This is a genomic window from Bacillus cereus group sp. N21 (assembly GCF_016483395.1).
In the GTDB taxonomy this organism is placed as follows: Bacteria; Bacillota; Bacilli; order Bacillales; family Bacillaceae_G; genus Bacillus_A; species Bacillus_A pseudomycoides.
In genome coordinates, this window is sequence record NZ_JAEHBX010000023.1 from 1 (window position 1) to 57,671 (window position 57,671).

Consider the following 57,671-nt stretch of genomic DNA (forward strand, 5'->3'; position numbering starts at 1 on the left):
CGCTCGACTTGCATGTATTAGGCACGCCGCCAGCGTTCATCCTGAGCCAGGATCAAACTCTCCAATAAAGTTAGTTTATCTAGCATCTAAAATAAAAATTGACGTTTCACGTTGTTTGTTTCGTTTAGTTTTCAAAGTTCAATATCGCGTTTTAGCGACTTTTATAATATAACACAGTATATTATTTTCGTCAACAAGTTTTTTCGATACCTTGTATCTCTCATTTGCTGACTCTGCCTATTATATAGACTTTCCCATCTCTATGCAAGTATTATTCTAAAAAAAAATAAGAGAGGGAAAATCCCCACTCTTATTCTTCAGAAGCCTCTTCGCTTCCATCTTCTTCATCTTTTTGCGCTTTTGCTACTGTTGCTACTTCTTGTTCATTTTCCAAACGGATTAATCGTACACCTTGCGTATTACGACCCATTTGAGAAATTTGATCAACTGGCATACGGATAATAATACCCGCAGCTGTAATTAGCATAATATCTTCTTCGCCAGTTACAGACTTAACTGCTACTAATTTACCGTTTTTATCTGTGATATTACATGTTTTTAAACCTTTACCACCGCGACTTTGTAGACGATATTCATCAACCGGTGTACGTTTTCCGTAACCATTTTTGGTTACAATTAAAACGTTCATATCCTCTTCAACAATTTCCATACCTACAACTTGGTCTTCATCACCTAGTGTAATAGCTTTTACACCTGCCGCATTACGTCCCATAGAACGAACATCTTGCTCATTGAAACGGATTAACATACCGTTACTTGTTCCAACAATAATATCCTTATCACCAGATGTTAAGCGTACAGAGATTACTTCGTCCTCTTCACGAAGGGAAATTGCAATTAAACCATTCGTACGTATATTGGCAAATGATGAAAGAGGCGTTCTCTTAGAAATACCTTGTTTTGTTGTGAAGAATAAGAATTGATCATCACCAAATTCACGGATTGGAATAATAGCGTTGACCCACTCACCTTTATCTACTTCTAACAAATTAACAATTGGTATACCTTTTGCCGTACGGCTATACTCTGGAATTTCATATCCTTTTGTACGGTATACTTTACCTTTGTTTGTGAAGAATAGAATATGATCATGTGTAGACGTTGTCAATAAATGCTCAACAAAGTCATCATCATTCGTACCCATTCCTTGTACACCACGTCCTCCACGGTTCTGTGTTTTGTACGTAGAAGCTGGTAACCTTTTGATATAACCATTATGAGTAAGTGTGATAGCGATATTTTGCTCTGGGATTAAATCCTCATCTTCAATTGATTCCATACCACCAATTGTAATTTCTGTTCTTCTTTTATCATTAAAGCGTTCTTTTACTTCTGTTAATTCTTCACGAATAATTTCAAGAACCTTTTCTTCATCTGCTAAGATGGCCTTTAATTCAGCAATTAACTTCATTAAGTCTTGATATTCTTGTTCAATTTTTTCACGTTCTAGTCCTGTTAAGCGTTGCAGACGCATATCTAAAATTGCTTGCGCTTGTTTTTCACTTAAACCGAAACGTTCCATCAATCCTTGTTTTGCAATATCAGCAGTCTTTGAACTACGAATTAAAGTAATTACTTCATCAAGGTGATCTAATGCAATTCGTAACCCCTCTAAAATATGAGCCCGAGCTTCCGCTTTCTCTAATTCATAAGCAGTACGTCTACGAATAACTACCTGTTGATGCTCTAAATAATAATATAAAGTTTGTTTTAAGTTTAATACTTGTGGCTCCCCATTCACGAGCGATAACATATTAATACCGAAGCTTGTTTGAAGCGCTGTATGTTTATATAAATTATTTAATAGTACGTTTGCATTTGCATCACGGCGTACTTCCATGACAATACGCATACCATTTCGATCTGACTCATCGCGTAAATCTGTAATACCTTCGATTTTTTTATCGCGAACTAACTCTGCAATTTTTTCAATTAATCGAGCTTTATTCACTTGATAAGGCAGCTCTGTTACAATAATTGCTTGTTTTCCATTTGCCTTTTCTTCAATTCCAACTTTAGCACGAAGTATAATAGAACCGCGACCTGTTTCATACGCTCTTCGAATTCCACTTCTCCCTAAGATTAGACCCGCCGTTGGGAAATCTGGTCCCGGAATAAATTCCATTAATTCCGCAATAGTAATGTCAGGATTATGACTCAATGCTAGCACGCCATCAATTACTTCTCCAAGTTGATGAGGCGGAATATTTGTTGCCATACCAACCGCGATACCTGTCGTACCGTTTACTAATAAGTTAGGAAAGCGTGCTGGTAATACAATTGGTTCTCTCTCAGAACCATCGTAATTGTCTTGGTAATCTATCGTGTTTTTCGTAATATCACGCAACAGCTCCATAGAAATCTTAGACATTCTTGCTTCTGTATAACGCATTGCTGCTGCTGAATCTCCATCAACAGAACCGAAGTTACCATGCCCATCAACAAGCATATAACGTTGACTAAAATCTTGTGCCATACGTACCATTGTTTCGTAAACGGCTGAATCACCATGCGGGTGATACTTACCAATTACTTCACCAACAATACGCGCTGATTTTTTATATGCTTTATCAGCAGTAATCCCTAAATCATTCATTGCGTATAAAACCCTGCGATGCACAGGTTTTAACCCATCACGAACATCTGGTAGTGCACGAGATACGATAACACTCATTGCGTAATCTAAAAATGAGGTACGCATTTCATGACTAATATTAATTTCTCGAATTCGTGCTTGTTCTTGATTGTCTGACATCAACGAGCACCTCCTCTTACATTTCCGTTACATATACATTGATTTATATGTAGAAGACAGGAATGCTTAGATTCCTGTCATTACTTACTTAAATATCAAGGTTTTTCACGTATTTTGCATTTTCTTGGATAAAGTTACGACGTGGCTCTACTTTATCACCCATTAAAATTTCAAACGTTTCATCTGCTTCAATTGCATCTTGCAGAGAAACTTGAAGTAATGAACGTACTTCTGGATCCATTGTCGTTTCCCATAATTGAGTCGGATTCATTTCCCCAAGACCTTTGTAACGCTGAATACCAGGTTTTGGGTGATCTGGTAACTCTGCTAATATCTTTTCAAGCTCTTTATCGTTATAAGCATATTGAATCTTTTTCCCTTGTTGCACTTTAAACAATGGTGGTTGTGCAATATATATATAACCATGTTCAATGATTTGACGCATATAACGATAGAAGAACGTTAATAATAGAGTACGAATATGCGCGCCATCAACATCGGCATCGGTCATAATAATAACTTTATGATAGCGAGCTTTTTCAATATCAAAATCCCCACCGATATTTGTACCAATCGCTGTGATAATCGTACGTACTTCATCATTAGATAAAATCTTATCTAATCGTGCCTTTTCAACGTTAATAATTTTACCCTTAAGTGGTAAAATCGCTTGAAAGTGGCGATCGCGTCCTTGTTTTGCAGAACCTCCTGCAGAATCTCCCTCTACGATGTAAATTTCACTAATCGAAGGATCTTTAGAAGAACAGTCTGCAAGCTTCCCTGGCAAACTAGATACTTCCAGCGCACTCTTTCGGCGTGTTAATTCACGTGCCTTCTTCGCTGCTACACGTGCACGTGCTGCCATTGTTCCTTTATCCACAATCTTACGAGCAACATTTGGATTCTCAAGTAAAAACTTTTCGAACGCTTCTGAGAAAACAGATTCTGTAATCGTTCTCGCTTCACTATTTCCAAGTTTTGTTTTCGTTTGTCCCTCAAACTGTGGATTCGGATGTTTGATGGAAACAATCGCTGTTAGTCCTTCACGTACATCTTCACCTGTTAGGTTACTATCAGCATCTTTTAAGATGTTATTTTTTCGTCCATAATCATTTATTACACGCGTTAGGGCAGTCTTGAAACCAACCTCATGTGTACCGCCTTCATACGTATGAATATTATTCGTAAATGAATAAATATTGTTTGTATAACCTTCGTTATATTGAAGAGAAACTTCAACTTGAATTTCATCTTTCGAACCCTCTACATATACAGGTTCTTCATGAATCGGTTGCTTCGAGCGGTTTAAATGCTCAACATAAGATTTAATTCCACCTTCATAATGGAACTCTTTCTTCTGCTTATTTTCGCGTTTATCTTCAATTATCAATTTAATATTACGATTTAAAAATGCTAGTTCACGCATACGTGTTGCTAATGTATCAAAATCGTATTCTGTAGTTTCTTTAAAAATTTCTGGATCTGGCTTGAAACGAGTTATTGTTCCTGTATGATCTGTTTCACCAATTACCTTTAAATCTGCAGCTGGGATACCTCGTTCATACTTTTGATAATGAATTTTACCTTCACGATGTACAAATACTTCTAACTCTGTTGATAGAGCATTTACAACAGATGCACCCACACCATGTAAACCGCCGGAAACTTTATAACCGCCACCGCCAAATTTACCACCTGCGTGGAGTACAGTCATAATAACCTCTACAGCAGGACGTCCCATTTTTTCTTGTATACCAACTGGAATACCACGACCATTATCCGTCACACGAATACTATTATCTTCTTCGATGCTAACATTAATTTCATCACAGTATCCTGCTAATGCTTCATCAATACTATTATCTACAATTTCCCATACAAGGTGATGAAGACCCTTCCCACTTGTAGATCCAATATACATACCCGGGCGTTTTCGAACTGCTTCCAGTCCCTCAAGCACCTGTATTTGACTTTCATCATATGAATTTTCCTGCATTTGCTTTTGTTCCATTGACACAAAGATCACCTACTTTTCCATTTAAACAGAAATTATGTTCTGTCTATTTCACAATCTACCGTGCCGTTCGTTACATGAATTGTTTTCGCTTGCTTTAATGTTTTGTGTTCAATTCCGTCGACACTTGTCGTTGTCACAAATGTTTGCACTTTTCCTTGAATTGTATTTAAAAGATGTGATTGACGATAATCATCTAACTCTGATAACACATCATCTAATAAGAGGATTGGATATTCTTTAACCTCTGAATAAATCAATTCAATTTCAGCTAACTTTAGGGAAAGTGCGGTTGTTCGTTGTTGCCCTTGTGAACCAAAGACTTGAACATTTTTATCATTAACGAAGAATTGTAAATCGTCACGATGAGGACCAATTAAAGTTGTACCACGGAAAATTTCACGTTGTTTCACAGATTGAAAACTTTCATAGTATACTTCTTTTATTTTCGACAAATCCATTGATTCTGATACATCTACGCTCGGTTTATAGACTATTTCTAGTTCCTCTAATCCCCTACTAATGCCACGATGGATTGGAGCAGCCCATTCTTGTAATAAATGCAGAAACTCAAAACGTTTTTGCAAAATTTTTGTACCATGTTCAATGAGTTGCAGTGTAAATACATCCAACATCGTTTCCTCATTTTTACTATTCCCTTGCATTTTTTTAAGCAAGTGATTTCGCTGCGTGAGCACTTTTTGATATTGACTTAACTCATACAAATAGACAGGAGCTATTTGTCCAAGTTCCATATCTAAAAAGCGTCTTCGTACTTGAGGGCTTCCTTTTACAAGATTTAAATCTTCTGGGGCAAACATAACAACATTCATTTCACCAATATATTGGCTTAACCTTTGTTGTTCTAGCTGATTTAATTTTGCCTTTTTCCCTTTTTTAGAAATATTTAATTCTAAAGACAAGGAACTGTTTCGCCTTTGTAATCTACCTTTTATTTTACCATAATCCTCATCCCACCGGATAAGTTCACGATCGTTCGAAGTTCGATGAGACTTGGCCATCGCTAATACATAAATAGCTTCCATCAAATTCGTTTTCCCTTGAGCATTTTCACCAATAATTACATTCACTTTATCCTCAAAGGAGAGATCCAGATATTCATAATTGCGATAATTTTTTAATTGTAATTCTTTAATATACAAAGGGCTCCCCCTTTATGCTTGAACTTGAAATGTTCCGTTTCCCGGAATTTCAACAATATCATTTGCATACAACTTTCGGCCTCTTCTATTTTCAAGCTCTTGATTGACATACACTTCGTATTCTTGTAAGAACCATTTAACAGCACCGCCTGTATCAATTACATCAGCTAACTTTAAAAATTGTCCCAGTGTAATATACTCAGTTGAAATCTTAATACGTTTCATAAAATCGCTCACTTTCTGAAAGTGTTCATTCTTTCATTGTACTAAATAAACCCTCATTAGGAAAGTAATACCCCGAAAATCAAATAAGGGCCACTAGCATATTCGAACTAGTAACCCTCACTCTCGCTTAGTAAGTACGAACTGGTAAAATTAATTGGATGATAGAATCATCATTTACTGTACGAATTAAGAATGGTCTCATCGCTCCAGTAAAACTAATTTTAATTTCTGTACTGTCTAACGCTTTTAATGCATCCATCATATATTTTGCACTAAAGGAGATTTTTAATTCTTCCCCTTCTATTTTTTCACATTGAACTTCCTCTACTACTTTTCCGATTTCTGGTGAATTTGAAGAAAGTTCCAGCATTTGTTGTTCTAACGTCGATAATTTCACAACATTATTGCGACCATCTCTTGCTAGTAAAGAAGCACGATCAATTGCTTGTAAAAACTCTTTTGTATTTACAAATATGTCGGTTTTACTTTCTGCCGGAATTAAACGTGTTGTATCCGGGTAATTCCCTTCTAACAACCTTGAGAAGAATAATAAATGTTTAGTTCGGAATAATACTTGATACTCCGTAATGACAATATCCACCATTTCTTCAGACTCATCTAGAATTTTGCTCAATTCATTTAAACTCTTACCAGGGATAACAACATTCGCTTGAAATTCATCAGAAATTGTATGACCTTCAATCTTCGCTTTACGAAGTGCTAACCTGTGACTATCTGTTGCAATACAAGTCAGTTCACTGTTATACACTTTCCAGTTTACACCTGTCAAGATCGGACGAGTTTCAGAACTTGAAACCGCAAATACAGTTTGACGAATCATATGTTTTAGTAAATCTGTCGGGATTTTAAATACATGATGTTCTTCAATTTGCGGTAATAATGGATATTCAGCAGCATCTAAACCATTTAGATTAAACTCTGACTTTCCAGATTTTATTTTTGTCATAAAATGATTTCCCACAGAGATTTCTACTGTGTCTTTTGGTAATTTTTTTACGATCTCACTAAAATATTTTGCTTGTAAAACAATGCTCCCCGATTGTGCAATTTCAACAATTTCTTTTCCATTTTCTTCAACTGGAATAAAAGATTCAATCGAAATATCAGCATCGCTTCCTGTCAATGTAACACCTTCTTCAGTTACTACAACTTTAATTCCTGTAAGTATGGGAATAGTTGTACGAGAGGAAACGGCCTTCATTACATCTTGTACACTTCTTACAAGATAGTCTTTTTGAATTGTAAAACGCATAGCGAAAACCTCCGGCAAGTATAAGATTTTATTTATTTAATAAATATAAAAAAATAGTAGTAATAGTAATAGGGCTTGTGGATATGTGGATAACTCCATTTAGAGACGGAAAAACAGTCTATCTACATGTGGATAGACTGTGTGTAAAACAAGGGAAGTTATTCACACTATTCAGCTACTACTTTAAAATATCATTGATTTCCTCAACTTGTTTTTGTAGTTGTGTATCAGTTTTTAATAGTTTTGAAATTTTTTCGTGCGCATGGATGACTGTTGTGTGGTCACGTCCACCAAATTCTTCACCAATTTTAGGTAAAGATGAATCTGTTAACTCACGTGATAGATACATTGCAATTTGGCGAGGAAATGCGACTGATTTTGTGCGTTTTTTTGCTTTAAAATCTTCTAGTTTAACTTGAAAAACATCTCCAACGGCTTTTTGAATATCATAAATAGAAATAATCTTTGGTTTAGAATTTGGAATAATATCTTTAAGTGCTTCGGCAGCTAAATCCGCATTAATATCTTTATTAATTAAAGATGAATAAGCAACAACTCGAATAAGTGCACCTTCTAGTTCACGAATGTTTGAGTCGATTTGATTTGCGATATAGAGCATGACTTCATTTGGGATGTCAAGGCCTTCCGCTTTCGCTTTTTTTCGTAAAATCGCAATTCTCGTCTCTAAATCTGGCGGTGTAATATCTGTAATAAGTCCCCACTCAAAACGGGAGCGAAGGCGATCTTCTAATGTCGGGATCTCTTTTGGCGGTCGATCGCTTGAGATTACAATTTGCTTGCTTTCTTCATGTAGCGCATTAAATGTATGGAAGAACTCTTCTTGTGTTTGTTCTTTTCCAGCAAGAAATTGAATATCATCTATAAGCAAGACATCGACATTACGGTATTTATTACGGAAATCGACAGCTTTATTATCACGAATAGAGTTAATAAATTCATTTGTAAATTTTTCTGATGATAAATAAACAACCTTAGCATTCGGATTATGTTCAATGACATAATGACCAATTGCATGCATTAGGTGTGTTTTTCCAAGCCCAACTCCCCCATAAATAAATAGCGGGTTATATGCTTTTGCTGGTGCTTCAGCAACTGCTAATGAAGCTGCATGAGCAAAACGGTTCCCAGAGCCAATAACAAATGTATCAAACGTGTATTTTGGATTTAACATGCTCTGTGGTAAGTGATTAGACTCATCATTTATTCTTTTCTTTTTAGCAGGAGGATAGTCAATCTCCTCTTCAGTTTGACTTTGGGGAATAATAAAGCGAATTTCTAGTTTTGCTCCTGTTAAATCATAAAGTGTTTCTGAAATTAGTTCTGAATAATGAGATTCTAGCCAGTCACGAGCAAATTCATTCGGAGCTGTAATCGTTAATATATCTTTTTTCAAAGCATGTGCCTTGGTTGATTTCAACCATGTCTCATAACTTGGTTTACTGACCTTTTTTTCGAGTTCTTTCAAAGCACTATTCCATAAATCAGAGATATTTTCCAAAGGTGTCCCTCCTTTACAAAGATGGTAAAAGAATAAGGTTGTGCAACAATTGTACAACCTCAAAATAACGAAATGTATATTTATACGAAACGTATTTTAAAACCTAAAAACGTCGTTTGTATACGAGATAGAGTTTTCGACAAAAAACACAAATGTGGACAACTATTTACCCACATGTGATTATAACTGTCCACATGTTATGCACAATTTGTGGATAAACTAAACTTGTGGAAAACTTGTTCAAGGTGAAAACACAACTATAATATCAAAAAAAGATAGCGTTAGCAATGAATTTCAGAAAGTTATCCACAAAATCAATACCTTGTGGAATAAACTTGTCCACAATACGATATACTGTGTAAAAGTGAAAAAATAATTTGTGGATACAAAAAAATGAAAAATATATTATCCACAAAGAAATAAAACAGCTGTGAAATAAATTGTGAATAGGTTCAAAATGAATATTTGATGAAAATTTAGAGAACCATTGACATTTTCCTAGTTGAGTAACTATAATTTATAAGACTGTCTTTAACAGATATTCCTCAGGGAGGTGTCATATAATGAAAAGAACTTACCAACCAAATAAACGTAAGCGCAGCAAAGTACATGGTTTCCGCAGCCGTATGAGCACAGCGAACGGACGTAAAGTGCTAGCAGCTCGTCGTCGTAAAGGAAGAAAAGTATTATCTGCGTAGACCACTGATCGTTCAGTGGTCTTTTTTTCTAGTAATAATGAATTTCCGCTGATGAAATACAGGAGTGTCAATTGATATGAAGAAAAAAAATCGTATAAAGAAAAATGATGAATTTCAGGCTGTTTTTCAAAATGGAAAATCAAATGCAAATCGTCAGTTTGTGGTCTATCAGCTTGAAAAAGCGGAGCAATCATACTTTCGCATTGGTCTTTCCGTTAGCAAAAAGTTAGGAAATGCAGTAGTACGTAATCGAATTAAGCGTATGATTCGCCAATCGATTGCAGAATTAAAAGATGAGATAGATTCTGGAAAAGATTTTGTTATAATAGCAAGGAAGCCTTGTGCAGATATGACATACGAACAATTGAAGAAAAGCTTAATTCATGCTTTTAAGCGTTCTGGTATTAAAATAACAAACAAGTAGCGTAGGAAAAGGAAAATGAATTACACTATATACATACCGAAACAAGGAGGAGCAGGCTGTGAAAAAAAAGATAGGCTTACTAGTCATGGTTATTGCTTTAATGGCAATTGCTACTGGCTGTAATGAAACGAATCAGCCGATTACACCGAAAAGTACAGGGATCTGGAATGAATATTTCGTATACCCGCTTTCTCAGTTAATCACGTATTTTGCAAACTTATTTGGTAGTAATTATGGTTTAGCGATTGTTGTCACAACTCTTATCATTCGTTTTGCATTGTTACCATTAATGATTAAGCAGACGAAGAGTACGAAGGCAATGCAAGCATTGCAACCAGAAATGGCGAAGTTAAAAGAGAAATATAGTTCTAAAGACCAAGCGACGCAGCAAAAGTTACAACAAGAAATGATGCAGTTGTATAAAACACACGGTGTAAATCCATTAGCGGGTTGTTTACCAATTTTTATTCAAATGCCAATTTTATTCGCATTTTACCATGCAATTATGAGGACGGCAGAGATTAAGCAACATAGCTTCTTATGGTTTGATTTAGGACATGCGGATCCGTACTATATCCTTCCAATTGTTGCGGCAATCACAACATTTATTCAGCAAAAACTTGCAATGGCAGGTACTGCTGGACAAAATCCACAAATGGCAATGATGATTTGGCTTATGCCAATCATGATTTTAGTCTTTGCAATTAACTTCCCAGCAGCATTATCACTATATTGGGTAGTTGGTAACATCTTTGGTATCGCTCAAATGTATATGATCAAAGGGCCTGAAATTAAGGCTAGTAAGGCAGGAGGATCAAGCAAGTGAGTATAATTACTGCTAAAGGACAAACAGTCGAGCTGGCAGTACAAGATGCTTTAAGACAATTAAAAGTTTCAAGGGATCAAGTAGACGTGAATGTGATTGATGAGGGAAAGAGAGGATTTCTAGGTTTTATAGGGAATCGTCCAGCTATCGTGGAAGTTGTTATGAAGAAAGATCCCATTCAAGAAGCTGAGCAATACTTACAAAGTGTTGTTCAGGAAATGGGTGTGGATGTGATGATTACGAAAAATGTAAAGGGTCGAGAAATTGAGTTTACACTTTTTGGAAAAGATGTAGGGGTATTGATCGGAAAAAGAGGACATACATTAAATTCTTTACAATATTTAACAAAACTTGTTGCGAATCGCAGTACAAAGCAATATATTGGTATCACAATTGATGCTGAAAACTATCGTAGTAAGAGAAAAGATACGTTAGAATCGCTTTCTTATCGATTAGCAAAACAGGTCACGGTAACTAAAAAAAATGTTGTGTTAGAACCAATGCCTTCTTTTGAGAGAAAAATTATTCATCAAGCATTGTCCAATCATCCAAATGTAATTACAACTTCCGAAGGGAAAGAACCACATCGACATGTTGTAATATCTTCCAAATAACCGGTTACTCATTCGAGTACCGGTTTTTTTCTTGTTAATTTATGAAAAATAGATTGTGGATAACTAAAAAACACTAAACTTATCCACTGTGAATAAGTTTAGTGTTTTTTACATGAGGACATAATAAAATGAGTTATTATTCTTTTGTAGATAGGTTCGTTATGGTATCCTAATAGTTTAGTGAAAGAAAAAATCATGTTGAAATAGAGAGAAATAAGCAAGTGAGGTGAAAGGACATGGATTTTGATACAATTGCTGCAATTTCCACGGCACTTGGAGAAGGGGCAATTGCCATTGTTCGAGTAAGTGGAGAGGATGCGATTGAAAAGGTCAATCGCATTTTTAAAGGGAAAGATTTAACGGCAGTTTCTTCTCATACGATTCACTACGGTCATATTGTTGATTTAGATACAGATCAAGTTATCGAAGAGGTAATGGTATCGATTATGCGAGCGCCAAGGACATTTACGCGTGAAAATATTGTAGAGATCAATTGTCACGGTGGTCTTGTTTCTGTAAATAAAGTATTACAACTTATTTTGGCTCAAGGAGTGCGTTTGGCAGAACCGGGTGAATTTACAAAGCGTGCATTTTTAAATGGGCGTATTGACTTATCGCAAGCAGAAGCTGTAATGGATTTGATTCGTGCGAAAACAGATCGAGCGATGAACGTAGCAATGAATCAAATGGAAGGGCGATTATCTAAATTAATCGGTCGCCTTCGTCAGGAAATTTTAGAAACATTAGCTCATGTAGAAGTAAATATAGATTATCCAGAATACGATGATGTCGAAGAAATGACGCACAATATTTTAATTGAAAAAGCCACACATGTTCGCGGTGAAATTAAAAAAATATTGGAGACATCTAAGCAAGGGAAAATTTTACGAGAAGGAATTGCAACAGCAATTATCGGAAGACCGAACGTTGGGAAATCCTCGTTATTAAATAGTCTCGTGCAAGAGAAAAAGGCGATTGTGACAGATATAGCAGGAACAACGCGCGATGTAATTGAAGAGTATGTCAATGTGCGTGGTGTGCCACTTAAACTTATTGATACGGCGGGAATCCGTGAAACTGAAGATATTGTTGAACGAATCGGTGTAGAACGATCAAAAGAAATGATGGGACAGGCTGATTTAGTTCTAATTGTAGTAAACTATAGTGAAGCATTAACAAATGAAGATGAAGACTTATTCCGTGCAGTGCGAGGAAAAGACTTTATTGTCATTGTAAATAAAACGGATTTACCAAAGCAAATTGATATGAAACGTGTTACAGAATTAGCAGGTAAAAATCGTATGATCACAACGTCGCTAATTGAAGAAAAAGGTGTGGATGAGCTAGAAAAAGCGATAGCAGATCTATTCTTTGAAGGAACAATTGAGTCAGCAGATATGACGTATGTTTCTAATGCGAGACATATCGGTTTATTAACACAAGCGGAAAAGACAATTGGAGATGCTATTGAGGCAATAGAGAACGGTGTGCCAATTGATATGGTTCAAATCGATCTAACAAGAACGTGGGAAATCCTTGGTGAAATTACTGGTGATACTGTTCATGAAAGCTTAATCGACCAATTATTTTCTCAATTTTGTTTAGGAAAATAACATATAGCTGTTTTAGAAGGATAGATAATTTTAGGAGGAATAATAATGGGATACAATGCCGGTTCTTACGATGTCATAGTAATCGGTGCAGGTCATGCAGGATGTGAAGCTGGGCTTGCAGCAGCACGAATGGGCTCAAAAACATTAATGTTAACAATTAATTTAGATATGGTTGCTTTTATGCCATGTAACCCTTCTGTTGGTGGACCAGCGAAAGGGATTGTTGTACGTGAGATTGATGCATTAGGCGGTGAGATGGGACGAAACATTGATAAAACTCACATCCAAATGCGTATGTTAAACACGGGAAAAGGTCCAGCTGTGCGCGCTCTTCGTGCACAAGCGGATAAATTTTCATATCAACACGAATTAAAGAAAACAATTGAAGAAACGCCAAATTTAACATTACGTCAAGGAATGGTAGAGCGTCTAATTGTTGAGGATGATGTATGTAAAGGTGTAATTACACAATCAGGTGCTGAATATACAGCGAAAACAGTTGTAATTACAACGGGTACATTCCTACGTGGTGAGATTATCATGGGCGATTTAAAATACTCAAGTGGTCCGAATAATCAGCAACCATCTATCACATTATCTGAGCATCTAGAGGAACTTGGCTTTGATCTTGTCAGATTTAAAACAGGTACGCCTCCTCGTGTGAATAGCAATACAATTGATTATAGTAAAACGGAAATTCAACCGGGTGATGAAAAACCACGTGCATTTTCTTTTGAAACTACAAAATTTATTATGGATCAAATTCCATGTTGGTTAACATATACAAGTGAAGAGACACATCGTTTAATTGATCGAAACTTGCATCGTTCAGCTATGTATTCTGGTATGATTAAAGGAACAGGTCCACGTTACTGTCCTTCAATTGAAGATAAAGTGGTGCGATTTAACGATAAACCGCGTCATCAAATTTTCTTAGAGCCGGAAGGTCGTAATACACAGGAAGTATATGTACAAGGTTTGTCAACAAGTTTACCGGAAGATGTCCAGCGTGAAATGCTTAAAACGATTCCTGGTTTAGAGAATGTTGAGATGATGCGTACAGGTTATGCGATCGAATATGATGCAATTGTGCCAACTCAGTTGTGGCCGACACTGGAGACGAAAAAAATTAAAAATTTATATACAGCAGGTCAAATTAACGGTACGTCTGGTTACGAAGAAGCAGCAGGACAAGGAATTATGGCCGGGATTAACGCAGCATGCCGCTCTCTAGGGAAGAAAGAGGTTATTTTAGGTCGTTCAGATGCTTATATTGGTGTTTTAATTGATGATCTTGTGACAAAAGGGACAAACGAACCATATCGTCTTTTAACATCCCGTGCTGAATACCGTCTATTATTGCGTCATGATAATGCCGATCTTCGTTTAACAGAAATTGGCCACGAAATTGGCTTAATTCCAGAAGAGCGTTACGGGCGTTTTACTGTGAAAAAGGAACAGATTGAACAAGAAAAATTACGTTTAGAAAGCATTATTATTAAACCACGTCCTGAAGTGCAAGAATTAATTCGCAGTGTTGGTGGAAGTGAATTAAAGGATGGAATACGTGCAAGTGACTTACTACGTCGTCCGGAAATGACGTATGAACATATTCGTATTCTTGCGCCGAGTGAAGTGGAAATACACGATGAAATTGCAGAGCAGGTAGAAATTCAAATTAAGTATGAAGGATATATTGAAAAATCCTTACAACAAGTAGAACGTATGAAGAAAATGGAAAGCAAAAAGATTCCTGTTGATATTGATTATGATGCGATTTCTGGAATCGCTTCTGAAGCAAGACAAAAATTAAAAGATGTTCGTCCTCTTTCTATGGGGCAAGCATCCCGTATTTCCGGAGTAAATCCAGCTGATATTTCCATTTTACTTGTGTATATTGAACAAGGAAAAATTGCGCGAGTATCGAACCAATAAATAATAAGGAGATATGGCAAGATGAACATAGAACAATTTCAATCTATGCTAGGAGAAAGAGGAATTAACCTTTCTCCTAGGCAATTAGAGCAATTTAAAATCTACTTTGAAACATTAGTAGAATGGAATGAGAAAATGAATTTAACAGCTATTACAGAGAAAGAAGAAGTGTATTTAAAACACTTTTTTGACTCGATTACAGCTGCTTTTTATAATGATTTTTCAAAGCCATTTTCTATTTGTGATGTCGGTGCGGGAGCAGGATTTCCAAGTATTCCATTGAAAATTTGTTTCCCGCATTTAAAAGTAACGATTGTAGATTCATTGCAAAAACGTATCAATTTTTTAAATCATTTAGCCCAAAAATTAGAGCTAAGTGATGTTGCGTTTTGTCATGATCGTGCTGAAACATTTGGGAAAAAAGAAGGTGTACGTGAATCATTTGATATCGTGATGGCGCGTGCGGTAGCACGTCTTTCTGTATTGAGTGAGTTATGTTTACCTCTTGTAAAAGTAGGTGGGACATTTATCGCTATGAAAGGTGCAGCTGCCAACGAAGAGATTGAAAATGGTAAGTATGCTTTAGAAATACTTGGCGGTGAACTAAAAGAGATTTCTACTTTCCAATTACCATTTGAAGAAAGTGAACGTAATATTTTAGCAATCGTGAAAAAGCGCAAAACACCAAAGAAATATCCGCGTAAGCCAGGGACACCCAATAAATTACCTATTGAAAAATAAATCTTATTAGACGTAAGATTAAATTATATAAATGAAAACGTAAATGTTTCATAGGAAACATTTCTGTGTAGGACATTCAATAGGCCCAAAGGTGGTGGAATATGTATGAAAAATACGTTTTCTCGTTTATTTGGCTTTGGAGATAAAGAGAGCGAATTCGAATTACAAAACGAAAGCCATGAAGAAATAGATAAAAAGATACATGAAGAAATACAAGAAATTCCGATAGCAAATATCATTCCCAATCGCTATCAACCACGTACAGTTTTTGATGCCGCGCGTATTGATGAACTTGCGTTGACCATTCGTACACATGGACTCATTCAACCAATTGTTATCAGGAAATATGAAGAAGATAAGTATGAAATTATTGCCGGGGAAAGACGTTTTCGTGCTGCAACGAAATTAGGGTGGGAAAAAGTTCCAGCGATTATTAAAAATTTAAATGATACGGAAACAGCTTCTGTTGCTCTCATTGAGAACTTGCAACGTGAGGAATTAACAGCAATTGAAGAGGCTGTTGCTTATCAAAAGCTAATTGAGTTACATAATTTAACACAAGAGGCATTAGCGCAGAGGCTCGGAAAAGGACAATCAACAATCGCAAATAAGTTGCGATTATTAAAGTTGCCTGAAGAAATTAAACGAGCATTGCTAGAAAAGAGTATTACAGAACGTCATGCCCGTGCCCTTATTCCTTTAAAAAATGAAGAATTACAGTTGAAAGTTTTACAAGAAATTGTAGAAAAACAATTGAATGTAAAACAGACTGAGGAACGCATTGCTAAGCTATTGGAAGAAGTAAAACCAAAGCGAAAGGCAAAACAGAAAGCGGTAAGTCGTGATATGCGAATTGCAATGAATACAATTAGACAATCGCTACAAATGGTTACAAATAGTGGACTGAAAGTAAACTCTGAAGAAGAAGAATTTGATGAGTACTATCAGATCACAATTAAGATTCCTAAAAAAAAATAATTCATATTTGAAAGAGATCTCATCCTTTGGAGAGATCTCTTTTCCTATATTTTTCTTCTTAAATGAAGAAGGAGTTTTGGAATAAATTTTGAAGTTTAATAAGGATGCAAAAGAAAAATTTTCATTTCATGTTACAATAAACATAATTATTTTCAGAATAAGACAGAAAGGTTGAAAGTAGGTGACATCATGGGAAAAATCATTGCTATTGCTAATCAAAAAGGCGGTGTAGGGAAAACAACAACGTCTGTTAACCTAGGAGCTGGATTGGCACAGGTAGGAAAAAAAGTATTGCTTATTGACATTGATGCTCAGGGGAACGCAACGACAGGTGTAGGAATTGAAAAGTCGGAATTAGATCAATGTATTTATAATGTTCTTGTGGAAGATGCTGATGTTCAAGGGGTTATACAAAAAACCGCAACTGAAAATTTAGATGTTCTACCTGCTACAATTCAATTGGCAGGTGCTGAAATTGAACTGGTACCGACCATTTCCCGGGAAGTTCGTTTACAAAGGGCCTTGCAGCCAATCCGTAATGAATATGATTATATTATTATTGATTGTCCCCCATCTTTAGGCTTATTAACAATTAATGCACTAACGGCAGCAGATTCTGTTATTATTCCAGTTCAGTGTGAATACTACGCATTGGAAGGATTGAGTCAATTACTGAATACAGTTCGACTTGTACAAAAGCATTTAAATAAAAATTTAGCAATTCAAGGTGTACTATTAACGATGCTAGATGCACGTACAAATTTAGGGATTCAAGTTATAGATGAAGTGAAGAAATATTTTCGAGATAAAGTATATCGTTCTATTATTCCGCGCAATGTTCGTTTGAGTGAAGCACCAAGTCATGGAAAACCAATTATGCAGTATGATGCTAAATCAAGAGGTGCAGAAGTGTATATAGATTTAGCAGAGGAAGTGATTGCTGGTGGCTAAAGGATTAGGAAGAGGGATTAATGCTTTTTTTCCAGATTTAGATGTGAGAGAGGAAGAAAAAATTCAGGAAATTGCACTAACTGAATTAAGGCCAAACCCCTACCAACCGCGTAAAAACTTTCAAAAAGAAGCTATTCAAGAACTGGCAGCATCTATTAAAGAACATGGTATTTTACAGCCTTTAATCGTAAGGAAAAGTATTAAAGGATACGAAATCGTTGCTGGTGAACGTAGATACCGTGCTGCAAAAGAAGCATGCCTTGAAAAGGTGCCAGCTGTCGTTCGAGAATTAAATGAACAGCAAATGATGGAGTTTGCTTTGTTAGAAAATCTACAACGTGAAGATTTAAATCCAATGGAAGAAGCTTTGGCATATCAAATGCTAATGGATGAGTTGAATGTAACTCAAGAGCAATTAGCAAAGCGCCTTGGAAAAAGTAGGCCATATATTGCTAATTATGTTCGGTTGCTTACACTTCCTTTATTTGTTCAAGAAATGATTGCGAATGGAAGTCTATCCATGGCACATGGACGGACATTACTTACAATAAAAGATGAAGAACAGCTAAAGTCTTTATTAAAGCGTATTGAAAAAGAAGGATTGAATGTTAGACAGCTAGAGCAAATTGTTCAACAGATTCATCAACGCGTTTCACGTGAAACAAAGACAGTGAAGCGAGAGCGGAATATATTTTTCGAAGAGCGCGAAACATTGTTAAGAGAAAAGTTTGGAACAGGTGTAAAAATTAAAGAAACAAAGAAAGAAAAAGGGAAAATTGAAATAGAATTTTTCGATAAGGAAGATTTAAATCGCATTTTAGAATTATTATCTGGGGAAAACTGAAAAGCAAACCATCTTTTTATTTATAGATGGTTTGCCTTTTTTAATACGGATAATTTCTGATCTGTTTCCTTTATACTTTGGGCAATAACGTCCGCCATTTTCATAACGAGGCTTAATCTTGTATTTTGCAAGACAAAAAATTCCATGAAACCATTTAAATTTACGATACCATGTATGTGTAGCTCGCCAATTGCAGGTAACTTTTTGTTCATTGCTGCACCAGGTTTACTAGGTCCTTCACCAACAGTTATGGAACCGATACTTTGTGATTTTCCAAGACAAGCATCAATGGCAATAATAAAAGAATCAGGAATTAAAGTTTGTATATTCTGAATTTTATCTTCGAGATTTAACGCATGGATTGGTTCATCAAGTGTGCCGAATACGTGGAAATTTTGAATGTTCATTTGTTCTAGTTTAGATCCGACTAGTGGGCCAAGGGCGTCACCGGTTGAACGATCTGTTCCTATGCAAATTAGGCTGAGGGGGGTATTTTGACTAATAGGTATATGTGAGAGAAGAAAATCACTAATTGTTGTACAAGCCTCTAAATCGTGATGCATAATATTTTGTGATTCTTTTTCAAAAAAAGGTAAGCGGAAATTCCCTATATTCATGAATCATCCATCCTTCTGATAAATTTTATGATTCACTGTAAAGTTTTATTGAAAAAAATGTAATATGGAAAATTATAAGTTCTTTATTTTTGCAAGCCGTTTATAAAACAGGAAATAATAGTACTAGTATATATATATTCATTACATTTTATACCTGAATCAAAGTGAACAAATGCAAATACAGCAATAAATTTTTTTTCAGAAATGGAGAAAACTTCTGATACAATAAAGAATGAATGAAAAAGAAATTTTTATCGGAGAGGTAGAAGTATATGGATGTATTAACACAAGGATTCGAAGCTACCAAGAGATATTTATTAGATTCAGATCGTTGGGCTTATGTCGGAATGGCAACATTAAAAATATTGATAATTTTAGTACTTGGTGCAGTAGTAGTACGTATTGCTAGAGCAATTGTAAGAAATGCATTCCGTATGGGAAGTCGTTCACCAATTCAAATCTCAGAGCGTCGTACAGTTACAGTAGCGAAATTGCTTGAAAACATTGTGGCATACGTTGTTATGTTCATAATGTTAATAGCGATTTTAGGCGTATTTAACATTAATGCATCAGGTTTACTAGCTGGGGCTGGGGTAATCGGTTTAGCAGTCGGTTTTGGTGCTCAAAGCTTAGTAAAAGATGTTATTACAGGATTGTTTATTTTATTAGAAGATCAGTTTTCGGTAGGTGACCATGTTCGTATCGGTCAATTTGAAGGTGTAGTTTTAGAAATTGGATTACGTACAACAAAGATAAAAAGCTGGACAGGGGAAATTCATATTTTGCCAAATGGTGGTATTACGCAAGTAACGAACTTTTCCATTAGTAATAGTGTAGCTTTTGTTGATATATCAATTTCCTATGAAGGTGATATAGCACGAGCAGAACAGGTAATTGAAGATTTATTAGAGGAATTACCTGAAAGATATGAAGAAATGGTAGCAAAACCAGAATTATTAGGAATTCAAACACTTGCTGCATCTGAAGTTGTACTACGTGTTGTCTCTGAAGTAGAACCAATGAAACATATGGCTATTGCTAGAGCCCTTCGTAAAGAGATTAAAAATCGTCTTGATTTACATGGCATTGAAATTCCATATCCACGTATGGTCTTATATAATCGTGAAGAAATGGTTAGTGAGAAAGCAAATTAGTTGTGAGAGGGGTTTAGAGAGTGGAGCAAAAGCAATATAACTTGTACGATGTTGTGGAAATGAAGAAGGCCCATCCATGTGGTGCAAATCGTTGGAAAATTATTCGTATGGGAATGGATATCCGCGTTAAGTGCGAGGGATGTGGCCATTCGGTAATGATTCCTCGAAGAGAGTTTGATCGCAAGGTGAAAAAAATTCTTGTAAAGCATGAAGAATAGAGAAAAAGTAACAGCTGCTCCAGGCAGCTGTTACTTTTTTGAACTTTTAGGGAACTTGTCATTTTATTCGTTACTATCTATAATGATGGAAGATTGAGACATAGGAGTGAAAAATATGGGATTAACGGCTGGGATTGTTGGTTTACCTAACGTAGGGAAATCAACATTATTTAATGCAATTACACAAGCGGGAGCAGAATCTACAAACTATCCATTCTGTACAATTGATCCGAACGTAGGGATTGTAGAAGTACCAGATGAACGCTTAAATAAATTAACGGAACTAGTAGAACCGAAAAAAACTGTTCCAACTGTATTTGAATTTACTGATATCGCAGGTATCGTAAAAGGTGCAAGTAAAGGTGAAGGATTAGGAAACAAATTCTTATCTCATATTCGCCAAGTAGACGCAATTTGCCAAGTTGTTCGTTGTTTTGAGGATGAAAATATTACACACGTTTCAGGAAAAGTAGATCCAATTGATGATATTGAAACAATCAATTTAGAGCTAATTTTAGCAGATTTAGAATCTGTTGATAAACGTATTGAACGTGTAGCGAAATTAGCAAGACAAAAGGATAAAGAAGCAGTATATGAGCACGAAATTTTAGTTCGCTTAAAAGAAGCATTTGAAGCGGGAAAACCAGCTCGTACTGTTGAGTTTACAGAAGAACAAATGAAAATTGTTAAAGGTCTTCATTTGCTTACGACGAAAGAGATGCTTTATGTAGCAAACGTAAGTGAAGATGATATCATGGATCCATCTGAAAATGAATATGTGCAGATGGTAAAAGAATTTGCGGCAAATGAAAATTCACAAGTAATTGTTGTTTGTGCAAAAATTGAATCAGAAATTGCTGAGTTAGATGAGGAAGAGAAAAAAGTATTCCTTGAAGAGTTAGGCATTGAAGAATCAGGTTTAGATCAGCTGATTCGTGCTGCATACGATTTATTAGGCTTAGCTACTTATTTCACAGCTGGTGTACAAGAAGTACGTGCATGGACGTTTAAGAAAGGTATGAAGGCACCACAATGTGCTGGTGTTATTCATACAGACTTTGAACGTGGATTTATTCGTGCTGAAACAGTTTCATATGCTGATTTAATGGAGAACGGTTCTATGACAGCAGCTAAAGAAGCTGGAAAAGTACGTTTAGAAGGAAAAGAGTATATCGTAAAAGATGGAGATGTTATGCACTTCCGCTTTAACGTGTAATTTTATATTTCCTAGGAAAAATAGGGATATAAACTTGGCAAATATATCATATGTTTGCCAAGTTTTTTATTTATTGGTTAGTTGATTCATCTAACTTACTATGATATAATCTAAACTCGTGAGTAATTACTATATAATTAATTGCTCCTTGCCCATTATGGGCCGTTTAGACCAAAAGGAGGTGAAAGTGTAATGAAAAAGTACGAAATCATGTACATCATCCGTCCAAACATGGAGGAAGAAGCTCAAAAAGCTTTAGTTGAGCGCTTCGCAGGCGTTTTAACTAACAATGGTGCAGAAATCATTAACACAAAAGAGTGGGGTAAGCGTCGTTTAGCTTACGAAATCAACGACTTACGTGACGGTTTCTACATGATCTTAAACGTAAATTCTGATGCAGAAGCTGTTAAAGAATTCGATCGTTTAGCTAAGATCAACGAAGATATCCTTCGTCACATCGTTGTTAAAGAAGAAGAAAAATAATTAAGATATATAGGGAGAGTGGTTCGATTGATGAATCGTGTTATCCTCGTTGGTCGTTTAACTAAGGACCCTGACTTACGTTACACGCCCAATGGTGTTGCGGTAGCTACTTTCACGTTAGCTGTAAATCGCGCATTTGCAAATCAACAAGGTGAGCGTGAAGCTGACTTTATTAATTGTGTAATATGGCGTAAACAAGCAGAAAACGTGGCGAATTATTTGAAAAAAGGTAGCTTAGCAGGCGTAGATGGACGTCTTCAAACTCGTAATTATGAGGGACAAGATGGTAAACGTGTATATGTAACAGAGGTTCTTGCGGAGAGCGTACAATTTTTAGAGCCGCGTAATGGCGGTGGGGAGCAACGTGGTTCATTCAATCAGCAACCATCAGGAGCTGGTTACGGTAACCAAGGCTCTAACCCATTTGGTCAATCTGGTAATTCAGGTAACTCTGGTAACTCTGGTAACTCTGGATTTACGAAGAATGACGATCCATTTTCAAATGTAGGTCAACCGATTGATATTTCGGACGACGATTTACCATTTTAATGGTATAGATCGGTTATTTTTAACAAAGAATGGAGGGAAATAGACATGGCAGGACGCAAAGGTGGACGTGCGAAACGTCGTAAGGTGTGTTTCTTCACATCTAACGGCATCACTCGCATTGACTATAAAGATGTTGATTTATTAAAACGTTTCGTTTCTGAGCGTGGTAAAATTTTACCTCGTCGTGTAACAGGAACAAGCGCAAAATACCAACGCAAACTTACAGTTGCAATTAAACGTGCTCGTCAAATGGCACTTTTACCATATGTTGGTGAATAATAGCGTATGAAATGCACAGTAGAGTCGGACTCTACTGTGCATTTTGCTATGCTTTTCTTTTTAGAAATAGGAGGTAAAAGATGAAACGTACAAGGCTTATTACAGAAGGGGCAGTTTTGTTAGCTGTATATGCAGTTTTACTTTTAACGTTCTTGTATGTACCTGTTATAAGTATGGTTGCAATATTTGCACTTCCATTGCCTTTTCTATTGTTTATGGTAAGGTATCCGTTTTCTAGTACATGTATGCTGTTTGGAGCATCGATTCTTGTTACTATCATTATTAGTTCGCCACTTAGTCTTGTGAATACATTCATGTCAGGCATAATAGGCATCTCTTTAGGATATATGTATAAGAAGAAAAAAGGACCAGCAGAAATATTATTGGTAGGAACGCTTGTATATTTGCTTAATTTTGTACTAGTTTATGTAGCGAGTATACAATTTTTTAACATAGATTTTCTTAAGGAAATGCAAGATATGTTCAAACAAGGAATGGAACAAAGTGAAAAAATAATGAAGGCAGCGGGTGCGCCAATTAACCAAGAGCAAAATGATTTATTAGGGCAATTTAGTGATATGCTTCGAATTCTTCTGCCAAGTTTGCTTGTAATGGTTTCTTTAATATATTCTTGGATTACAGTATTAATAGCGGGGAATGTTTTAAAGAGATTAAAGTATGCGATAGAGCCATGGCCTAAGTTTAGGGATATGCGATTGCCAAAAAGCATTGTCTGGTATTATGTAGTATTTATTTTACTTTCAACATTTATGAAGGTGGAATCAGATTCATATGTGTATATGGCATTTTCTAATCTATATGCCATCTTTTCATTGCTGCTCCTATTCCAAGGTTTTTCATTTATAGCCTTCTTTGCGCATGTAAAAGGTTATGCAAAAGCGATCCCTATTCTCAGTTTTATCGTATGTATGATTATTCCAATGTTGTTTCCACTAGTAACAATCTTAGGTATAATTGATTTAGGCTTTTCGTTACGTTCTAAAATACAACCAAAATAAGCAAAGACGAGAGAAGGGTATATGAGCTTATTATATGACGTAAGCTTTTAATGGAAGTTTAACTTTGGGGCGTTTAATCTGTTCAACTGACCATTGATGGAAATTGAATGATTTCCTATTTGTGTTAGTTTTACTTTATAGGAGTTGGGTACATGCCTGAATTTTATAAGAGACAGCGGTTTTTATATCCTGTTTATGTATTAGCTTTTTTTATGCTTGTGCTTATTACCATTCTCGGTTATTTGCACTGGATAATGGGAATGGCCGCTTTTTTTATTTTTTGTATTGTTCTCTTTTTTGTAATTCGATTTGAGCTAGCCTTTCAGAGGAATTTTGAAAAGTATACAACGGATATGATTACAAGAGTAAAGAAAGTAAGTAATGAAGCATTTAATCAAATGCCAATTGGTATTTTGTTATACAATAAGGATTATGGAATTGATTGGGCAAATCCTTATTTGTCCTCTTGTTTGGGGCAACACTCTTTAGCAGGATGGCATTTGTATGATGTATCAGAAACATTACTCCTCTTTATTAAAGGAGAAACTGCGGATGATATTGTATCTTTAAATAATCGTAAGTTTCGTGTGTTTGTAAGGAAAGAAGAAAAGTTAATTTATTTCTTCGATGTAACAGAGCAAACAGAAATTGAAAAAATGTATGAGGATCAGCGTACAGTTCTCGCGATTATTTATTTGGACAACTATGATGAAGTTACACAAGGTTTGGATGACCAATTGCGTACGAACATCACGAGTCTTGTGACATCACGTCTAAATGAGTGGGCTATCAAATACGGTGCATATTTAAAACGAGCTTCTTCAGAGAGATTCTTTGTTGTGTTAAATGAAAGTATTCTGGCACAAATGGAGAAAGGAAAGTTTGATATTTTAGATCAAGTGCGTGAAGAAACATCAAAACGAAATATTCCACTTACGTTAAGTATTGGTGTAGGATCAGGCGACTTATCTTTATCAGAGCTTGGTGCGATGGCACAATCGGGTTTGGATCTTGCTTTAGGGCGAGGTGGAGATCAAGTTGCGATTAAACAAGCGACAGGTAAAGTGAAATTTTATGGTGGCAAGACAAATCCAGTGGAAAAACGCACGCGTGTACGTGCACGGGTTATCTCTCATGCATTGAAAGATTTAGTATTAGAGAGCAGTAATGTTATTATAATGGGTCATAGAGCTCCTGATATGGATGCGATTGGGGCGGCCATTGGAATTTTAAAAGTAGCACAGTTGAATGAGCGTGAAGGGTACATTGTACTAGACGAGAATGACTCTGATAAAGGTATTAAACGTTTAATGGATAAGGTAAAGCAAAATGAGGATTTATGGTCTCGTTTTATTACACCACAGCAGGCTATGGAATTTGCAACAGACGATTCATTGCTTGTCGTTGTTGATACACACAAACCATCAATGGTGATGGAGGAAAAGCTTTTGTATAAGATTGAAAATGTAGTTGTGATTGACCATCATCGCCGTGGTGAGGAATTTATTGAGGATCCTCTTCTTGTGTACATGGAGCCATATGCGTCTTCGACAGCTGAACTTGTAACGGAACTTCTTGAATATCAGCCGAAACGTTTGAAAATGACAATGTTAGAAGCTACAGCATTACTTGCAGGGATTATAGTGGATACGAAAAGCTTTACATTCCGGACAGGTGCCCGTACATTTGATGCAGCTTCTTATCTACGCTCGCATGGAGCGGATACAGTACTTGTACAAGAATTGTTAAAAGAAGATATGGAGCAGTATTTACGAGTTGCAAAAACAATTCAAAATGCTTACATTTATAAAAATGGAATTGCAATTGCGAAAGTAGACGGCGATGAATATTATGATCAAGTATTAATCGCACAATCAGCTGATACGTTGCTGACAATGACAGGAGTAATCGCATCTTTTGTCATTGCAAAACGTGGGGAAAGCTTCATCGGAATTAGTGGGCGTTCTTTAGGCGAAGTAAACGTGCAACTAATTATGGAAAATCTAGGTGGCGGCGGACATTTAACGAATGCAGCTACACAAATGAAAAATGTAACAGTAGATGAAGCTCAAGATAAACTTCAATTTGTTATTGATGACTATTTACAGGGAGGCACACAATCATGAAGGTAATTTTTCTAAAAGACGTAAAAGGTAAAGGGAAAAAAGGAGAAATAAAGAACGTACCAGATGGTTATGCAAATAACTTTTTACTAAAACAAGGATTAGCTGCGGAAGCAACAAATAGCAGCATGAAAACGTTAGAAGCACAAAAACGTAAAGAAGAAAAAGATGCAGCGGCTGAACTTGAGAATGCGAAAGAGTTAAAAGAAACTCTAGAGAAATTAACTGTAGAATTAAAAGCAAAGTCTGGTGAAGGTGGTCGTTTATTTGGTTCTATTACAAGTAAACAAATTGTAGATGCGATGCAAAAAGCACATAATATTAAGCTTGATAAACGTAAGTTTGAAATGGACGATGCAATTCGTTCATTAGGATATACAAACGTAACTGTGAAATTACATCCACAAGTAACCGCGACAGTAAAAGTTCATGTTAGTGAACAATAAAAATAAGTTTGGCAAGGAGGATTGCGCATGAGTGACGTACTTGCTGATCGTACCCCTCCGCATAATATAGAGGCTGAGCAAGCGGTTTTAGGTGCGATATTTCTTGATCAAGATGCATTAACTTCAGCTGCAGAACTGCTAATGCCGGAATCTTTCTATCGAACAGCACACCAAAAGATTTTTGAAGTTATGCTTAAACTATCAGATAAAGGAGAACCTATTGATTTAGTTACCGCAACAGCAGCGCTTGCTGATCAAGGGTTGTTAGAAGAAGTTGGTGGTGTTTCTTATTTAGCTGAATTAGCGGAGGCTGTTCCGACAGCGGCCAACGTAGAATATTATGCACGCATTATTGCTGAAAAATCACTTTTGCGTCGTTTGATTCGAACGGCAACTCATATTGTTTCAGATGGATATGAGAGAGAAGATGATGTGGAAGGTCTTTTAAATGAGGCGGAGAAAAAAATATTAGAAGTATCACATCAGACAAATGCAAAGGCATTCCAAAATATTAAGGATGTTCTTGTAGATGCTTATGATAAAATTGAACTTTTGCATAATCAAAAAGGTGAAGTTACAGGAATACCAACTGGATTTACTGAATTAGATAAGATGACAGCGGGATTTCAACGTAATGATTTAATCATTGTGGCAGCTCGTCCTTCAGTGGGAAAAACGGCATTTTCACTGAATATCGCGCAGAATGTGGCAACTAAAACAGATGAAAATGTAGCAATTTTTAGTTTAGAGATGGGTGCTGATCAGCTTGTTATGCGTATGCTTTGTGCAGAAGGAAATATTGATGCACAAAGGCTTCGTACTGGCTCGTTAACTTCAGATGATTGGGCAAAGCTGACAATGGCAATGGGAAGTCTTTCGAATGCTGGAATATATATTGATGATACGCCAGGAATTCGAGTTAGTGAAATTCGTGCGAAATGCCGCAGATTAAAGCAAGAACAGGGACTTGGAATGATTTTAATCGATTACTTACAGCTTATTCAAGGTAGTGGGAAATCTGGTGAAAACCGTCAGCAGGAAGTATCTGAAATTTCCCGTACATTAAAAGGAATTGCGCGTGAGCTACAAGTTCCTGTTATTGCCTTATCTCAGCTCTCTCGTGGTGTTGAATCTCGTCAAGATAAACGTCCGATGATGTCTGATATTCGTGAATCAGGAAGTATTGAGCAGGATGCCGATATTGTGGCATTCTTGTATCGTGAGGATTACTATGATCGCGAAACGGAAAATAAAAACACGATTGAAATTATTATTGCCAAGCAACGTAATGGTCCAGTAGGTTCTGTAGAGCTCGCATTCGTGAAGGAATTTAACAAATTCGTAAACTTAGAGCGACGTTTTGACGATGGACATGCGCCACCGGCATAGTAGAAGTATAAAAAAGAAACACATTTCTTATAATAAGATGTGTTTCTTTTTTTTATGAATAAAAAATAGGGCTTTCATCGTGTGAATAAAGAATTCTTACGAACGAAATTGATAAAAGATAAAAAAATGTTCGTTTTTAAATTGACTTCTCTTTTCATTTTGGTACAATTATATTGTTTGAAAAGTTCGTTTGAAAATTGCGGAGGTGCTTGAATAATGTCTTCAGTAGTAGTTGTAGGAACACAGTGGGGCGATGAAGGAAAAGGTAAAATTACTGATTTCCTTTCTGAACATGCGGAAGTAGTTGCAAGATATCAAGGTGGAAACAACGCAGGACATACAATTGTTTTCGGCGGTGTTAAGTATAAATTACACTTAATTCCATCTGGTATTTTCTATAAAGAAAAAATTTGTGTTATCGGAAACGGTATGGTAGTAGATCCAAAAGCATTACTTGTAGAATTAAAATACTTACACGATCGTGGTGTAAGCACTGATAATTTACGTATTAGTAACCGTGCGCACGTTATTTTACCTTATCACTTAAAACAAGATGAGTTAGAAGAAGAGCGTAAAGGTGATAACAAGATCGGTACAACGAAAAAAGGTATTGGTCCAGCATACATGGATAAAGCTGCTCGCGTTGGTATTCGTATGGCTGATCTTTTAGATCGTGAAGCATTTAAAGAAAAGCTTGAACGTAATTTAGCAGAAAAAAATCGTCTATTTGAAAAAATGTATGATGCAGAAGGATTTAATGCAGATGAAATCTTTGAAGAGTACTTTGAATATGGTCAAAGAATCGCGCAATACGTATGCGATACATCTGTTGTATTAAATGATGCGCTAGATGAAGGACGCCGCGTATTATTTGAAGGTGCACAAGGCGTAATGCTTGATATTGACCAAGGTACGTACCCATTCGTTACATCTTCTAATCCAGTTGCTGGTGGTGTAACAATCGGTTCTGGAGTTGGTCCTTCTAAAATCAATCGTGTAGTAGGTGTATGTAAAGCCTATACAAGCCGTGTTGGTGACGGTCCATTCCCTACTGAACTGCATGATGAAATTGGTCATCAAATTCGTGAAGTTGGTCGTGAATATGGTACAACAACAGGTCGTCCACGTCGCGTAGGTTGGTTTGACAGCGTTGTTGTAAGACATGCACGCCGTGTGAGTGGTTTAACAGATTTATCTTTAAACTCTATCGACGTATTAACAGGTATTCCAACTGTGAAAATCTGTATTGCATATAAGTATAATGGAGAAGTTCTGGATGAAGTTCCAGCAAACTTAAACATTTTAGCAAAATGTGAGCCTGTATATGAAGAGCTTCCAGGTTGGACAGAAGATATTACTGGTGTAAAATCATTAGAGGAGCTTCCTGAAAATGCAAGACATTATGTAGAGCGTGTGTCTCAATTAACAGGTATCCAACTATCTATGTTCTCTGTTGGTCCAGATCGTAATCAAACAAACATCGTTCGTAACGTATACGGTGTTTAATTGATATAAAATTGGTTTATTTAAGAAAAAACTCATGTAAACATGAGTTTTTTCTTATCTTGTATAAAAAAATATAAAAAAGGTATTGCAAAAACAAAAGTTATTATGTTATGATAAACCTTGTCGTCACGAAAATATGACGTTGGTGAGTATGAGCCATTAGCTCAGTTGGTAGAGCATCTGACTTTTAATCAGAGGGTCGAAGGTTCGAGTCCTTCATGGCTCACCATTTTATTTTTCGTGGCCCGTTGGTCAAGTGGTTAAGACACCGCCCTTTCACGGCGGTAACACGGGTTCGAATCCCGTACGGGTCATATCTTTTATATATGTTTTGTGGTCCCGTGGTGTAGTGGTTAACATGCCTGCCTGTCACGCAGGAGATCGCCGGTTCGACCCCGGTCGGGACCGCCACTTTTGTTTATACCACCATTAGTGGTTTTATATATATATGTTTTGGCTCGGTAGCTCAGTCGGTAGAGCAGAGGACTGAAAATCCTCGTGTCGGCGGTTCGATTCCGTCCCGAGCCACTCTCAGGATATTAAGTGGGCCCACTTAATATCCTTTTTATATTCTTCAATTTTACAAATGAGAGTAGTTATTTTACAATAGAATGAGGAGCCTCTAGCAGTTGAAGCTAGGGGTTTTTCTGTAGATTGTATAGTGTTCCACTTTTATGTGGATCATACGTGATTCTATGAGAATAGAGGAGAAAATACTCAAACAAGGGCTACGAATGTTTGATTATACGCTATACAGATAGCTGTGCATGTTTGAGGATGATTGACCATATTTTTATTAGGAGGAAACAAACAATGATGGGAAAGAAAATCTTAGTCGTTGATGATGAGAAACCGATTGCAGATATTTTAAAATTCAACTTAGAAAAAGAGGGCTTTGAAATTGTGATGGCGCACGATGGTGACGAAGCTATTGAAAAGGCAAATGAGGAACAACCAGATATGGTTTTATTGGATATTATGTTACCAGGGAAAGATGGGTTAGAGGTTTGTCGTGAAATACGAAAAAGCTCTGAAATGCCAATTATTATGCTAACTGCAAAAGATTCTGAAATCGATAAAGTATTGGGATTAGAGCTTGGAGCAGATGATTATGTAACAAAACCATTTAGTACGCGTGAATTATTAGCACGTGTAAAAGCAAACTTGCGTCGTCATCAACAAGGTGGCTCAGCTGAAAAAGAAGAAAATACAGAAATGGTTATTGGACCAATTGTGATTAATCCAAATGCGTACAGTGTAACGAAAAGAGAAGAAAGCATTGAACTTACACATCGTGAATTTGAATTACTTCATTATTTGGCGAAGCATTTAGGACAAGTTATGACGCGTGAGCATTTATTACAAACGGTTTGGGGCTACGATTATTTTGGAGATGTACGTACAGTAGATGTAACAGTACGCCGTTTACGTGAAAAAATTGAAGATAACCCAAGTCACCCAACTTTAATTGTAACAAGACGCGGGGTAGGGTATTACTTGCGTGATCCAGAGCAGGAATAGTATATGAAGAAAGTTGGTTTTTTTCAATCGATTCATTTAAAGTTTGTGCTTATCTATATGCTATTAATTTTGATAGCAATGCAGGTTATTGGTGTATATTTTGTTCGTGAACTGGAGAAAAGTCTCGTGCAAAGTTTTAAGGATTCATTAACACAACAAACGAATTTACTGTCTTATAATTTGAAGCAAGAGTTTACAAAAGAGCGTGAAAAAACAGATCCCTTAGAAGATGCACTTAAAACATCAATTACTGACTTCGCATCAGACCGGAAAAAGGATATTCAAGAAGTACGTGTGATTGACCCAAACAGGCGTCTATTAGCGATATCTAATTCATCTAAGCAAGGTATGGTAGGGAAAACAATAACAGACATAACAGTGCAAAGGGCTATTGTACAAAAAAAGGCTGAAGGAAAGATTGAGAAAGATGGAAAAACCGGTCATCGTGTTCAAGTTATGGCTACCCCAATTGAAGGAGAGAAGGGGAAAATAATTGGTGTCATTCACATCGTTGCTTCTATGGAAGATGTTTATAAGCAGATGAAGGATATCAATCAAATTTTTGCAACAGGGACAGTGATTGCTTTATTAGTAACAGCAGTTCTAGGAATTTTATTAGCTCAAACAATTACAAGACCAATTTCAGATATGCGAAGACAAGCAATTGAAATGGCAAAAGGAAATTACTCCCGTAAGGTAAAAGTGCACAGCCATGATGAAATTGGTCAATTAGCACTAGCGTTTAATAATTTATCAAAAAAATTACAACAAGCACGTTCTTCGACTGAAAGTGAAAGACGTAAGCTTTCGTCTGTTTTATCTCATATGACAGATGGTGTAATTGCTACTGATCGAAAAGGGGACATTATTTTATTGAATGATCCGGCAGAAAAGATGTTAAACGTTTCACGTGAAACGGCATTAGATCAGTCTGTTTTAGAAGTGCTAGGCATTCAAGAGGAATTTACACTCGATCATCTATATGAAGAACCAGATTCCGTTTTATTAGATTTCAGTACGCGAAATGAACCGTATATCTTGAGAGCTAGTTTTTCTGTTATTCAAAAGGAAACAGGGAAAGCAAATGGTTTAATCGCTGTGTTGTATGATGTAACAGAACAAGAGCGAATTGACCGTGAGCGCCGGGAGTTTGTAGCAAATGTATCACATGAACTACGGACGCCGTTAACAACGATGCGTAGCTATTTAGAAGCGCTTAGTGAAGGGGCATGGCAAGATCCTAATATCGCACCGCAATTTTTAACAGTTACACAAGAAGAAACGGAAAGAATGATTCGACTTGTGAATGCATTGTTGCAATTATCTAAATTAGATAGTACAGAACATCGTTTAATGAAAGAATGGGTAGACTTTACTGATTTCTTTAATAATGTTATCGATCGTTTTGAAATGTCGAAGGAACAAAATGTAATTTTCAAGCGTTCATTCTCTAAGAAATCTCGATTCATTGATATGGATGCTGATAAAATTACACAGGTTTTATACAATATCATTTCAAATGCGTTAAAGTACTCTCCTGAAGGTGGAACAGTAACATATCGCCTGCGCGATCGAGAGGATATGTTAGAAATTAGTGTGAGTGACCAGGGAATGGGTATTCCAAAAGAAAATGTAGAGAAGATTTTCGAACGTTTTTATCGTGTAGATAAGGCGCGTTCAAGACAGATGGGTGGAACAGGTTTAGGTTTAGCCATTGCTAAGGAAATGATTGAGGCGCATGGTGGATCTATTTGGGCAAAAAGTGAGGAAGGAAAAGGGACAACCATTTATTTCACCCTTCCAATGGCGAAGGAAGAAGAGGACGATTGGGAATGAATATGGAAAACTTTAAAACCATTGTCCTTATTAACTTAGTTGTCATTAGTCTGTTTCTTACTTTTAATTTATGGACTTATGTACCTGATTCTAATTCATTGCAGAGCACAAAATTTGTTCCAGATAACGCAACAGCACCGAAACAAGATGTTTCAAATGTAATTGTCCCATCTTCTATGATTGTTCATAAGGATAACAATCATTTTGTAAGTGAAAAGAAAAGTAATATTAATTTATTATATACTTTTATTCAAAAAGGGGAATTGCACGATTTTAAGGATATTACAAGCTCTATATCTAAAGGTGATTTCCTCTCTTATGTGCACGGGGAAGGCAAGATTGAAATTGTCTTTCCGACAGAGGTTCCGTTTGATGCGATTAGGAGCGTATTAACAATTAAAGATAAGAAATTGGATATGTTGAGTTTTGATCGTATTGTTGTTGATCCTTCTAAAAGTCGTGATCAAAATATTGATGTGAATTTCGTTTCTTATAGTACTCGTAAAGTGTATAAAATGACATTAACAGGTGTGAATCTAAGGGACATTATAAATGCACAAAATCAATTTTTAGCTTTAGCAAGACCGTATTTTGCGTATGAAATAAATGATACGAAAAATATATTTTTACCAGATGGTTCAACAGAAATGCAGAATTTAATATATTTTGCGCGAGTCATGGAAGTGGAATCATTTAAAAATGCACTATTTAGTGATCCGCGTTATGTGCAACCTTTTTCTAACGAAATAGAGGATACATATACAGATGGCATTCGTCTTATGCGAATAAACAAACAGAATCGAATGCTAGAGTATACAAATTCATCTGTATCTGGTGGTCCACCTATGAATGGTACCTCTCTTATGCAGCGGAGTTTTGAATTTGTTAATAGTCATAGTGGATTAACTGATGCTTATCGATTTGACTATATAAATTCTAAAGGGACTAAAGGGACAACCAAATTCCGTTTGTATGAAGAAGATTTGCCAGTATTTAACCGAGAAGGAATGACCGAATTAAGGCAAGTATGGGGATCAGAAGAATTAATTAGTTATAGACGCCCATTATTTAAATGGTTGTCAATTGATAAAGATGGAGAAACAACGCTTCCAACTGGTCGGACGGTTATCCAATCCCTAGAAAAAAATTCGAAGATAGCTAAAAATTTGATTCAAAACATTGGAATAGGTTATAAATTAGTACCGGAAGTTGAGCAAAACGGACAAATTACAAATATAAAGTTAAAGCCAATTTGGTACGTAATTTATGGTGAAGATCATCACGCATATGAGTGGAGTGAAGAGAAGGAGGGAGAGCTAATTGGATTGGAATCGGATTAAAACAATATTTATTGTTACCTTTTTTATTTTAGACCTCTTTCTCGTTTTTCAATTCATTCAAAAACAAGATAGTAACCAATTAGAGCTCATGGCAGAAACAAAGGTGGATCAGCAGTTAAAAGATGATAAAATTACCATTGGTGATTTACCAAAAGAACCAAAGAAAGATTCCTTTATTACAGCGAAAAATAAGGAATTTAAAGAAGAAGATATACGTTCTTTAAAAAATCAAACAGTTACTTTACGAGATTTAAACACAATTGAAAGTAAATTAAAGGAACCATTGTTAAATGCAAAAACACTTTCTAAAGATAAATATAGTGAGTTCTTGAAAAACTATGTGCTAGATGGTCAGAAATATGAGTTTGGTAAAGCAGAAGCAACGAAAATCTATTTCTTTCAAAAGTATAAAGATAAACCTATCTTTTATAATGATCATGGGATGATTGTTGTGGATGTAAATGAGAAAGGTGAATTTATTTCGTATACACAAACAATGTTAACCGATTTAAAAGAGATGGGTGAGAATGAAAAAGCAAAAGAGCAAGAGATTATTACCGCTCAAACAGCTTTAGAAAATTTATACTTTAAGACTGAAATAAAAATAAAACAAAATACACATTTTAAAGAAGCACAGATTGGATATGCAACTCTTGTAGCATCTTCTGCTTCTAATATACAAGTGCTTGCTCCGACATGGAATTTAAAAACAGATCGAAAAGTAGATTATTTTGTGAATGCCATTGAGGGACAAGTTATTAAGTTAGGGAAAGAAAAGGAAAATGAAAAAGAAAAAATAATGGAGTGAGCAGAAATGAGTTTGCATTTTAGTGTACTTGCAAGCGGCAGTACAGGAAATGCGCTATATGTAGGGACCGAGAAACAAAAATTGCTCATTGATGCAGGCTTGAGTGGAAAAGCGACAGAAGCCCTATTTCAGCAAGCTGAATTGGATATCCAAGATATATCAGGTATTCTTGTCACACATGAGCATAGTGATCATATTAAAGGTCTCGGCGTTTTAGCACGTAAATATCAGTTACCTGTGTATGCAAATGAAAAAACGTGGAGCGCTATGGAACATTTAATTGGTAACATCCCAACTGATCAAAAATTTGTTTTCTCAATTGGCGATGTAAAAACATTTGGAGATATTGAAGTGGAATCATTTGGCGTTTCTCATGATGCGGCAGAGCCAATGTTTTATGCATTTCATCATAATGGTAGAAAATTGGTCCTTATTACAGATACAGGTTATGTAAGTGATCGTATGAAAGGTATCATTAAAGGAGCAAACGCATTTGTGTTTGAAAGTAATCACGATGTTGAAATGCTTCGTATGGGGCGTTATCCATGGAGTATAAAACGACGCATTTTAAGCGATGTGGGTCATGTTTCTAATGAAGATGCAGCACTTGCAATGGCTGATGTTATTACAGATGAGACGAAACACATTTATTTAGCGCATTTGAGCTTAGATAATAATATGAAAGAACTAGCACATATGTCTGTTGCACAGGTGCTAGAGGAAAAAGGTTTTGCAGTTGGGGAAGCGTTTGAGGTACATGATACGGATCCAAAGGCACCAACGAAAATTCAATACGTATAATTCTTGATTTTAGTAAACAATAAAGGGGAATATAGTTGTTTTCGGGAGGATTGGTGAACAAGTATGTCCTTTATTGATGAAGAGAAATTTCGTATGAAACGAACAGGTAAAAAGAAGCACAAAGGTATCGTTATTTCTAGCATAGCAGGAACAATCGTAGGGGCTTCATTGTTTGCATTTGGAGCTCCTTTATTTTCTCAATCTGAAACTGGCCCCTTGCAGCAAGCTGAGGCAAGTGAAGAGAATATGGTAGTAAAGCAATCACAAACAGCGAATCATTCTGGTTTTGTAGATGCTGTTGATCGTGCATCGGAAGCCGTTGTTGGTGTAATAAACATCCAACGTGATAATTTTTCAGAAGCAGATTCAGAAGCTGGAACAGGATCAGGCGTCATTTATAAGAAAACAAATGGTCATGCTTATATCGTAACAAACCATCATGTTGTTTCAGGAGCGAATCGTATTGAGGTGAGCTTAAGTGATGGAAAAAAGGTTCCTGGTAAAATATTAGGTAGCGATGTAGTTACAGATTTAGCTGTTCTAGAAATAGATGCAAAGCCAGTTAAGAAAGTAATTGAAATTGGTGATTCTAATACAGTGCGTCGAGGTGAAGCGGTCATTGCAATTGGGAACCCACTTGGATTACAATTTTCAGGAACTGTTACACAAGGAATTATTTCTGCAAATGAGAGAATTGTTCCTGTAGACTTAGATCAAGATGGGCATTATGATTGGCAAGTAGAAGTACTGCAAACAGATGCAGCTATTAACCCAGGGAATAGTGGCGGTGCACTTGTAAATGTAGCAGGACAACTTGTTGGAATTAATTCGATGAAAATTGCAGCGAAAGAAGTAGAAGGAATTGGGCTTGCCATCCCTGTTTCGAGAGCAGTTCCTGTTATGAATGAACTTGAAAAGTATGGGAAAGTAAAACGTCCTTATGTTGGAATTGAACTGAGATCTCTAAATGAAATTCCGAATTATTACTGGTCTAAAACGCTGCATTTGCCAGGAAATATAACAGATGGTGTCTGCGTTTTAGATGTGAAAAGCCCATCGCCTGGTGCAGATGCAGGACTTAGGGAACATGATGTAATTATAGCTGTTGATGGAAAATCAATACATGATATTATTGGATTCCGAACGGTATTATATAATAAAAAAATTGACGATAAAATGACTCTGACATTTTATCGTGGTACAAAACGAGCAACAACAACGGTGAAATTAGGCAGTCAAAATTATTAAGAAAACAGGAGGACAGCCCTCCTGTTTTCTATTGTGAAAAAGTGAGGTGAAAGATATGAAGTTACCTTGTTGTTTAGAACATGTAGAATTAGCGTTGGATATCATTGTGGATGAGTGTGAAGTAGCGCCAGTTATCAACAGTGTGGATAACTCAGAAAAAGAACAAAAAACATGTGAATTTTGTCAAAACAAGGCGACATATGTTGTATCGAACACAGATTCTCACACAATATGTGGATGATGATTGTGGATATGTGGATAAGTTTTGTGGATAACGTGTTTGTAAGGTGGGGAATAGGTGTGAATATCTCGATTATTTCAATCGGAAAATTAAAAGAAAAATATTTAAAACAAGGTATTGCAGAATACTTAAAACGATTATCTGCGTATGCAAAAGTAGAAGTTATTGAATTGCCGGATGAAAAAGCACCGGAAAATTTAAGTGAGGCAGAAATGCTAATTGTAAAAGAAAAAGAAGGAATACGAATACTAGATAAAATTTCAGATGATACACATGTTATTGCATTAGCAATCGAAGGAAAACAAAAGTCATCAGAAGAATTTGCAGCGAATCTTGATCGTCTTGCTACATACGGAAAAAGTAAAGTGGCATTTATCATTGGGGGATCACTCGGGCTTAGCTCGGAAGTGATGAAGCGCTCTAACGAATCACTTTCATTCTCGAAAATGACATTGCCGCATCAGCTGATGAGATTGGTACTTTTAGAACAAGTGTATCGGGCTTTTCGGATTAATCGTGGTGAACCGTATCACAAGTAAAAAGGAGCCAGCTGTAGATGTGGTGTAATGATTAGGATAATTCGATATATGGCAGAATACTTTTTATTAAAATTTCTACAATATGATAGTTATCCATTAGATCATTACTATTAAGAAGACCATCGGAGAAAAATCCCCTGATGGTCTTTTTAACGCTTCATAATAATTGGACGAATTACGGTTTAGATTGTAGTGAGATAAGTAAAATACAATCATATGCTTCCAAACAGAGAAAATGGTAAAATTAGTTTCCTTGAATAAGTATGTTTCTATTTATAAAAAATTATGCTGTAATATTGATAGAACAATATTTCATTTTGTTCTAAGTAGTTAAAGAAGTGGGGAATTGAGGTTGAAAAAGTTTAAGAAGTTTTATTTAGAGATTACTAGTGTATGTAATCTTGCATGTAGCTTTTGTCCGCCAACAGAACGACAGAAGCAATTTCTTTCTGTGGAGGATTTTTCTAAGAGATTAGACCAAATTAAACCTCACACGGACTACATTTATTTACATGTAAAAGGTGAGCCGTTGCTCCATCCTAAAATAGATCAATTGTTAGACTTAAGTCATGAAAAAGGGTTTAAGGTTAATATTACAACCAACGGAACGTTAATTAATAAAAAGAGGCATAAATTATTAAATAAACCTGCACTAAGACAGATGAATTTTTCACTTCATAGTTTTGATGGTCATCCAGGATCTGAAGATAAAGAAGGGTATGTAAGAAGCATACTTTCCTTTATTAAAGAAGCAACGAGTCAATCGGAATTAATTGTTTCGCTGAGGCTATGGAATCTTACGCAAGACAATAAGACAAATCTTGAAATACAGCGAAACAGAAATTTATTAGAAATTATTGAGAAAGAATTTGATTTACCATATAAAATTGAAGAGAAGATTACACCAGGAAGTGGCGTGAAGATTGCGGATCGTATCTTCATTAACCAAGATTACGAATTTCAGTGGCCGGCATTGCATGAAGAAGAGGACGATGGGAAAGGCTTCTGTCATGGTCTTCGAAATCAAGCAGGTATTTTAGCAAACGGGACTGTTATCCCTTGTTGTTTAGATGGTGAGGGAATTATCAACCTTGGAAATATTAATGATGCTTCATTTTCTGATATTATCGAAAGGGATAGAGCCGAAAATCTTGTAGATGGATTTTCACGAAGAGTGGCAGTAGAGGAACTATGTAGAAAATGTGGATATCGTAAGAGGTTTGGAAAATAGAGAGATAATATAAAAATGAGCAAGTACGAAATAAAGTACCTTGCTCATTTTTTATATAATAATCAATACTTATTGTATTTAAAGGGTAAATAAAGCTTAATATACTTTATCACCATTAAAGATTGAGTTTTTCACGACAACATAATCTACAGTACGAATTGCATCTAATTTCGTTCCACCAGCATAAGAAATAGAGGACTGAAGATCTTGTTCCATTTCGATCAATGTATCTTCTAAAGATCCTTTGTGCTCGACAAACATCTTTTTGCCTTCTACGTTTTTCTTTTCACCTTTTTGGAATTCTGAAGCTGAACCAAAGTATTCTTTGTAGAGTTTCCCATCTTTTTCAATTGTTTCCCCTGGAGATTCTTCATGTCCGGCAAACAATGAACCAATCATAACCATAGTTGCGCCAAATTTAATGGATTTAGCTACATCACCGTGAGTACGAATACCGCCGTCAGCAATAATTGGTTTACTTGCAGCTTTTGCACACCAACGAAGTGCAGCTAATTGCCAGCCGCCAGTTCCAAAACCTGTTTTAATTTTTGTGATACATACTTTACCAGGTCCGATACCTACTTTTGTTGCATCAGCACCAGCATTTTCTAACTCTCTTACTGCTTCTGGAGTTCCTACATTTCCTGCGATAACAAAGCTCTCAGGTAAATGTGTTTTAATGTGTTGAATCATTTTTATCACCGCATTGGAATGCCCATGTGCGATATCTATCGTAATATATTCAGGAGAAAGCTGTTCAGCAGCTAATTGTTGTACAAATTCATATTCTTCTTCTTTCACACCAACACTAATAGATGCGATTAAGCCACGAGAGTGCATATCTTTAATGAAAGAGATACGCTTTTCTGGCTCAAAACGATGCATTATATAGAAATATTTATTTTCCGCTAAATATACAGCAATTTTTTCATCTATAATTGTTTGCATATTTGCAGGTACGACAGGTAATTTAAATGTATGTTTTCCTAAAGTTACACTTGTATCACATTCAGAACGGCTATTTACTATACATTTTGCCGGAATTAATTGAATATCTTCATAGTCAAATACTTTTTCCATGAATTACACCCCTAAATACGAATATTTTATTTTCAATTTAAAAAAATGTTCGTCCAAAAGATAATGTACATCATTTTTTTCGTTAAGTCAAAGCTTTTAGTTGATATTTAGAAAATATAGGGACGGAATTCAAAGGAATAATGAGTAATACCGAATTAAATAGTTTGTATATATCTATATTGTTCGGTTTTTTGGAAAAGTATATTGTAAAAATTTAATCGATAATAGTGAAATAATATTTCGGAATATCATAGTAAAATAACAAAGAAGCAGGGTGCTAAAATACCCTGCTTCTTTGTTATTTATTGTCTTCAAGAAATTGATACTTCTTTTTCAATTCTTTTAAATCATTTACCAATTGCTCTCCAATTGTAGGAGCAAGATCTTCGTATATAGGAGATAATGCTTTCTCCCACTCTTTTTTTTGTGAAGCGGTCAATTCGTGAATTTGAATCGGTGAACTTTGTTTAATAAGCTCAAGTTGTTCTTCATTCATTCGGATGGACTGACGATTGTTCCATTCAGTCGTTTCTTTCATTGCTTCAAGTAATATTTGCTTCGTTTTTTCCGTTTGTTGATTCCATGTTTTTTGATCCATCATTACAGCATAGCCTAAATACCCATGATTACTAATTGTCAAATAGTTTTGAACGTTATAAAATTTTTTAGAGTATATATTTGAAATAGTATTTTCTTCACCATCAACTTTCCCTGTTTCAATTAATTTATATGTGGAATTAAATGAATCTTGATGTGCATGAACTTTTAATAAATCAAATTGAGATTGAATAACATCACTTTGCATAATGCGAAAGGATTGTCCTTTTATATCTGCAGGTGTATAAATAGGCCCCTTATTTGAAGTGATTTGCTTAAAGCCATTTGACCAATGGGCAAGCCCTTTAATGTTGTCTTTTTGTAAGGACTGAAGTAATTGTTCTCCAATTTTTCCGTTCAAGCCTTCTTGAATAGCTTCATAATTTGGAAAAGCAAATGGAAGGTCTAATACACCCCATTCGTGAGATAGCATTCCGAGCTTTGAGGTAGAGGGAGCAATAAAATGAACTTGCCCAGCTTTTAAAGCACGGATTTCTTCTATATCAGAATAGAGGCTCCCGTTTGGAAAAATTTCTATTTTTATAGTTCCGTTTGATTTCTCATTAACAAGCTCAGCAAATTTACTAGCAGCAAGCCCTTTAGGTGTATTTTCTGCTACAACATGACTAAATTTGAAAACAATTTGTTTTTTCAAGCCTGCTTGGTCATCGTCATAAGCAAGCTCACCTTGAGAAAAAAGACTTTGAAAACCTATAAATAAAGCACTAGTAATTAAAACAATAAAAAGGAGTATAAAAGCAACTATTTTTTTCATTTTAAACCTCCTCTTGGGTTGTTAATGTAAGCATACCGAGAAGATTTTTATTCGTAAAGATGCTTTTAGGGGAAAGGGGAGCAAACAGTGAAACAATTGCCCATCCGCTGGAAAATTACGATTTTATCCTATGCGGTAGTTATTTTTTCATTACTGATAGGTGGAATTGTTATCATTGCAAATATTCAACAAAAAGAAGAAAAAGAAGTAAGAATTAGATCTATGAATACAGCTCGGACGGTAGCAGAACTGTCAGATGTAAAGAAATCACTTCAAGAAAAAACGGGATGGTTTACATTGAATCCTGTTATTGAAAATATTCGGGTGATTAATGAAACAGACTATATTGTAGTAATGAATATGGAGCGAATTCGATATTCTCACCCTGTGAAAGAAATGATTGGAAGGCCGTCAAAAGGGACGGATGAAGAACCGGCATTTGCGGAACATATTTACTTTTCAAAAGCAAAAGGAGAGATAGGTACTGTAATTCGTGCCTTTATGCCTATTAAAGATCAAAACTTAAATCAAATTGGTGTTGTTGTTGTTGGAAATAAAGTCCCGAATTTTTGGGAGATTATGCTGGGGCTAGCAGAAGAGATTTCTTTTATTGTTATATTAACTTTAATATTCGGATTAATAGGCTCATTAATGCTTGCCAACCATATTAAAAAACAGATGTTTCAGTTAGAGCCATATGAAATTAAAAGGATGTTAGAAGAAAGGACAGCAACCTTTCATTCGATTAACGAGGGTGTGATTGCAATTGATAACCAAGAAGTTATTACAATTTTTAATGAGAAAGCAAAGCAGGTTTTTCATGTAGATAGAAATGTTGTAGGAAAGCCTATTCGTACAGTATTAAAGGATACAAGACTTCCAGAAATCGTGGAGAGGAATCAGCCAGTATACAATGAAGAGATAAAAGTAAGTGGAAAGGTAATTTTAAGTAATCGTATACCAATCAAGAAAGATAATGAATTAATTGGAGCTGTGGCAATCTTTCAAGATCGTACAGAGGTTACAAAGCTCGCAGAGGAATTAACAGGAGTGAAAACATTTGTAGAGGCACTTCGAGTACAAAGCCACGAGCATATGAACAAACTTCATACAATAGCAGGTTTAATTCAACTAGGTAAAGCTGATAAAGCATTACAACTTGCTTTTCATACTTCAGAAGAGCAGGGGAGTGTAACAAACTTTTTAAATGAGACGATTAAAAATGATGCTATTGCAGGTCTCCTCTTGAGCAAAGTAAGCCGGGGCAAGGAATTAGGGATACAAGTTATAATTGACCAAAATAGTTATTTAGAAGCGTTTCCTTATCAACTGGATCAACATGATTTCGTTGTATTACTAGGTAACCTAATCGAAAATGCGTTTGGATCATTTGAGCAAACTGAGGTAGAGAATAAAAGAATTGATATTAGTATTGAGCAGTCAGAAGATGTATGTGCAATATTGATTGAGGATAATGGATGCGGCATAAAGGAGGAGCATTTACCAAGAGTGTATGAGAAAGGATTTACTGTGAATAAAATGAGTGGGACAGGTTATGGACTTTTTCTAGTAAAGCAAATTGTTGAAAAGGGGAGAGGGGAAATTAGTGTTTCATCTTTTCAAGGTGAAGGAACTTCTTTTATCATTACTTTTCCAATGGAGATGGAGGCGGAATTGTATGAAATATAAAGAGGAAATCAAAGTACTATTGGTTGAGGACGATCCGATGGTTCAAGAAGTAAATAAAGAGTTCATTAGAAGTGTAAAGGGATTTCAAGTAGTAGCCGTCGCTAACAATGGCGAGGAGGGGATTAACCTTGTCCAAAAAATGAATCCAGATCTCGTTATTTTAGATATTTTTATGCCGAAAAAGGACGGTATTAAGGTATTACAGGAATTTAGAAAACAAGAGTTAGAAGCAGATGTAATCGTTGTTTCTGCTGCAAAAGATAGGGAAACAATTAAACTCATGCTTCAAAACGGAGCGATGGATTATATTATTAAGCCATTTAAGTTATACCGAATTCAGCAAGCTTTAGAAAAATATCGACAATATAGAATGAGTCTGAAGGAATCCGGAGCGATTTCACAGGAACAGCTTGATTTATTATTATATTCTGGGCATTCTAAAAAAACAGCAAACAATTTGCCAAAGGGATTAAATGAATTTACATTGAATGAAATTGAAGAGTATGTAAAAAAACAAGATGAACCTCGTTCTGCAGAAGAGGTAGCCAGTGCAATTGGGATAGCCAGAGTTACCGCGCGGCGATACTTAGATTATTTAGAAAAAAGGGGGTTGATTCATTTAGCAGTTCAATATGGAGGGGTTGGAAGACCAATTAATCGCTATGTGTATCGTGAAGTAAAAAAGTAAGACCAAAATGACCAAAATATTCGTTATGACCATAAACTTCTCACTTTTAATTGAAAACGCTATCATTATGTAAAATATAGGGGTAGTAAAGTTTTCAAAGATGAAACAGTGGGAGGAGAAGTGAAGGTGAAACGACTGTTCAAAAATTTAACTTTTCAAGTATTAACGGCTATTGCACTCGGTGTATTAGTTGGGCTTATGTGGCCAAATGTTGGGAAGGAAATGAAGCCGATAGGCGATACGTTTATTAATGCTGTAAAAATGGTAATTGCACCAATTATTTTCTTAACAATTGTACTTGGTATTGCCAAAATGGGAGATATGAAGAAGGTTGGTAAGGTCGGCGGAAAGGCTTTTATTTATTTTGAGGTTGTGACAACATTTGCGCTTATTGTTGGATTGATCGTTGTAAATGCTATGAAGCCGGGTTCAGGTCTTAACTTTAATGAACTTGCAAAAGGAGACGTATCTAAATATACACAAGGCGGAGGACAGGGTATTAATTGGATTGATTTTGTTACTCATATTGTTCCTTCTAATATGGTTGATGCGTTTGCAAAGGGTGATATTTTACAAGTATTATTCTTTTCTATTTTATTTGGGGTTGGGCTAGCTGCTCTTGGAGAAAAAGGAAACTCGGTGATTGATTTCTTAGACAAACTTTCACACGTATTCTTTAAAATTATTGGTTATGTAATGAAGGCAGCGCCGCTTGGGGCATTTGGTGCTATGGCATATACAATCGGTCATTTTGGGCTTGCTTCACTTGTACCACTTGGAAAATTGATGATGTCAGTATATATAACGATGTTCCTATTCGTATTTGTTGTCTTAAATATTATTTGTAAGATATATGGGTTTAGCTTATGGAATTATTTGAAGTTTATTCGAGATGAAATACTAATCGTATTAGGAACAAGTTCTTCGGAATCCGTACTTCCGAGAATGATGAATAAGATGGAGCGATATGGCTGTTCAAAATCTGTTGTTGGCCTTGTTATTCCGACGGGCTATTCTTTTAACCTTGATGGTACATCCATTTATTTATCCATGGCAGTTGTCTTTTTAGCACAAGTATTTGGTGTCGATTTAACAATCGGACAGCAAATTACTATTATTTTAGTACTTATGTTAACGTCTAAAGGAGCTGCTGGTGTAACAGGAAGCGGATTTATCGTGTTAGCTTCTACATTAGCGGCACTAAAGGTTATTCCTTTAGAAGGATTAGCATTACTTCTTGGTGTCGATCGTTTTATGAGTGAGGGAAGAGCAATTGTAAACTTAATTGGAAATGGAATTGCTACAATCGTTGTTGCAAAGAGTGAAAATGAATTTGATGAAATGAGGCATGCAGAGGCAATCGCTAATATGAAAGTATTAAATGAGAGAACAGAAGCCGTATAAAGTGAAATTTTAATCAGTGGGGGTTTCTTCATCCCCCACTGATTATTAGTTGAACCAATCGGGCTTTTTCGGGCAGTAAGAAATAGAAAAGCAGACTTTATCCTAAGTCTGCTTTTTCAATTTGTGGGAACCCCTTTTTCACAGGTTATTTTTACTAGGAAATAATAGAATATGTTATAATTTAGTAGGATTTTTTAGAATTACAAGAAGATTAGTGTTTATTTTATTAAGTGAATAATGTTAGAGTTGAACAGATTAGGGAGAAGGTTGTGACTTTTCGGGATAACCTTCATTTTTGGTTTGAATCATTATAAGGTAATGGAGGTTATAAATGTGAATCGTTTGGTTTATATGGATTGGTTACGAGTATTAGCAACAATTGCAGTTGTTACAATTCACGTTGCTGCTGGTTCCGTATCCACTTTGGATCCAAATATGCTTTCCAATTGGATGGCTGGTAACTTTTACGAATCGTTATCACGTGCTAGCGTTCCTATTTTCGTTATGATTAGCGGTGCTTTATTATTACGAGGGAACAAGGAAAGTTCAATTTTCGAATTCTTACAGAAACGAGCAAGTAAGGTAATTATTCCATTTGTAGGTTGGAGTGCCTTATTTTATCTGTATGGTGCTTATATGGGGTATTTCCCTGCTTCTTTAAAACAAGGGATAAAGTACTTCTTAACAAATCAAATTGGTGGTCACTTATGGTTCCTATATATGATTGTGGGAATTTATTTAATCGCACCGTTATTAAAGGTATTTGTTAAAAACGCTAAAAAAAGTTATATACAATATTTTTTAATTTTATGGTTGTATGCGTCAGTTATTTTAAATTTGATGCAGTACTATTACCCTATTAATTTCAATATAGAGCTATATTTTGTCACAAATTATGTGGGTTATTTTCTACTTGGTTATTATTTATCTCATTACGAAATTACGAAGAAATGGAGAAATATCTCTTATATTGGAGGCTGTTTAGGGTTTATTGGTACATTCTTCATTACTTATTACTATACAGTACAAGCAAATGGACAGTTGGACCAGTTTTGGTATGGATATTTTGCGCCAAATGTTTTACTTATGGCAATTGGATTATTTGTATTCTTCCGATATGCTTTTCAAAATTCAGAAGGAAAGCTGCCATTTCTGTTACGTGGTATAAATCAAGCAAGTCTTGGGATTTATATTCTTCACTTTTTCCTATTAAATAATTTTTTATATAAAGTTTTCCCTAAAGTAAATGAACATGCACATGCAATATTAGCAATACCTATTAATGTAATGATTACGATTGGTCTTAGTATGTTAATAACGTTAGTACTACAACGAATTCCAGTGGTGAAAAAACTAGTTCCGTAATGATATCTCCTTTGCAAGCTTTATATGAGTATCGTTGCTAAATTAGCAGGCTTAATAGTAAGTCTGCTTTTTGTTTTTTTATCAAATGATGAACATAGACTTCGATTCGGGCAATGATTTCAATATAATGAAATGTAGGCAATGGCGCATAGGATTTATATTATGGATAAATATATAAATAAATTAAAATACATAACAAAATGAGGTTAGTATATGAGCGAAAAAAGTTTTAAAGAGTATGCATTGAGTAAGGAAATTGTAAGGGCACTTACTAGTTTAAAATATGAACAGCCAACAGAAGTACAAGGAAAAGTAATTCCAGTTGCACTAGAAAAGAAAGATCTTGTCGTGAAATCACAAACCGGAAGCGGGAAGACAGCTTCTTTTGGTATCCCGCTTTGCGAAATGATCGATTGGGAAGAAAATAAGCCCCAAGCCTTAATTCTTACGCCAACGAGGGAACTTGCTGTGCAGGTAAAAGAAGATATTACGAATATAGGAAGATTTAAACGGATTAAAGCGACTGCCGTTTATGGAAAATCACCATTTGCACGACAAAAATTAGAATTAAAGCAAAAGACACATATTGTAGTTGGAACCCCTGGGCGTGTGTTAGATCATATTGAAAAAGGAACTTTTTCTTTAGAGCGTCTGAAATATTTGGTGATTGATGAGGCAGATGAAATGTTAAATATGGGATTCATCGATCAAGTAGAAGCAATTATTGATGAATTACCTACAGATCGAATGACAATGCTATTTTCTGCGACACTACCAGAAGACGTTGAAAATTTATCTCATACATATATGAAATCACCGACCCATATCGAGATTAAAGCTTCTGGGATTACGACAGATAAAATTGAACATATCCTGTTAGAAGTGAGAGAAGAAGAGAAATTTTCACTTCTTCAAGATATAACAACTCTTGAAAATCCAGATAGCTGTATCATCTTCTGTCGCACACAAGAAAATGTAGACCATGTGTTCAGACAGTTAAAACGTTCTGGCTATCCTTGTGATAAAATTCATGGTGGTATGATACAAGAAGATCGTTTTGCAGTAATGAATGACTTTAAAAGAGGAAAATTTCGTTATTTAGTCGCTACAGATGTAGCAGCGCGAGGAATTGATATTGAAAATATTACCCATGTCATTAACTATGACATTCCATTAGAAAAAGAAAGTTATGTACACCGGACAGGAAGAACAGGGCGCGCTGGTAATAGCGGAAAAGCAATTACATTCGTAACGCCGTATGAAGAGAGATTCTTGGTAGAAATTGAAGAGTATATCGGTTTTGAAATTCAAAAAATAGAAGCTCCGTCAAAAGAGGAGCTCGCAAAGGGAAAGGCAGCCTTTGAAGATAAAATAAATGCGAAACCAATTATGAAAAAAGAGAAAAGTGCAGGGTTAAATAAAGATATTATGAAGCTGTACTTTAACGGTGGGAAGAAAAAGAAGATTCGAGCGGTAGATTTCGTTGGTACAATTGCTAAAATCCCAGGTGTCACAGCGGATGATATAGGAATTATTACGATACAAGATAATGTTTCTTATGTTGATATATTAAATGGAAAAGGCCCGCTTGTTTTAAAAGTAATGAAAAACACAACAATAAAAGGTAAGCGGTTAAAGGTTCATGAGGCCATTAAGTAAAAGGAACTACCCACTCTAACAAGTGGGTAGTTTTTTTATGAAAAATAAGGAAATTATGTAAGAATAAACTTGTTGTATTCGTATATATAAGTGAAGGGGGAGAAGATATGAATGATAGGGAATTAGTAGATGAAATAAAAAAACAAAATACGGAAGCATTGGATCAATTGATTCTTCAATATAGTAACTTGATTTATGGAGTAATCGGAAGTGTACTTGGAGAGAACCATGAAAGAGCAGAAATTGAAGAGTGCTATAACGATGTTCTTCTCATACTTTGGTATAAAATAGACAGTTTTCAAATAGAAAAAGGACAACTTAAAAACTGGATTATTTCTATTGCGAAGTTTAAGGCACTAGATTATAAAAGAAGGCTGAAGAGAAAAAGAATTGAACAAACAATAGAACAACTTATTTTACAAGATGATGAAGATGTAGAAAAAGGATTGCTCAAAGAAGAGGAAAAAGAGTTCGTTTTGAAAGCAATTCATCAGTTAGATGGTGTAGATCATAGTATCTTTTATCGAAGGTATATTGTGGATGAAAGCATAGAGGATATTTCAAGGAGACTACATATGAGTACAGGTTCAGTTTATACCAGATTATCAAGGGGAAAGGAGAAATTAAAAAGGATAATGGAGGGATATTATGAATTGTGAAAGCTATAATATAGATCAAATTGTTTTCGAGCAGTGGGATGAACAAGAAATATCCCGATTTGAAGCAATAGGGGAGCGCCTTGTTGGGAGCTTGGAGAAGAAGAAAAAAGATATCAGAAAACGAATTGCTAGAGAAAATTTTCAAGAGATAGAAGTAAAGGCAAATAATGAGTTAAAAGAAAATGAATTTATTGAATTACAATTTCAGGCAAGAGCTACAGGTGGCTACTATTTGGGTGCAATTATGTGTTCAGCAGACTATGCCGTAATGCCATTAGCGCTTATGGATGTAGGAAATCGATTTGTTGTTTTTGGAACAAGACATAAAGTTATGATTTATGAAGTAAAGGAACTTTATCAAATTCAAAGAGCATACATTATAGATTATGATGATATTTTTAAATATTATTACAAAATAAAAAAGAACGATACGATATTATGTTTTAAAGCCAAGAAAGATAAGTATGGGCAGCTAAGAGAATGCTCAAACTGGATGTTATATGGGTATTTGCAAGGAAGAATTAACATGATTATTAATAGTTCAGATAGAGATATCATAGCTAAGTACCTTGATAGAGAGATTAATTCGAAAAGAGGTCATTAAAAAGGAAAAAGTACATTCTTTTGGTGTAAGATGTACTTTTTTGATCAATAGGGATATGAAAAAGTTATTTGGTATTTATTTTTGAATTTTCCATTCGCATATCATATGAAGCTGCCCATTTTTTAATTTTGCTTGAAGTGAACCATCCATTTTCAGCATAAGTGTTTTTGCAATAGCTAATCCAAGCCCTGTTCCTTTACCGGATCGATGATGATTAGTTGTATAAAAGCGGTCAAACAGGAAAGGAATGTCCTTTTCACTTACATTTTTAGCATCGTTACTAATGATAAATAGTAACGATGCTTTTTGCTTTTGTAGAGTAATGGATATATTACCACTTGCATGATTAAGGGTGTTATAGATTAGATTTTCCATGACACGCTTAACGGCAGATTCATCAGCAATGATTTGAATATCTTCGTTTTGTATATGAATACTTGGTTCCATTTTCTTTTCACTAAATTGATCATAAAAAACGACTAAGGTTTCCCATGCTAAGTGATTTATTTTTACCATATGAAGGTTTAATTGATAATCAACAGAATCGATAACGGACAGTTCAAAGAAGTCATTTACTAAGGCCTGTAAACGTGTTGATTTATTTTTAATAATCTTCAAATAGTGTTCTTTTTTATATGTTGTTAGTTCACTTGAATCTAATAACTGAATATATCCTATGATAGAGCATACTGGAGTGAACACCGATAGATTTAGCAATTGTTTTTCCACCTTCAGTCCCCTCTAAATATCGTCTCACCGCTCGTATTTTTTCTTTCGAAGAAAATTTAGCCATAAAAAGTGCACCTCCAATTGTTAGACTGTGTCTAACAATTGGGGTGCACTTCAGAAGTAGGTGGCTTTATTCATGGTTAAGATTCTTTCAAATCGTCAACTAATTTTTCTGCTAAACGTCTATACATATTGCTCATTGTTACAAATGAAGTTAGCAATAAGAGTTTTTCTAATTCTTTATCCTCAAATGAAGCAGCAGCTTTTACCTCAGCCACCCGATTATCTACATCCCTTTTAAAGTTCTCAACATTTGTTTCTGTAAGTTCAAGATAATCTTTGTAGAGGGTGTCCAGTTCGAAAGTATCCTCGTTTATGAGTCTTTCGTTGAGAGTCACTAAAGAACTTTTAATATCATTAATCGAGAGGGCACCCTTTAATTGATAAATTAGACTAATTAAAATCATATGCTCTTTTGAGTATTTTTTATTTTTTATGGGGATGAATAATTTTCCCTTTGCATAGTTATTAATCATCGTTTTTGTAAGTACTTTTTCATCTTCTGTTCTTGTTGTATCACCGTAGTTATTTTCAAATAGTTGAACAACTTGATCTACATATAAATCCACATTAGGGATATCTTCAAGCGTAATGTTTTTTTCTAAATGTAATGTTTCGAGTAAGTTCTTTATGTTTTCCATATAAACCCTCACCTTTGTAGGAATAATGTACACTTTATCTTTAAATATGGTATTACGAAACAAATGAATTGTAAATGTTGACCTCTATAGGAATTGTGTATATAATTACATGTAGTTATAAAAACTACATGTAATTATATAAGGGGTTGTTAATGTGAATACTTATGTGAGAGAACCAGTTAATGCGTTTACCCATCTAGGAGGCGCCATTTTATCATTTATTGCTTTGCTAGCTATGCTTGTGAAAGTTTCTGTGAAAATGCCATCTATTTCTACAATTTCAGCGGTTATTCTATTTGGAGTAGGGATGATGATTCTTTATGCAGCTTCGGCTGTGTATCACAGTGTTGTAGCAAGCGAACGTGTTATTTATTTCTTTAGAAAACTGGATCATTCTATGATTTTCATTTTAATTGCAGGTACATATGCACCTTTTTGCTTAATTACATTACAGGCTGCAAATGGTTTACTATTATTTGTGCTAGTTTATGCTACAGCTATATGTGGTATTGTTTTTAAAATGTTTTGGTTTAACTGTCCGAGATGGTTATCAACAGCAATCTACCTTATAATGGGATGGTTAATTGTTTTATTCTTTGCACCGCTATCAGAAAATCTAAGCATAGAGGGTATTTTGTTTTTAGTACTTGGTGGTGCTTTTTATACGATTGGTGGATTTATTTACGGAGCAAAACCAAAATGGCTAGAATTTAAATATATGGGGCATCATGAAGTTTTCCATATTTTTGTGTTGTTAGGTAGTCTGGCCCACTTTGTATGTGTATATTGTTATGTGATTTAATAAGTTCTATGTAAGGGTTACATATCACGAGGTATGTGGCCTTTTTAATGGGAATAATTTAAAGTGAAAATTTAATCTCACTATATTATAGATAGGAAGAGTGAGGGGGACGGCAAAATTAGAATCAACCTAAGATAGGGCGATTCTAATTTTGCTCAATTATGTGTATGTTCATTAAAGGATTTGATTAGGAATATATCCTTGATGAACTCGAACAAGTTGTTTATGATATACTTTATCACCTTCTTGTCCCGTAGATGAAGATGAGCTACGACAGAAGCTGTTTGTGGTTCACGTGTTAATACACCTGTTGAGTGAACGACTTGTTTAGGCATATAATCTCACCTTTCATAAAACATAAATTTTAATTTACGATATTTTATGATAGAAGTGCTAGTTTGGTATATGGCAAATGCTTGCTTCTACTTGTTTCTAAAAGAAATGGGCAGGGAACAATATAGATTTTAAATTTTATTCCAGAATTTTCGGCGTTTATTTTTAGATATAATGCTGTTATGATGATGTTATCGTTTTCAGATTGTGTTATATGAGATTGACTTTATCTACTGTTGGAAAGAAATATACTGTTTTGGAAACGCTTTAACGATATGGTACAGTGATTGCATTCTTTGGATTTCTTTTTTTTTTGAGGTAGGAAGTCTGACTTGTTTTGAATGAAAAGTGCTAGTACGCATGAAATAATAGTTGTTTCTTGTGTATGCAATTTGAAATGGGTAGGACAATATCACTAGTATGATTTTATGTTACGAGGAGGTTAAGGTGTGAAAAAATATGCTTTTCACACGAACATATATGGGTTACGTTGGGTTATTGCTTTCAGGCGCAGCTTTGTTTTTAAATAGTCTTGTCATATTAGGAAAAGCAGAGGAAAAAAGTGCAGGTGTTTTTAATTTATTTGTAGGGGTGCTGCAAATTGTCATTCCGTTTTACCTCATTATGATTTCTGATCAAAGTAATTGGACTGTATATTCATATGCAGCCACTTTTTTATTTGGTTTAACGTATTTGTATGTAGGTATCACCTTTATTACGGGAGTGAGTGGCAATGGGCTAGGATGGTTTTGTCTCTGGGTGGCTCTTGTTGCACTATTTTATATGGTTGTATCATTCGTTCAATTCCAAGATATCGTTAATGCACTGACTTGGTTTATGTGGGCGCTTCTTTGGTATTTATTCTTTGTGTTAAATGTACAAAAAAAGGATATAAACCAATACCTTGGTAGGATCGCGTTTGTACAATCATGGGTAACGCTCACGTTGCCATCGCTTCTTTATTTTATGGGGATATGGGGAACACCAGTAGTTTATCAGGCATGGATTTATGTATCGGTAGTTTCTATTTTATATTTCTGTTATTGCATTTTTAAATATCGAGTACGTTAATAGTAGTAAGATGAGGGAAAGAGAATCTGGCTGGATTCTCTTTTTTATGTGGAAATAAATTCAAGTATAATGAAATTACAAATACTTATTCAGTCACCATAGAACATTAAAATAACTAAGGGAATGATACATATGACGAAAATATTAGTGTTAGGTGGAACAAGATTTTTCGGAAAACGATTAGTTGAAAGCCTCCTGCAAGCTGGGCATGATGTAACAATTGCAACGCGGGGACTTAAGACAGACTCGTTTGGTAGTGCTGTTAAAAGAGTCGTTGTAGATCGAGAAGATGAAGAGATGCTAAAGGAAATGTTAGCGGGTGCAAGTTATGACGTTGTGTATGATAATCTATGCTATAGTCCGAATGCAGCGAAGGTTATATGCAAAGTACTTCATAGTAAGGTGAAGAAATATATTGTTACATCCTCAATGGCTGTATATGAGTCGGCACTATCTTTAAAAGAAGATGATTTCAATCCGTATCAGTATCCGATTGTTTATGGAGATAGGCAAGATTTTTCTTATAGTGAAGGAAAAAGATTAGCAGAGGCCGTTTTGTTTAAACATGCAACATTTCCTGTAATTGCAGTGCGCTTTCCAGTTGTTATTGGTGAAAATGATTATACAGAACGATTGCAGTTTTATGTTGAAAATATCGTGAAGAGAAAGCCTTTTGTAGTAGAAGATATAGAAGGAAAAATGTCTTTTATCCATGAAAAAGAAGCAGGTGGTTTTCTAGCATATCTTAGTACGATGAATATAGATGGTCCAATTAATGCATGTAGTAATGGTGTGATTTCTATGCGAGAAGTTATTCATTTTGTAGAAAAAAATACAGGCATAAAAGCTTGTATTGAAGCAAAAGGTGAGAACGTGGCCCCGTATAATGGGATGGCAAATTGTACGATAAATAATACGAAAGCAAAAGAATTAGGATTTCAGTTTAGAAATTTAGAGACGGATGTGAACAATATATTGAAATACTATATTGAGGTAATGTAATGATTATTCATAAATCCCCCGGTGGCAATCCGGGGGATTTTGGAGGATTTCGACGATACTAGTTTACATTACCAAATTTACCTTATATGCATGATTAATATTCTTGTGATTTAATTGCTTGTAAATATTTTTCATTTACTTGATCCCAGTTAACAGTATGCCACCAATTTGTAATAAATTCTGGACGGCGGTTTTGATACTTCAAATAATAAGCATGTTCCCATACATCAATTACGAGCAATGGGATTTTTCCTTCTTGCAAGGGTGTATCTTGATTTGGTGTACTCATGACAGAGAGTTGCTTTGCATCATCAAGTACAAGCCAGCCATATCCACTTCCGAAACGACTAATTGCCGCTTTGGAAAGCTGGTCTTTTAAGTTGTCAAAGGTATTGAAATAATAATCAATTACTTTTGCAATGTCTCCATTAGGTTCGCCACCACCTTTCGGACTCATCACTTCCCAAAAAAGGCTATGGCAGTAATGTCCACCACCGTTATTTCTTACAGCAGTAACAATGTCTGATGGAAGTGTGTTTAAATTACATAATAATTCTTCTAAAGGTTTATTCTGCAATTCTTTATGATCTTCTAAAGCTGAATTTAAATTCTTTACATATGTCGCATGATGCTGTCCGTGATGAAGTGCCAAAGTATCACCATCAATATATGGTTCTAACTCATCATAGTCATATGAAAGCGCGGGCAAATGAAATAAAGACATATAATTAACCTCCTTTCCTCTTAAAAGTTGCGCTAGGTAAAAAAAATTTACCTAACTCAAAAGTACACCTGTTTTTTTTATAAGTCAACAATAAAAAAAATTCTAGTGATTTTCTGGAAATATAAGTTGTAATGAAGAAGAAAAGGTGACCAGCACTTGTTTTCTCTCTCTGTTTTAACTTGGAATGGGGCAGGAAGGGGATCTGACCGCTTCTATGCATGGCCGGATGCTCTCTTCCACCTAAAAAGAAAGGGTTTATGTTGTTTTTTAAAATTTGGATTTATATATCTTATTTGGTTTGTTACTACACTCCTTTTTGCTTATACTGTAAAGTAATAGTGTCTTGTTGAAATAGAAGGAGATTGTTTATGGATAAAATGAAAGAATTAATAGATGAAGCAAGAAAATTTATTACAATTTGCTATCAAGAACTTGGTAAAGAGCAACAAATAGACGAACGTCTCAATCAAATTTTATCGGAAATTGAAATGACAGGGACATATGAGCACACTTTTGAGGAACTTGTTCATGGTTCACGAATGGCATGGAGAAATAGTAATCGATGTATTGGAAGATTATTTTGGAATAAAATGCATATATTAGATGCTCGTGAAGTGAATGATGAGGAAGGTGTATATCGAGCACTTATTCATCATATTCGATATGCGACGAATAACGGGAAAATTAAACCGACAATTACAATTTTCAAACAGTACAACGGTGAACAAAATAACATTCGGATTTATAACCATCAGTTAATTCGTTATGCGGGATATGAAACAGAAATGGGAGTGATGGGTGATTCTCATTCGATTCCATTTACAGCGTTTTGTCAGAAGCTTGGCTGGAATGGAGAAGGTACGAATTTTGATGTATTACCACTCGTATTTTCTATTGATGGGCGAGAACCTATATATAGGGAAATTCCTAAAGAAGAGGTAAAAGAGGTTGAGATTGAGCACCCAGAATATCCATTTGCATCCTTAGGGGCAAAATGGTATGGAGTACCAATGATTTCAGATATGCGTTTAGAGATTGGTGGCCTCTCTTATACCGCTGCTCCTTTTAATGGTTGGTATATGGGAACAGAAATTGGAGCTCGCAATTTGGCAGATCATGATCGTTATAATTTACTTCCAGCTGTTGCAGAAATAATGAATTTAGATACTTCGAGAAACAGTACATTATGGAAAGATAAGGCGTTAGTTGAATTAAATGTAGCTGTTCTGTATTCTTTCAAAAAGCAAGGAGTAAGCATTGTAGATCATCATACAGCAGCACAGCAATTTGGACAATTTGAAAAGCAAGAGGCGGCTTGTGGCCGTGTCGTGATGGGAAATTGGGTATGGCTCATCCCGCCGTTGTCACCGGCTACTACTCACATTTATCATAAACCTTATCCGAATGATATTCTTACGCCTAATTTCTTTCATAAAGTGAAACTTTAATCAGTAGGGTTTTCTTTATTCCCCTGCATCAACCGGGCTTTTATGAGAAGTTAATTCCCAACTTAACCTCTTTGTTTTTACTGAATTTTGAGCCGGGAGTCTTACTGCTTGTTAATGCGGGATAAATAATAAAAAAGCATTGAAATACGAGATTTCAATGCTTTTTCTTTGCTTAAGCTTAGTCGAGTACTTTTCCTTTTGTTTCTGGGACACACACTAGCATTGTAATAAGTCCAATTGGATAAATGATAAAGATAAGCGATAATGCTCCAAGTAAATTGCCCCCTGTAGCGAGCAATCCAATGATTACTGGCCCAAATCCTGCTAAACCACGTCCTGTGCCAAAAATGAAGTTTTCAGCTGTAGAGCGCGCCTCTGCTGGATAATTTTCTGCTAAGATTGCCCCAAATCCGCCCATCATACCGTTAGCGAAGAAACCGAGTAAGGCACTTCCCCATAATAATAATGTCGGGTCTGTGAATAGGAAGAAATAAATCAGGCAGTATACAGTGCCGCCAATGTAATAGAGTGTAAATGTTTTACGACGACCAATTTTATCAGCTAATATTCCAAATGTTGCAATCCCAATCAACATTCCGATTGTGGAAATAAACATCCAACCGCTCGCTTTAGCCAATGTGTAGTTATATTTATTCGCTAAAATTGTCGGCATCCATGTGAAAATACCATAGTATCCAAAGTTTTGAATGAATGACATAATAATAAGTCCAATTGTTGTTATCGTTACTTTCTTATTTGAAAATAATTTGCGAAGTGGGAATTTTTTCATATGCTTTAGCTGTTCTGCTTCATCAATTGTTAAAGTCCCCTCCGTTTCTTTTTGTAGTAATTTTTTCTTATATTGTTGTTTTTGCTCCCATATTTTTGGTTCACTTAAACTTTTACGAACATAGACCGCTAGTAAGGCTGGAATTAGACCAAATAAGAAAACTGCTCTCCAGCCAAAGTGTGGAACGATAAAGGCCGGGAGTAACGAAGCAACGAGTACTCCAAACTGCCATCCAAGTGCGACAACAGATGTTGCTTTCGCACGCATTTCTTTCGACCATGTTTCTGTTACAATCGCCATTCCAATTCCAAATTCACCACCAACACCCATACCTACTAGAAAGCGTAGAATTAATAATTGCCAATAATCTGTCGCGAAATAAATAAGTGCCGT

The 57,671-nt window shown here is 35.5% G+C and carries 54 protein-coding genes, 4 tRNA genes, 1 rRNA gene and 1 pseudogene (1 of these 60 running past the window's edge); 45 read left to right on the plus strand and 15 right to left on the minus strand.

Features of this window, described 5'->3' with window-relative positions; genetic code table 11:
* From JDS96_RS14600 to dnaA, 7 genes are all read right to left on the minus strand, one after another.
* A 16S ribosomal RNA gene (locus tag JDS96_RS14600) occupies positions 1 to 68 on the minus strand; the annotation flags it as partial.
* Positions 69 to 310: 242 nt separating this feature from the next.
* Entirely contained in the window at positions 311 to 2,776 is a 2,466-nt protein-coding gene (gene gyrA / locus JDS96_RS14605; protein ID WP_199667231.1) for a DNA gyrase subunit A, read from the minus strand.
* An 88-nt stretch (positions 2,777 to 2,864) separates the two neighbouring features.
* Positions 2,865 to 4,787: a DNA topoisomerase (ATP-hydrolyzing) subunit B gene (gene gyrB / locus JDS96_RS14610; RefSeq protein ID WP_199667232.1), complete on the minus strand. Its 1,923-nt coding sequence runs from the start codon at positions 4,785 to 4,787 to the stop codon at positions 2,865 to 2,867.
* Between the two features lie 38 nt (positions 4,788 to 4,825).
* Entirely contained in the window at positions 4,826 to 5,953 is a 1,128-nt protein-coding gene (recF, locus tag JDS96_RS14615) for a DNA replication/repair protein RecF (protein WP_199667233.1), read from the minus strand.
* Between the two features lie 12 nt (positions 5,954 to 5,965).
* The gene (yaaA, locus tag JDS96_RS14620) at positions 5,966 to 6,178 is read right to left on the minus strand and encodes a S4 domain-containing protein YaaA (RefSeq protein WP_003194149.1); all 213 of its coding nucleotides are present in this window, start codon (positions 6,176 to 6,178) and stop codon (positions 5,966 to 5,968) included.
* A 127-nt stretch (positions 6,179 to 6,305) separates the two neighbouring features.
* Positions 6,306 to 7,451 carry a DNA polymerase III subunit beta gene (gene dnaN / locus JDS96_RS14625; protein ID WP_199667234.1) on the minus strand — a complete coding sequence of 382 codons (1,146 nt, stop codon included), beginning with the start codon at positions 7,449 to 7,451 and terminating at the stop codon, positions 6,306 to 6,308.
* 178 nt (positions 7,452 to 7,629) lie between these two features.
* The gene (dnaA, locus tag JDS96_RS14630) at positions 7,630 to 8,970 is read right to left on the minus strand and encodes a chromosomal replication initiator protein DnaA (RefSeq protein ID WP_016112831.1); all 1,341 of its coding nucleotides are present in this window, start codon (positions 8,968 to 8,970) and stop codon (positions 7,630 to 7,632) included.
* 563 nt (positions 8,971 to 9,533) lie between these two features.
* On the opposite strand from dnaA, the gene rpmH reads away from it, so the two are divergent.
* From rpmH to JDS96_RS14680, 10 genes are all read left to right on the plus strand, one after another.
* Positions 9,534 to 9,668, plus strand: a complete 135-nt coding sequence (gene rpmH / locus JDS96_RS14635) for a 50S ribosomal protein L34 (protein ID WP_000831901.1) — start codon at positions 9,534 to 9,536, stop codon at positions 9,666 to 9,668.
* Positions 9,669 to 9,744: 76 nt separating this feature from the next.
* Positions 9,745 to 10,092: a ribonuclease P protein component gene (rnpA, locus tag JDS96_RS14640; RefSeq protein WP_016112830.1), complete on the plus strand. Its 348-nt coding sequence runs from the start codon at positions 9,745 to 9,747 to the stop codon at positions 10,090 to 10,092.
* A gap of 58 nt (positions 10,093 to 10,150) precedes the next feature.
* A complete protein-coding gene (gene spoIIIJ / locus JDS96_RS14645) occupies positions 10,151 to 10,918 on the plus strand; it encodes a YidC family membrane integrase SpoIIIJ (RefSeq protein ID WP_018764822.1) in 768 nt (255 codons plus the stop codon).
* Positions 10,915 to 11,532: an RNA-binding cell elongation regulator Jag/EloR gene (gene jag / locus JDS96_RS14650; protein ID WP_018764823.1), complete on the plus strand. Its 618-nt coding sequence runs from the start codon at positions 10,915 to 10,917 to the stop codon at positions 11,530 to 11,532. Before spoIIIJ ends, jag begins: the two co-directional genes overlap by 4 nt.
* 236 nt (positions 11,533 to 11,768) lie before the next feature.
* Positions 11,769 to 13,145, plus strand: coding sequence for a tRNA uridine-5-carboxymethylaminomethyl(34) synthesis GTPase MnmE (gene mnmE, locus JDS96_RS14655; protein ID WP_003202594.1), 1,377 nt, complete (start codon positions 11,769 to 11,771; stop codon positions 13,143 to 13,145).
* Between the two features lie 45 nt (positions 13,146 to 13,190).
* Positions 13,191 to 15,080 (plus strand): tRNA uridine-5-carboxymethylaminomethyl(34) synthesis enzyme MnmG, encoded by a 1,890-nt coding sequence (mnmG, locus tag JDS96_RS14660; protein ID WP_098017671.1) that lies wholly within the window; start codon positions 13,191 to 13,193, stop codon positions 15,078 to 15,080.
* A 21-nt stretch (positions 15,081 to 15,101) separates the two neighbouring features.
* Positions 15,102 to 15,821, plus strand: a complete 720-nt coding sequence (gene rsmG, locus JDS96_RS14665) for a 16S rRNA (guanine(527)-N(7))-methyltransferase RsmG (protein ID WP_006096787.1) — start codon at positions 15,102 to 15,104, stop codon at positions 15,819 to 15,821.
* 105 nt (positions 15,822 to 15,926) lie between these two features.
* Entirely contained in the window at positions 15,927 to 16,799 is an 873-nt protein-coding gene (noc, locus tag JDS96_RS14670) for a nucleoid occlusion protein (RefSeq protein ID WP_003209340.1), read from the plus strand.
* A 189-nt stretch (positions 16,800 to 16,988) separates the two neighbouring features.
* Entirely contained in the window at positions 16,989 to 17,750 is a 762-nt protein-coding gene (gene soj / locus JDS96_RS14675; protein ID WP_003202576.1) for a sporulation initiation inhibitor protein Soj, read from the plus strand.
* Positions 17,743 to 18,594 (plus strand): ParB/RepB/Spo0J family partition protein, encoded by an 852-nt coding sequence (locus JDS96_RS14680; RefSeq protein WP_018782455.1) that lies wholly within the window; start codon positions 17,743 to 17,745, stop codon positions 18,592 to 18,594. Before soj ends, JDS96_RS14680 begins: the two co-directional genes overlap by 8 nt.
* A gap of 20 nt (positions 18,595 to 18,614) precedes the next feature.
* Here the strand turns inward: JDS96_RS14680 and yyaC are convergent, their stop codons facing one another.
* Positions 18,615 to 19,211 (minus strand): spore protease YyaC, encoded by a 597-nt coding sequence (gene yyaC / locus JDS96_RS14685; RefSeq protein WP_098017668.1) that lies wholly within the window; start codon positions 19,209 to 19,211, stop codon positions 18,615 to 18,617.
* 272 nt (positions 19,212 to 19,483) lie between these two features.
* On the opposite strand from yyaC, the gene JDS96_RS14690 reads away from it, so the two are divergent.
* From JDS96_RS14690 to JDS96_RS14805, 24 genes are all read left to right on the plus strand, one after another.
* A complete protein-coding gene (locus JDS96_RS14690; protein ID WP_003202583.1) occupies positions 19,484 to 20,365 on the plus strand; it encodes a mechanosensitive ion channel family protein in 882 nt (293 codons plus the stop codon).
* 20 nt (positions 20,366 to 20,385) lie between these two features.
* A complete protein-coding gene (locus JDS96_RS14695) occupies positions 20,386 to 20,583 on the plus strand; it encodes a DUF951 domain-containing protein (protein WP_003202584.1) in 198 nt (65 codons plus the stop codon).
* A gap of 115 nt (positions 20,584 to 20,698) precedes the next feature.
* Positions 20,699 to 21,799 (plus strand): redox-regulated ATPase YchF, encoded by a 1,101-nt coding sequence (gene ychF, locus JDS96_RS14700; RefSeq protein ID WP_199667235.1) that lies wholly within the window; start codon positions 20,699 to 20,701, stop codon positions 21,797 to 21,799.
* A gap of 192 nt (positions 21,800 to 21,991) precedes the next feature.
* Positions 21,992 to 22,282 carry a 30S ribosomal protein S6 gene (gene rpsF, locus JDS96_RS14705; protein ID WP_003209337.1) on the plus strand — a complete coding sequence of 97 codons (291 nt, stop codon included), beginning with the start codon at positions 21,992 to 21,994 and terminating at the stop codon, positions 22,280 to 22,282.
* 27 nt (positions 22,283 to 22,309) lie between these two features.
* Complete coding sequence (ssb, locus tag JDS96_RS14710; RefSeq protein WP_016132486.1) at positions 22,310 to 22,831, plus strand: single-stranded DNA-binding protein; 522 nt, start codon at positions 22,310 to 22,312, stop codon at positions 22,829 to 22,831.
* Positions 22,832 to 22,876: 45 nt separating this feature from the next.
* Positions 22,877 to 23,110 carry a 30S ribosomal protein S18 gene (gene rpsR / locus JDS96_RS14715; RefSeq protein WP_000918874.1) on the plus strand — a complete coding sequence of 78 codons (234 nt, stop codon included), beginning with the start codon at positions 22,877 to 22,879 and terminating at the stop codon, positions 23,108 to 23,110.
* An 80-nt stretch (positions 23,111 to 23,190) separates the two neighbouring features.
* The gene (locus tag JDS96_RS14720) at positions 23,191 to 24,129 is read left to right on the plus strand and encodes a YybS family protein (RefSeq protein ID WP_199667236.1); all 939 of its coding nucleotides are present in this window, start codon (positions 23,191 to 23,193) and stop codon (positions 24,127 to 24,129) included.
* Between the two features lie 152 nt (positions 24,130 to 24,281).
* On the plus strand, positions 24,282 to 26,255 hold the full coding sequence (locus JDS96_RS14725) for a DHH family phosphoesterase (protein WP_199667237.1): 1,974 nt from the start codon (positions 24,282 to 24,284) through the stop codon (positions 26,253 to 26,255).
* Entirely contained in the window at positions 26,252 to 26,698 is a 447-nt protein-coding gene (gene rplI, locus JDS96_RS14730; RefSeq protein WP_199667238.1) for a 50S ribosomal protein L9, read from the plus strand. Before JDS96_RS14725 ends, rplI begins: the two co-directional genes overlap by 4 nt.
* A 27-nt stretch (positions 26,699 to 26,725) precedes the next feature.
* The gene (gene dnaB, locus JDS96_RS14735) at positions 26,726 to 28,087 is read left to right on the plus strand and encodes a replicative DNA helicase (RefSeq protein WP_199667239.1); all 1,362 of its coding nucleotides are present in this window, start codon (positions 26,726 to 26,728) and stop codon (positions 28,085 to 28,087) included.
* 216 nt (positions 28,088 to 28,303) lie between these two features.
* Positions 28,304 to 29,593, plus strand: coding sequence for an adenylosuccinate synthase (locus tag JDS96_RS14740; protein WP_003202567.1), 1,290 nt, complete (start codon positions 28,304 to 28,306; stop codon positions 29,591 to 29,593).
* A gap of 153 nt (positions 29,594 to 29,746) precedes the next feature.
* Positions 29,747 to 29,822, plus strand: a tRNA-Lys gene (locus JDS96_RS14745).
* A gap of 13 nt (positions 29,823 to 29,835) precedes the next feature.
* A tRNA-Glu gene (locus JDS96_RS14750) sits at positions 29,836 to 29,907 on the plus strand.
* A gap of 21 nt (positions 29,908 to 29,928) precedes the next feature.
* Positions 29,929 to 30,004, plus strand: a tRNA-Asp gene (locus JDS96_RS14755).
* 44 nt (positions 30,005 to 30,048) lie between these two features.
* Positions 30,049 to 30,121: transfer RNA gene (locus JDS96_RS14760), tRNA-Phe, on the plus strand.
* A 285-nt stretch (positions 30,122 to 30,406) separates the two neighbouring features.
* Complete coding sequence (gene walR, locus JDS96_RS14765; RefSeq protein ID WP_000971870.1) at positions 30,407 to 31,114, plus strand: cell wall metabolism DNA-binding response regulator WalR; 708 nt, start codon at positions 30,407 to 30,409, stop codon at positions 31,112 to 31,114.
* A 3-nt stretch (positions 31,115 to 31,117) separates the two neighbouring features.
* Complete coding sequence (walK, locus tag JDS96_RS14770; RefSeq protein WP_199667240.1) at positions 31,118 to 32,950, plus strand: cell wall metabolism sensor histidine kinase WalK; 1,833 nt, start codon at positions 31,118 to 31,120, stop codon at positions 32,948 to 32,950.
* Positions 32,947 to 34,290: a YycH family regulatory protein gene (locus tag JDS96_RS14775; protein WP_199667241.1), complete on the plus strand. Its 1,344-nt coding sequence runs from the start codon at positions 32,947 to 32,949 to the stop codon at positions 34,288 to 34,290. Before walK ends, JDS96_RS14775 begins: the two co-directional genes overlap by 4 nt.
* Positions 34,271 to 35,098, plus strand: coding sequence for a two-component system regulatory protein YycI (locus JDS96_RS14780; RefSeq protein ID WP_018764832.1), 828 nt, complete (start codon positions 34,271 to 34,273; stop codon positions 35,096 to 35,098). Before JDS96_RS14775 ends, JDS96_RS14780 begins: the two co-directional genes overlap by 20 nt.
* Positions 35,099 to 35,104: 6 nt before the next feature.
* Positions 35,105 to 35,899: an MBL fold metallo-hydrolase gene (locus tag JDS96_RS14785; RefSeq protein ID WP_199667242.1), complete on the plus strand. Its 795-nt coding sequence runs from the start codon at positions 35,105 to 35,107 to the stop codon at positions 35,897 to 35,899.
* Between the two features lie 63 nt (positions 35,900 to 35,962).
* Positions 35,963 to 37,147: a S1C family serine protease gene (locus tag JDS96_RS14790; RefSeq protein WP_003209322.1), complete on the plus strand. Its 1,185-nt coding sequence runs from the start codon at positions 35,963 to 35,965 to the stop codon at positions 37,145 to 37,147.
* A 55-nt stretch (positions 37,148 to 37,202) separates the two neighbouring features.
* Positions 37,203 to 37,388 (plus strand): CxxH/CxxC protein, encoded by a 186-nt coding sequence (locus JDS96_RS14795; RefSeq protein WP_026008486.1) that lies wholly within the window; start codon positions 37,203 to 37,205, stop codon positions 37,386 to 37,388.
* 59 nt (positions 37,389 to 37,447) lie between these two features.
* Positions 37,448 to 37,927 carry a 23S rRNA (pseudouridine(1915)-N(3))-methyltransferase RlmH gene (rlmH, locus tag JDS96_RS14800; protein ID WP_003209320.1) on the plus strand — a complete coding sequence of 160 codons (480 nt, stop codon included), beginning with the start codon at positions 37,448 to 37,450 and terminating at the stop codon, positions 37,925 to 37,927.
* Between the two features lie 352 nt (positions 37,928 to 38,279).
* Positions 38,280 to 39,158, plus strand: a complete 879-nt coding sequence (locus tag JDS96_RS14805) for a radical SAM/SPASM domain-containing protein (protein ID WP_199667243.1) — start codon at positions 38,280 to 38,282, stop codon at positions 39,156 to 39,158.
* A gap of 96 nt (positions 39,159 to 39,254) precedes the next feature.
* On the opposite strand, the gene guaC is transcribed toward JDS96_RS14805, so the two are convergent.
* The gene (gene guaC / locus JDS96_RS14810) at positions 39,255 to 40,238 is read right to left on the minus strand and encodes a GMP reductase (protein WP_003202530.1); all 984 of its coding nucleotides are present in this window, start codon (positions 40,236 to 40,238) and stop codon (positions 39,255 to 39,257) included.
* A gap of 298 nt (positions 40,239 to 40,536) precedes the next feature.
* Positions 40,537 to 41,610 carry a DctP family TRAP transporter solute-binding subunit gene (locus JDS96_RS14815; protein ID WP_003202541.1) on the minus strand — a complete coding sequence of 358 codons (1,074 nt, stop codon included), beginning with the start codon at positions 41,608 to 41,610 and terminating at the stop codon, positions 40,537 to 40,539.
* An 87-nt stretch (positions 41,611 to 41,697) separates the two neighbouring features.
* On the opposite strand from JDS96_RS14815, the gene JDS96_RS14820 reads away from it, so the two are divergent.
* The 7 genes from JDS96_RS14820 (at position 41,698) to JDS96_RS14850 (ending at position 49,678) form a co-directional block, all read left to right on the plus strand.
* Positions 41,698 to 43,299, plus strand: coding sequence for an ATP-binding protein (locus JDS96_RS14820; protein ID WP_199667244.1), 1,602 nt, complete (start codon positions 41,698 to 41,700; stop codon positions 43,297 to 43,299).
* Positions 43,289 to 43,987 carry a response regulator gene (locus JDS96_RS14825; RefSeq protein ID WP_199667245.1) on the plus strand — a complete coding sequence of 233 codons (699 nt, stop codon included), beginning with the start codon at positions 43,289 to 43,291 and terminating at the stop codon, positions 43,985 to 43,987. The genes JDS96_RS14820 and JDS96_RS14825 overlap by 11 nt, the downstream gene beginning before the upstream one ends.
* A gap of 126 nt (positions 43,988 to 44,113) precedes the next feature.
* The gene (gene dctP / locus JDS96_RS14830) at positions 44,114 to 45,391 is read left to right on the plus strand and encodes a C4-dicarboxylate transporter DctP (RefSeq protein ID WP_170957062.1); all 1,278 of its coding nucleotides are present in this window, start codon (positions 44,114 to 44,116) and stop codon (positions 45,389 to 45,391) included.
* Positions 45,392 to 45,724: 333 nt separating this feature from the next.
* On the plus strand, positions 45,725 to 46,756 hold the full coding sequence (locus JDS96_RS14835; protein ID WP_199667246.1) for an acyltransferase: 1,032 nt from the start codon (positions 45,725 to 45,727) through the stop codon (positions 46,754 to 46,756).
* Between the two features lie 213 nt (positions 46,757 to 46,969).
* Entirely contained in the window at positions 46,970 to 48,415 is a 1,446-nt protein-coding gene (locus tag JDS96_RS14840; RefSeq protein ID WP_199667247.1) for a DEAD/DEAH box helicase, read from the plus strand.
* Positions 48,416 to 48,522: 107 nt separating this feature from the next.
* Positions 48,523 to 49,074 carry a sigma-70 family RNA polymerase sigma factor gene (locus JDS96_RS14845; RefSeq protein WP_199667248.1) on the plus strand — a complete coding sequence of 184 codons (552 nt, stop codon included), beginning with the start codon at positions 48,523 to 48,525 and terminating at the stop codon, positions 49,072 to 49,074.
* On the plus strand, positions 49,064 to 49,678 hold the full coding sequence (locus JDS96_RS14850; protein WP_018782441.1) for a hypothetical protein: 615 nt from the start codon (positions 49,064 to 49,066) through the stop codon (positions 49,676 to 49,678). Before JDS96_RS14845 ends, JDS96_RS14850 begins: the two co-directional genes overlap by 11 nt.
* 75 nt (positions 49,679 to 49,753) lie before the next feature.
* Here the strand turns inward: JDS96_RS14850 and JDS96_RS14855 are convergent, their stop codons facing one another.
* From JDS96_RS14855 to JDS96_RS14865, 3 genes and pseudogenes are all read right to left on the minus strand, one after another.
* Positions 49,754 to 50,407, minus strand: a complete 654-nt coding sequence (locus JDS96_RS14855; protein WP_307838188.1) for a sensor histidine kinase — start codon at positions 50,405 to 50,407, stop codon at positions 49,754 to 49,756.
* Positions 50,361 to 50,471, minus strand: a pseudogene (locus JDS96_RS33465) (transposase); the annotation flags it as partial. The gene JDS96_RS14855 and the pseudogene JDS96_RS33465, both read right to left, overlap by 47 nt.
* Positions 50,472 to 50,547: 76 nt before the next feature.
* The gene (locus JDS96_RS14865; RefSeq protein WP_199667249.1) at positions 50,548 to 51,108 is read right to left on the minus strand and encodes a DUF1836 domain-containing protein; all 561 of its coding nucleotides are present in this window, start codon (positions 51,106 to 51,108) and stop codon (positions 50,548 to 50,550) included.
* Between the two features lie 154 nt (positions 51,109 to 51,262).
* Between JDS96_RS14865 and trhA the strand changes: the two genes are divergently transcribed.
* The 3 genes from trhA (at position 51,263) to JDS96_RS14880 (ending at position 54,316) form a co-directional block, all read left to right on the plus strand.
* Positions 51,263 to 51,910: a PAQR family membrane homeostasis protein TrhA gene (gene trhA, locus JDS96_RS14870; RefSeq protein WP_199667250.1), complete on the plus strand. Its 648-nt coding sequence runs from the start codon at positions 51,263 to 51,265 to the stop codon at positions 51,908 to 51,910.
* 813 nt (positions 51,911 to 52,723) lie between these two features.
* Positions 52,724 to 53,314: an AmiS/UreI family transporter gene (locus tag JDS96_RS14875; RefSeq protein WP_199667262.1), complete on the plus strand. Its 591-nt coding sequence runs from the start codon at positions 52,724 to 52,726 to the stop codon at positions 53,312 to 53,314.
* A gap of 132 nt (positions 53,315 to 53,446) precedes the next feature.
* Entirely contained in the window at positions 53,447 to 54,316 is an 870-nt protein-coding gene (locus tag JDS96_RS14880) for an NAD-dependent epimerase/dehydratase family protein (protein WP_199667251.1), read from the plus strand.
* A gap of 94 nt (positions 54,317 to 54,410) precedes the next feature.
* Here the strand turns inward: JDS96_RS14880 and sodA are convergent, their stop codons facing one another.
* Positions 54,411 to 55,040 (minus strand): superoxide dismutase [Mn], encoded by a 630-nt coding sequence (sodA, locus tag JDS96_RS14885; protein WP_199667252.1) that lies wholly within the window; start codon positions 55,038 to 55,040, stop codon positions 54,411 to 54,413.
* A 368-nt stretch (positions 55,041 to 55,408) separates the two neighbouring features.
* Here sodA and JDS96_RS14890 point away from each other — a divergent pair, with 368 nt between their 5' ends.
* Positions 55,409 to 56,488: a nitric oxide synthase oxygenase gene (locus JDS96_RS14890; protein WP_199667253.1), complete on the plus strand. Its 1,080-nt coding sequence runs from the start codon at positions 55,409 to 55,411 to the stop codon at positions 56,486 to 56,488.
* 178 nt (positions 56,489 to 56,666) lie between these two features.
* On the opposite strand, the gene JDS96_RS14895 is transcribed toward JDS96_RS14890, so the two are convergent.
* Positions 56,667 to 57,671: the 3' portion of an MFS transporter gene (locus JDS96_RS14895; protein ID WP_141497408.1), read on the minus strand. It continues 294 nt past the right edge of the window; only the last 1,005 of its 1,299 coding nucleotides appear in the window; its start codon lies beyond the right edge, outside the window; the stop codon is at positions 56,667 to 56,669.

Excerpts from the sequence above, each read along its gene's own strand:
- gyrA (WP_199667231.1), bottom strand. The coding sequence starts at position 2,776 with ATGTCAGACAATCAAGAACAAGCACGAATTCGAGAAATTAATATTAGT.
- gyrB (WP_199667232.1), bottom strand. The coding sequence starts at position 4,787 with ATGGAACAAAAGCAAATGCAGGAAAATTCATATGATGAAAGTCAAATA.
- yaaA (WP_003194149.1), bottom strand. The coding sequence starts at position 6,178 with ATGAAACGTATTAAGATTTCAACTGAGTATATTACACTGGGACAATTT.
- dnaN (WP_199667234.1), bottom strand. The coding sequence starts at position 7,451 with ATGCGTTTTACAATTCAAAAAGACTATCTTGTAAGAAGTGTACAAGAT.
- rpmH (WP_000831901.1), top strand. The coding sequence starts at position 9,534 with ATGAAAAGAACTTACCAACCAAATAAACGTAAGCGCAGCAAAGTACAT.
- rnpA (WP_016112830.1), top strand. The coding sequence starts at position 9,745 with ATGAAGAAAAAAAATCGTATAAAGAAAAATGATGAATTTCAGGCTGTT.
- mnmE (WP_003202594.1), top strand. The coding sequence starts at position 11,769 with ATGGATTTTGATACAATTGCTGCAATTTCCACGGCACTTGGAGAAGGG.
- mnmG (WP_098017671.1), top strand. The coding sequence starts at position 13,191 with ATGGGATACAATGCCGGTTCTTACGATGTCATAGTAATCGGTGCAGGT.
- rsmG (WP_006096787.1), top strand. The coding sequence starts at position 15,102 with ATGAACATAGAACAATTTCAATCTATGCTAGGAGAAAGAGGAATTAAC.
- noc (WP_003209340.1), top strand. The coding sequence starts at position 15,927 with ATGAAAAATACGTTTTCTCGTTTATTTGGCTTTGGAGATAAAGAGAGC.
- soj (WP_003202576.1), top strand. The coding sequence starts at position 16,989 with ATGGGAAAAATCATTGCTATTGCTAATCAAAAAGGCGGTGTAGGGAAA.
- yyaC (WP_098017668.1), bottom strand. The coding sequence starts at position 19,211 with ATGAATATAGGGAATTTCCGCTTACCTTTTTTTGAAAAAGAATCACAA.
- JDS96_RS14690 (WP_003202583.1), top strand. The coding sequence starts at position 19,484 with ATGGATGTATTAACACAAGGATTCGAAGCTACCAAGAGATATTTATTA.
- ychF (WP_199667235.1), top strand. The coding sequence starts at position 20,699 with ATGGGATTAACGGCTGGGATTGTTGGTTTACCTAACGTAGGGAAATCA.
- rpsF (WP_003209337.1), top strand. The coding sequence starts at position 21,992 with ATGAAAAAGTACGAAATCATGTACATCATCCGTCCAAACATGGAGGAA.
- rpsR (WP_000918874.1), top strand. The coding sequence starts at position 22,877 with ATGGCAGGACGCAAAGGTGGACGTGCGAAACGTCGTAAGGTGTGTTTC.
- JDS96_RS14720 (WP_199667236.1), top strand. The coding sequence starts at position 23,191 with ATGAAACGTACAAGGCTTATTACAGAAGGGGCAGTTTTGTTAGCTGTA.
- JDS96_RS14725 (WP_199667237.1), top strand. The coding sequence starts at position 24,282 with ATGCCTGAATTTTATAAGAGACAGCGGTTTTTATATCCTGTTTATGTA.
- rplI (WP_199667238.1), top strand. The coding sequence starts at position 26,252 with ATGAAGGTAATTTTTCTAAAAGACGTAAAAGGTAAAGGGAAAAAAGGA.
- dnaB (WP_199667239.1), top strand. The coding sequence starts at position 26,726 with ATGAGTGACGTACTTGCTGATCGTACCCCTCCGCATAATATAGAGGCT.
- JDS96_RS14740 (WP_003202567.1), top strand. The coding sequence starts at position 28,304 with ATGTCTTCAGTAGTAGTTGTAGGAACACAGTGGGGCGATGAAGGAAAA.
- walR (WP_000971870.1), top strand. The coding sequence starts at position 30,407 with ATGATGGGAAAGAAAATCTTAGTCGTTGATGATGAGAAACCGATTGCA.
- walK (WP_199667240.1), top strand. The coding sequence starts at position 31,118 with ATGAAGAAAGTTGGTTTTTTTCAATCGATTCATTTAAAGTTTGTGCTT.
- JDS96_RS14775 (WP_199667241.1), top strand. The coding sequence starts at position 32,947 with ATGAATATGGAAAACTTTAAAACCATTGTCCTTATTAACTTAGTTGTC.
- JDS96_RS14785 (WP_199667242.1), top strand. The coding sequence starts at position 35,105 with ATGAGTTTGCATTTTAGTGTACTTGCAAGCGGCAGTACAGGAAATGCG.
- JDS96_RS14790 (WP_003209322.1), top strand. The coding sequence starts at position 35,963 with ATGTCCTTTATTGATGAAGAGAAATTTCGTATGAAACGAACAGGTAAA.
- JDS96_RS14795 (WP_026008486.1), top strand. The coding sequence starts at position 37,203 with ATGAAGTTACCTTGTTGTTTAGAACATGTAGAATTAGCGTTGGATATC.
- guaC (WP_003202530.1), bottom strand. The coding sequence starts at position 40,238 with ATGGAAAAAGTATTTGACTATGAAGATATTCAATTAATTCCGGCAAAA.
- JDS96_RS14815 (WP_003202541.1), bottom strand. The coding sequence starts at position 41,610 with ATGAAAAAAATAGTTGCTTTTATACTCCTTTTTATTGTTTTAATTACT.
- JDS96_RS14825 (WP_199667245.1), top strand. The coding sequence starts at position 43,289 with ATGAAATATAAAGAGGAAATCAAAGTACTATTGGTTGAGGACGATCCG.
- JDS96_RS14840 (WP_199667247.1), top strand. The coding sequence starts at position 46,970 with ATGAGCGAAAAAAGTTTTAAAGAGTATGCATTGAGTAAGGAAATTGTA.
- JDS96_RS14845 (WP_199667248.1), top strand. The coding sequence starts at position 48,523 with ATGAATGATAGGGAATTAGTAGATGAAATAAAAAAACAAAATACGGAA.
- JDS96_RS14850 (WP_018782441.1), top strand. The coding sequence starts at position 49,064 with ATGAATTGTGAAAGCTATAATATAGATCAAATTGTTTTCGAGCAGTGG.
- JDS96_RS14865 (WP_199667249.1), bottom strand. The coding sequence starts at position 51,108 with ATGGAAAACATAAAGAACTTACTCGAAACATTACATTTAGAAAAAAAC.
- JDS96_RS14875 (WP_199667262.1), top strand. The coding sequence starts at position 52,724 with ATGGGTTACGTTGGGTTATTGCTTTCAGGCGCAGCTTTGTTTTTAAAT.
- JDS96_RS14880 (WP_199667251.1), top strand. The coding sequence starts at position 53,447 with ATGACGAAAATATTAGTGTTAGGTGGAACAAGATTTTTCGGAAAACGA.
- sodA (WP_199667252.1), bottom strand. The coding sequence starts at position 55,040 with ATGTCTTTATTTCATTTGCCCGCGCTTTCATATGACTATGATGAGTTA.
- JDS96_RS14890 (WP_199667253.1), top strand. The coding sequence starts at position 55,409 with ATGGATAAAATGAAAGAATTAATAGATGAAGCAAGAAAATTTATTACA.